The organism is Alteromonas sp. a30 (genome assembly GCF_026788005.1).
Classification (GTDB): domain Bacteria; phylum Pseudomonadota; class Gammaproteobacteria; order Enterobacterales; family Alteromonadaceae; genus Paraneptunicella.
Genome location: NZ_JABEPE010000004.1, coordinates 230,686 through 282,399, shown reverse-complemented (window position 1 = coordinate 282,399; position 51,714 = coordinate 230,686). Strand labels below are relative to the sequence as shown.

The 51,714-nt window shown below is 44.2% G+C and carries 36 protein-coding genes and 1 CRISPR repeat array (1 of these 37 only partly in view); of the genes, 13 read left to right on the top strand and 23 right to left on the bottom strand.

Features of this window, described 5'->3' with window-relative positions; all coding sequences use genetic code 11:
- From HJG39_RS06470 to HJG39_RS06435, 8 genes are all read left to right on the top strand, one after another.
- The coding region (locus tag HJG39_RS06470; protein ID WP_268407979.1) for a condensation domain-containing protein at positions 1 to 3,156 on the top strand (3,156 nt) is incomplete at its 5' end.
- A gap of 118 nt (positions 3,157 to 3,274) precedes the next feature.
- Entirely contained in the window at positions 3,275 to 3,838 is a 564-nt protein-coding gene (locus tag HJG39_RS06465) for a hypothetical protein (RefSeq protein ID WP_268407978.1), read from the top strand.
- A 175-nt stretch (positions 3,839 to 4,013) separates the two neighbouring features.
- Complete coding sequence (locus tag HJG39_RS06460) at positions 4,014 to 6,470, top strand: ABC transporter permease (protein ID WP_268407977.1); 2,457 nt, start codon at positions 4,014 to 4,016, stop codon at positions 6,468 to 6,470.
- Between the two features lie 27 nt (positions 6,471 to 6,497).
- Positions 6,498 to 7,748 (top strand): efflux RND transporter periplasmic adaptor subunit, encoded by a 1,251-nt coding sequence (locus HJG39_RS06455; protein ID WP_268407975.1) that lies wholly within the window; start codon positions 6,498 to 6,500, stop codon positions 7,746 to 7,748.
- Positions 7,749 to 7,797: 49 nt separating this feature from the next.
- Positions 7,798 to 8,547, top strand: coding sequence for an ABC transporter ATP-binding protein (locus HJG39_RS06450; RefSeq protein ID WP_268407973.1), 750 nt, complete (start codon positions 7,798 to 7,800; stop codon positions 8,545 to 8,547).
- Positions 8,548 to 8,559: 12 nt separating this feature from the next.
- Positions 8,560 to 10,212: a 5-guanidino-2-oxopentanoate decarboxylase gene (locus HJG39_RS06445; protein WP_268407970.1), complete on the top strand. Its 1,653-nt coding sequence runs from the start codon at positions 8,560 to 8,562 to the stop codon at positions 10,210 to 10,212.
- Between the two features lie 52 nt (positions 10,213 to 10,264).
- Positions 10,265 to 11,707 carry an aldehyde dehydrogenase family protein gene (locus HJG39_RS06440; protein WP_268407967.1) on the top strand — a complete coding sequence of 481 codons (1,443 nt, stop codon included), beginning with the start codon at positions 10,265 to 10,267 and terminating at the stop codon, positions 11,705 to 11,707.
- A gap of 3 nt (positions 11,708 to 11,710) precedes the next feature.
- Positions 11,711 to 12,817 carry a methionyl-tRNA formyltransferase gene (locus tag HJG39_RS06435; protein WP_268407966.1) on the top strand — a complete coding sequence of 369 codons (1,107 nt, stop codon included), beginning with the start codon at positions 11,711 to 11,713 and terminating at the stop codon, positions 12,815 to 12,817.
- A 75-nt stretch (positions 12,818 to 12,892) separates the two neighbouring features.
- Here HJG39_RS06435 and HJG39_RS06430 read toward each other — a convergent pair whose 3' ends face one another.
- The 11 genes from HJG39_RS06430 to HJG39_RS06380 form a co-directional block, all read right to left on the bottom strand.
- Positions 12,893 to 13,921: an Ldh family oxidoreductase gene (locus HJG39_RS06430; protein ID WP_268407965.1), complete on the bottom strand. Its 1,029-nt coding sequence runs from the start codon at positions 13,919 to 13,921 to the stop codon at positions 12,893 to 12,895.
- An 11-nt stretch (positions 13,922 to 13,932) separates the two neighbouring features.
- On the bottom strand, positions 13,933 to 15,141 hold the full coding sequence (locus HJG39_RS06425) for an alpha-hydroxy acid oxidase (RefSeq protein WP_268407964.1): 1,209 nt from the start codon (positions 15,139 to 15,141) through the stop codon (positions 13,933 to 13,935).
- 65 nt (positions 15,142 to 15,206) lie between these two features.
- Positions 15,207 to 15,953 carry a polyketide synthase gene (locus tag HJG39_RS06420; protein WP_268407963.1) on the bottom strand — a complete coding sequence of 249 codons (747 nt, stop codon included), beginning with the start codon at positions 15,951 to 15,953 and terminating at the stop codon, positions 15,207 to 15,209.
- Positions 15,950 to 17,383 carry a PfaD family polyunsaturated fatty acid/polyketide biosynthesis protein gene (locus HJG39_RS06415; protein ID WP_268407962.1) on the bottom strand — a complete coding sequence of 478 codons (1,434 nt, stop codon included), beginning with the start codon at positions 17,381 to 17,383 and terminating at the stop codon, positions 15,950 to 15,952. The genes HJG39_RS06420 and HJG39_RS06415 overlap by 4 nt, the downstream gene beginning before the upstream one ends.
- The gene (locus tag HJG39_RS06410) at positions 17,380 to 20,817 is read right to left on the bottom strand and encodes an NACHT domain-containing protein (RefSeq protein ID WP_268407960.1); all 3,438 of its coding nucleotides are present in this window, start codon (positions 20,815 to 20,817) and stop codon (positions 17,380 to 17,382) included. Before HJG39_RS06410 ends, HJG39_RS06415 begins: the two co-directional genes overlap by 4 nt.
- A gap of 10 nt (positions 20,818 to 20,827) precedes the next feature.
- Positions 20,828 to 22,327, bottom strand: a complete 1,500-nt coding sequence (locus tag HJG39_RS06405; RefSeq protein ID WP_268407958.1) for an MFS transporter — start codon at positions 22,325 to 22,327, stop codon at positions 20,828 to 20,830.
- Positions 22,328 to 22,803: 476 nt separating this feature from the next.
- The gene (locus tag HJG39_RS06400) at positions 22,804 to 24,732 is read right to left on the bottom strand and encodes an N-acetylmuramoyl-L-alanine amidase (RefSeq protein ID WP_268407957.1); all 1,929 of its coding nucleotides are present in this window, start codon (positions 24,730 to 24,732) and stop codon (positions 22,804 to 22,806) included.
- 488 nt (positions 24,733 to 25,220) lie between these two features.
- Positions 25,221 to 26,481: a CRISPR direct-repeat array (repeat unit 31 nt; unit sequence GTCGCTCCTTCACGGGAGCGTGGATTGAAAC).
- 137 nt (positions 26,482 to 26,618) lie between these two features.
- Entirely contained in the window at positions 26,619 to 26,900 is a 282-nt protein-coding gene (locus HJG39_RS06395) for a hypothetical protein (RefSeq protein WP_268407955.1), read from the bottom strand.
- Positions 26,901 to 26,913: 13 nt separating this feature from the next.
- A complete protein-coding gene (locus HJG39_RS06390) occupies positions 26,914 to 27,195 on the bottom strand; it encodes a hypothetical protein (RefSeq protein ID WP_268407952.1) in 282 nt (93 codons plus the stop codon).
- On the bottom strand, positions 27,177 to 27,647 hold the full coding sequence (locus tag HJG39_RS06385; protein WP_268407950.1) for a hypothetical protein: 471 nt from the start codon (positions 27,645 to 27,647) through the stop codon (positions 27,177 to 27,179). The genes HJG39_RS06390 and HJG39_RS06385 overlap by 19 nt, the downstream gene beginning before the upstream one ends.
- 50 nt (positions 27,648 to 27,697) lie before the next feature.
- Positions 27,698 to 28,039 (bottom strand): hypothetical protein, encoded by a 342-nt coding sequence (locus tag HJG39_RS06380; protein WP_268407947.1) that lies wholly within the window; start codon positions 28,037 to 28,039, stop codon positions 27,698 to 27,700.
- 416 nt (positions 28,040 to 28,455) lie between these two features.
- On the opposite strand from HJG39_RS06380, the gene HJG39_RS06375 reads away from it, so the two are divergent.
- Complete coding sequence (locus HJG39_RS06375; protein WP_268407945.1) at positions 28,456 to 28,884, top strand: helix-turn-helix domain-containing protein; 429 nt, start codon at positions 28,456 to 28,458, stop codon at positions 28,882 to 28,884.
- Positions 28,885 to 28,925: 41 nt separating this feature from the next.
- Here the strand turns inward: HJG39_RS06375 and HJG39_RS06370 are convergent, their stop codons facing one another.
- A complete protein-coding gene (locus HJG39_RS06370; RefSeq protein WP_268407943.1) occupies positions 28,926 to 29,342 on the bottom strand; it encodes a helix-turn-helix domain-containing protein in 417 nt (138 codons plus the stop codon).
- Between the two features lie 281 nt (positions 29,343 to 29,623).
- Here HJG39_RS06370 and HJG39_RS06365 point away from each other — a divergent pair, with 281 nt between their 5' ends.
- Positions 29,624 to 30,082: a helix-turn-helix domain-containing protein gene (locus tag HJG39_RS06365; protein WP_268407941.1), complete on the top strand. Its 459-nt coding sequence runs from the start codon at positions 29,624 to 29,626 to the stop codon at positions 30,080 to 30,082.
- 64 nt (positions 30,083 to 30,146) lie between these two features.
- On the opposite strand, the gene HJG39_RS06360 is transcribed toward HJG39_RS06365, so the two are convergent.
- The 4 genes from HJG39_RS06360 to HJG39_RS06345 all read right to left on the bottom strand — a co-directional run bounded on the left by HJG39_RS06360 (position 30,147) and on the right by HJG39_RS06345 (position 37,297).
- Positions 30,147 to 33,956: a DNRLRE domain-containing protein gene (locus HJG39_RS06360; protein ID WP_268407939.1), complete on the bottom strand. Its 3,810-nt coding sequence runs from the start codon at positions 33,954 to 33,956 to the stop codon at positions 30,147 to 30,149.
- 197 nt (positions 33,957 to 34,153) lie between these two features.
- Complete coding sequence (locus tag HJG39_RS06355; protein ID WP_268407938.1) at positions 34,154 to 34,894, bottom strand: class I SAM-dependent methyltransferase; 741 nt, start codon at positions 34,892 to 34,894, stop codon at positions 34,154 to 34,156.
- Positions 34,895 to 35,053: 159 nt separating this feature from the next.
- Positions 35,054 to 36,805, bottom strand: coding sequence for a hypothetical protein (locus HJG39_RS06350; protein WP_268407937.1), 1,752 nt, complete (start codon positions 36,803 to 36,805; stop codon positions 35,054 to 35,056).
- Positions 36,806 to 36,877: 72 nt separating this feature from the next.
- Positions 36,878 to 37,297, bottom strand: a complete 420-nt coding sequence (locus HJG39_RS06345) for a hypothetical protein (protein ID WP_268407935.1) — start codon at positions 37,295 to 37,297, stop codon at positions 36,878 to 36,880.
- Positions 37,298 to 37,724: 427 nt separating this feature from the next.
- Between HJG39_RS06345 and HJG39_RS06340 the strand changes: the two genes are divergently transcribed.
- The gene (locus HJG39_RS06340) at positions 37,725 to 39,092 is read left to right on the top strand and encodes a hypothetical protein (RefSeq protein ID WP_268407933.1); all 1,368 of its coding nucleotides are present in this window, start codon (positions 37,725 to 37,727) and stop codon (positions 39,090 to 39,092) included.
- A gap of 86 nt (positions 39,093 to 39,178) precedes the next feature.
- On the opposite strand, the gene HJG39_RS06335 is transcribed toward HJG39_RS06340, so the two are convergent.
- Complete coding sequence (locus HJG39_RS06335) at positions 39,179 to 41,128, bottom strand: tetratricopeptide repeat-containing sulfotransferase family protein (RefSeq protein ID WP_268407931.1); 1,950 nt, start codon at positions 41,126 to 41,128, stop codon at positions 39,179 to 39,181.
- A gap of 98 nt (positions 41,129 to 41,226) precedes the next feature.
- Positions 41,227 to 43,869 carry a TonB-dependent receptor gene (locus HJG39_RS06330; protein WP_268407930.1) on the bottom strand — a complete coding sequence of 881 codons (2,643 nt, stop codon included), beginning with the start codon at positions 43,867 to 43,869 and terminating at the stop codon, positions 41,227 to 41,229.
- A gap of 311 nt (positions 43,870 to 44,180) precedes the next feature.
- On the opposite strand from HJG39_RS06330, the gene HJG39_RS06325 reads away from it, so the two are divergent.
- Positions 44,181 to 46,151 (top strand): BCCT family transporter, encoded by a 1,971-nt coding sequence (locus tag HJG39_RS06325; protein ID WP_268407929.1) that lies wholly within the window; start codon positions 44,181 to 44,183, stop codon positions 46,149 to 46,151.
- A gap of 36 nt (positions 46,152 to 46,187) precedes the next feature.
- On the top strand, positions 46,188 to 46,673 hold the full coding sequence (locus HJG39_RS06320) for a MarR family winged helix-turn-helix transcriptional regulator (RefSeq protein WP_268407928.1): 486 nt from the start codon (positions 46,188 to 46,190) through the stop codon (positions 46,671 to 46,673).
- A gap of 64 nt (positions 46,674 to 46,737) precedes the next feature.
- Here HJG39_RS06320 and HJG39_RS06315 read toward each other — a convergent pair whose 3' ends face one another.
- The 5 genes in view from HJG39_RS06315 to HJG39_RS06295 are tightly spaced (at most 49 nt apart) and all read right to left on the bottom strand, a layout consistent with a single transcriptional unit that may run on beyond the window.
- Entirely contained in the window at positions 46,738 to 47,895 is a 1,158-nt protein-coding gene (locus HJG39_RS06315; protein WP_268407926.1) for a hypothetical protein, read from the bottom strand.
- Positions 47,896 to 47,932: 37 nt separating this feature from the next.
- Positions 47,933 to 49,510, bottom strand: coding sequence for a hypothetical protein (locus HJG39_RS06310; RefSeq protein ID WP_268407924.1), 1,578 nt, complete (start codon positions 49,508 to 49,510; stop codon positions 47,933 to 47,935).
- A 49-nt stretch (positions 49,511 to 49,559) separates the two neighbouring features.
- Complete coding sequence (locus tag HJG39_RS06305; RefSeq protein WP_268407923.1) at positions 49,560 to 50,180, bottom strand: HAD family hydrolase; 621 nt, start codon at positions 50,178 to 50,180, stop codon at positions 49,560 to 49,562.
- Complete coding sequence (locus tag HJG39_RS06300; RefSeq protein WP_268407922.1) at positions 50,180 to 50,935, bottom strand: SDR family oxidoreductase; 756 nt, start codon at positions 50,933 to 50,935, stop codon at positions 50,180 to 50,182. The genes HJG39_RS06305 and HJG39_RS06300 overlap by 1 nt, the downstream gene beginning before the upstream one ends.
- A protein-coding gene (locus HJG39_RS06295) for an FAD-binding oxidoreductase (protein WP_268407921.1) crosses the window boundary here: on the bottom strand, positions 50,932 to 51,714 show its 3' portion. It continues 513 nt past the right edge of the window; only the last 783 of its 1,296 coding nucleotides appear in the window; its start codon lies off the right edge, out of view — the gene reads right to left on this strand; the stop codon is at positions 50,932 to 50,934. The genes HJG39_RS06300 and HJG39_RS06295 overlap by 4 nt, the downstream gene beginning before the upstream one ends.

Genomic DNA, 51,714 nt, shown 5'->3' with positions numbered 1-51,714 from the left:
ACCTACGTTGCCCCGCGTAACGACAAAGAGTCGGCGCTGTGTGACATTTGGGCCGACATATTACAAGTTGAGCAAGTGGGTATTCGCGATAACTTCTTCGCCTCTGGCGGGGATTCCATCTTATCGATACAGGTGATTGCCCGTGCTCGTGAGCTTGGCATTGATATTTCCATGCGCGACATGTTCGAAGGGCAAACGATTGAAGCCTTAACGGGTGGAGAAGGGGAAGCGTCGAATATTAAAGCGGAACAAGGCGATGTTTCAGGCGAGCAGATCTTGTTGCCCATTCAACATTGGTTCTTAGAGGGCGACCAGATTGATCAACATTACTTCCATCAGTCCACGATTTTGGCTGTGCCAGAAGGCTTTAACACCGATACGTTAAACGCCATCTTACATGCCATGCACCAGCGTCATGATGCCTTGCGTTTACGTTTTGTAAGCGCGGATGAGGGTGAGTGGCAAGCCAGTTATCAGCCATTAACCAACGCTATGATCGCACAGTGTGTTGAGCATATTCCGATGTTGGTTGACGACAATACGACAGCGGCACAGCGTGAAGCTATACAAACGCAAATGACAACCTTTATTAAGGGCAAGATGGATCTAGCGCAAGGGCCGTTACTAAAAGCGGTTTACTTTGATGCGCCAGCTTCTCAAGACAGTCGTTTAGTCTTGGTACTGCATCACTTATTAGTTGATGGCGTAACGTGGCGTATTGTGTTGGATGATATGAGTAAAGCTCTGAAACAATGGCAGGACAAAGGCGAGATTAAGCTAGCGGCGAAGAGCAGCTCTTACCAACAGTGGGCGCAAGCCTTACAAGAATACGCCAGCAGTGATGCCTTAGCACAAGAAAAGGCGCATTGGTTGGCGGCAATGTCCACAAAGGTTGAGCCACTGCCTCAAGATGCGGATCACGAAGACAATTCAATGGCAACCTCTGCCAATGTGTCGTTGGCGTTGTCTGAGCAGGAAACGCACCAGCTATTACGTGAATCTCACGGTGCTTATGAAACTAAGATCAACGACTTACTACTCGCCGCACTACAGCTTGCCTTTAAGCGTTGGTGTGGACGCGATGTATTACGTGTACGCATGGAAGGTCATGGTCGTGAGCCATTGTTCAACCACATTGATGTGAGCGAAACAGCCGGTTGGTTTACCAGCGTATTCCCTATGTTATTAGCGGGTGATTCCACTAACAACAACGATGCTGAAGCAGAAGATTTATCGGCGCTCATTAAGGGCGTAAAAAATGCTAATGCGGCGATTCCAAATAACGGTATTGGCTACGGTGTGTTGCGTTACATGGCACAAGATGAGGCGTTAACGGCAGCAGCAGATGCCTTTGAATTCGATATTGCCTTTAACTACTTAGGTCAGTTCGACCAAAGTACACAAGCGTCCAATTCAAAAGAAGTATTAAGCGACTTTATGCCAGTGGATGAAGACACAGGTGCAGAAATCAGCCCGCGTCGTCAACGTCCTTATCCAATGCGCTTTAACGCTGCGGTGGGAGAAGGACAATTTGGCTTCTCAATGGAGTTTAATAAGCATCGTTATCGCCCCGACACCATGCAAGCGTTGGCGGAGTATTATCGCCAAGCGTTGCTGGATATAGTGGCGCATTGTACTGGTGTGGAAAGAGCGCAGCTTAGCTTAGCCGACTTCCCCCTTGTTCCAGCGGATCAGGCAAAACTGGATAATTGGCTACATCAAAACCAACATTCAGAGACTCAACCTTTCTTCCCGCTGAAAACCTTCAAGGCAGAAGGCGTGGTGAATTGTCCTGTGCCATATTCGCAGAAGATGTTCTTGCATTTCACGAAAAAACCGAGCTTGGAGCCAATGTTGCGTACCTTCCGCATTATTAGCTTAAAAGGTGACTTAAATATTGCTGTGTTTGAGCGTGCTTATGCCGCATTGGTGCAGCGTCATGCGGTATTCCAAATGCGTTTTGCGGATTATCGTGGGCATCTGGCGTTGCAAATAGATCCACAAATGCAACCGGATTTCACTGTGGTCAATTGTCCACCATCAGGGAACGCCGAAGCGACCTTGCGTCAAATGATGTTGGATGAAGTGAATCGTGCTTATGATATTCGTAACGGTCAATTCTTACGTTGTTTGATTATTGAAAATGATGCACTTAACCATGATTCACCAGACGCAGAAAAGCAGTCTTATGTTGTCTTGGGTATGAATCACTTGGTGTCGGACCGTTGGTCTTGGGGGATTTTCCAAGAAGAGCTAGAGACGTTATACAACGGCGCTCAAGTGAAAGCCGATGGTGACATTGTATTACCTGAGTTAACGCCTTTAGCCGCCGACTTCCCTGATTACTGTTATTGGAATCATTACTGGCACAACACGCCTGCATTACAGCAGCAGATGCAGTATTGGCAGTCGGTATTTGGTGACTTGCAATGGTCTCAAGCTTTCCCAACCGATTTGGAAAAGAGCGACCTTGTACCAACAGGCGGTTTGAATCGTAACTTCGACTTAAACATCGATGAAGCCTTGTTCGAGCGTATCGACGCATACTGTAAAGCGCAGTCCATTACGTTATACACCTTCTTTATGTCGGCGTTGCACTTGGTGCTCGCTAACTATGCAGATGAGTCGGACATTGTGGTGGTATCACCAAAAGCTGAACGTGATTTGCCGGAATTGGCGAAGAGCATAGGTTTGTATTTGAACTTATTGCCGGTGCATTCACGTGTGGATAAGGCAAAGAGTCTTGCCAGCTTTGTAAAACAAGTGGCAGACAATGTGGTGACTGCACAAGCCAATATTGATGTTCAAATTGATGCTGTTTTAGAGACACTAGACTGCGATCAAACCCTGCCAATTTCAGATGTGAACTTCCAATATTACAACTTTGCACAGGAGTCGGGTTGGGCACTGGATGGATTACAGAGTGAGGCGGCGTATTTCTCTGAAAATGAGATCCAATATGAAAACACATTGGACTTAAGGTTACTTCGAGAAGAAAGCGGTGTTTCTGGTGTTTGGGTTTACAACAGTAGTAAATATCGCGCATCAACAATGGCGAAATTATCCAATTGGTATATCGCTATTTTGGAAAATATTTTGTCTCAACCAAATCAAACAATTGATGATTGTTTGTTGCAATTAAATCCATCAAATTAAAGGTGAAAAACTTGGCATTAAAATGCAGTGGTGTTAGTTTAATATCATCTAAAAAGCTTCATTTTATGCCGCGTTTCTTCAGAGTGATAATGAGGTAACAACTTATGGATGTAGGTTCATGCTAGACAGTATTTTGCTTGTTCTTATCTTAGGGTGCGAAATTGCTTTTTGGGTGGTTTTGTTTCTTGGGATGTTTGCGCGATATGTCATTGGCTGGCCTAAGTTTGGCCTGTACTGTTTGTACAGTATTCCACTGATAGATGTGTTGTTATTCATAGTCACTGTAGTCGATTTAAGAAGCGGTACTACTGCCACTTTCTTTCATGGTTTAGCCGCCGCTTATATCGGCTTTTCTATTATCTTCGGACATGGGTTGATTCGTTGGGCTGATGAGCGTTTTGCCCATCGTTTTGCCAATGGACCGAAGCCTCAAGCTCCTCCCTCAGTGGGTTGGGGCAATATTAAGTACGAACTTATCTTGTTTGCAAAAGCCCTGTTGGCTTGTGCAATTACTTTTGTTTTAGTGCGAGTCATGATTTGGATGGTTAACGATGAGGACAAGATATTGTCACTTTATATGTGGGACAATATGGTTAAAGTTCTGGCGTTTTTCTGGTTGGTTTTTGGCCCCGGATATAGCTTGTTATTCCGTCTAAATAAGAAAGAAGAAGACATCAAATAATTCAAAGGTGAAAAGAAATAAGATTCGTAACAGGAGTAAATCACTCACATAAGTTAAGTGTTTTGCTCACTTTTAAAATAACAATAAATGAAGCTCAATAATGCTAAGCGAAGTTATTGTTTATGCATTGTAACGATTGATGGCGAAGCGGCTGCGTCGCGAAAGGAAAAATAATATGAATTTAGAGTTAGAGATAAATCACACCTTGCGATTGCTTAGGAAAAATAAAATCTTTGTTTCTCTCTGTATTTTGGTAATTGCATTGGGTATTGCCCAATCATTAATGATTTTTCAGGTCATTAATAACCAAATTTTGCGGACGCTTCCGTTTCCTAATGGTGATAAATTCGTTGTTTTCAGCTTACGAAACGAAACATCGCGAGAAAGTTACAGTAATGTTTGGGATGCTTATCAGTACCAATTTTTGAAACAAAATGCGAAAAGTTATTCCGAGATGGGGGCAACTCAAGTCGCCACCCTAGCTACCATCAGCGATGGCGAAAGTACGGAAACCTTCACTGCCGCAAAGCTCACTAGCAACTTGCTTGATTTCACCAAAGTTAATCCTCAAATGGGTCGGTTGCTGTTGGCTGATGATGAGCAAGTTGGCTCAGAACCCGTGGTGTTATTGAGTCATCATTTGTGGCAAAACTATTATGCATCGGATCCTAACATCGTAAATTCGCGCACGCGTATAAATGGCGTACCGCATACGGTGGTTGGAGTGATGCCAGAAGACTTCCGTTACCCTGTTGCGAGTGATTTATGGTTGCCTTTAACGTTGCCTAACAACCCTGAGCCGGGGGTTGATGGTGCTAACTTCACCATCGTCGCTATGTTAAAAAATGGCGTAGAGCGCGAAGCCGCCGGGCGTGAAGCCACACGTTTAATGCAAAACTTAAGCGCAGAATTTAGCTACGAATACAAAGATACGGAAACCAAAATATTGCCTTTCACACGTCAGTTTTTTAACGACGAAGGCGTGTTAACGCTTTCCAAACTATTATTTGCCATCCTCATTTTGATTGTGGCGCTGTCGAGCATCAATGTGGGTAACTTGTTATTAGTGCGCGCCAACGAGCGGAATCACGAACTTGCTGTACGCGGTGCACTAGGGGCAACTCGCTTTGGATTGATTCGCAACATCTTAATGGAGTCTTCCTTCATCTGCTTTATTGGTGCCGTGCTTGGTATTGTGTTGTCTATTTTCGCGTTGTGGGGCACAACGAGCGCACAAGCGGGGCCTGATTTTATGGGCGAACCTTTCTGGATTAACTACGACCTAGAGCTAGATGTCATCATTCTTGCGTTTGTATTGATGTTGATTATTTGGGTGTTAGCAGGTGGTATTCCAGCGTTCAGGGCGTCACGCATAGCAATTTATGAAACCCTTGCTAGCGGTACAAAGCATGCAGGGTCGAAAAAAGGCAACTGGTTTGTGATGATGCTTATCACCTTTGAGTTATTCATTTCGGTGTTCATCTTGATCACCAACGGCGTCACCATCACCAGTTTGAAGAATGAATTTGCAGTGGACTACGGAATTAAATCCGATACTTACTTAACCGCGTCCATTAGTTTACCAGCCAGCAGCTACAAAACACCTGAGCAGCGCCAGCAATTCATGGACAACTTGCGTAGTGAGTTGTTATCCAATGGTAGCGTTAAGCAAGTGACTTACAGCAATAGTTTGCCGAGTCAGAATATGTCTTATGAATCTTACAATTTGGAAGACAGAGACGTTACCACAGACAACAAATATCCAGAAAGAACAGTAATTTCGGTTGATCCAAATTACTTTGATGTGATGAATATTTCTTTACTCGAAGGTCGTTACTTCACCCGCGCCGACAACAAAGAGTCGTTACCTGTAGCGGTGATTGATGAATATCTAGCTGAGATTTTGTGGCCTGATGAGAGCAATATTTTGAGTAAGCGAATTCAGCTTGATCCGGCAAATAATGGCGAGTGGTTAACCATTGTCGGCATTATCAAAAACCCCGTTTCTGGTCGCCCTGAAGATGCAAGTGATCCGCGTAAAGCTATTTATCGCCCAATGGCGCAAGGCTTAGGGCATACAGCGTTAGATATAGAAGCAACACCTTTTTACGTGATGTTGGAAGTGAACGGTGCGCCTGATGATTTGCACCAATCATTAAAGGTTGCAGCGCAAAACGTCGACCGTGACGTGCCGGTATTCCTTATTAAATCGTTAACACAAGTGCTCGAAGAATCGGTATTTGAATTCGAACAATTAAGCATCCTTCTAACCATGATTGGTGTGATAGCACTTGTCCTTGCTGCCAGTGGTATCTTCGCCATTATGTCGCGCTCGGTCATGCTTCGTACGCGCGATATTAGTATTCGTCGTGCGCTTGGCTTGACTAATGAAAAGGCTATCAGAAGTTTCGTGAATAAAGGCATTGTGTTGCTGGTGATTGGTTGTGTGTTTGGCGGATTACTCAGCCTGCTTGCCATTAACGCACTCCTCTCAACCACGGATATTGCTTCGCTGCCCTTAGTGTTTATTGGGGTGATTGTGGTGGTCAGCATCATTATGTTCTGTGCGACTTATTTCCCCGCCAAGAAGATTGTTTCTAAAGAGCCGGGCGATACGTTGCAAGAAAGCTAATAAGAATAAAGAAAAAAGGTTACTAAAGTGGATCGAATAAGAGAAAAATCCAGTTCGAAGGTGAATAAAAAGAGTTTCATGATTGGTGCCGGTATTGCGGTGCTGATTGTGGCGGTATTCTCTGTTGCTAGCATCGACTTTTCCAGCAAACGTATTAACCGTAGTACGTTAATGATTGGCGAGGTACAGCGCGGAAAGCTCGATATTAAAGTGAGCGCTAACGGTGTGTTACTGCCAAGAGAAGTGGAGTGGTTGTCGTCACAAGTGGAAGGGCGTGTGCGTAAGTTGCACGTCAAACCCGGCGATAGTGTTAAGCGCGGTCAAGTATTAGTGGAGTTAGACAACCCAACGCTTCACGTTGAAGAGCAAGAAGCCGTGTCGGTTTTAGAAGGCAGCATCGCTGAGTTAGAGGCGTTTAAAGCAGACCTTGAAAACCGTCTAATGGAATACGAAGCCATTACCTTGCGCGCGAAGTTTTCTTTGGATAAATCCACCTTGCAACATAAGGCTGAAGAAACCTTGTTAGAAGATGGCATTGTTTCTGAATTGGACTACCAACGCACTAAACTTGATGTGAAGCAATTTACAGAAGTGCTCAAACTGGAAACCCAGCGCTTGGCACGTTTTAAAGACAACATGGCAATTGAGCTGGCGGCGCAAGAAGCCAAAGTCACGCAAGCGCGTAAAAGCCTAGAGCGAGCGCGTAATGCAGTGAAGGCGCTAACGGTAACTTCCGGCATTGATGGCATTGTCCAGTCGTTAGAGCTGGAAATTGGTCAACGTTTGCAACCCGGTGGCGAAATTGGTCGTATCGCACAGCAAGATTTACTGTATGCCGAGCTGAAAGTTCAGGCGCGTCAGGCAAGCAAAATTGTGCAAGGCCAAAAAGCCATTATCGATACCCGCAATGGCAAAGTCGATGGCGTGGTTCGCCGTGTTGAACCAGCCGTTAACGAAGGTACGGTGTTGGTTGATGTTGACCTAACCGGCGAGCTGCCAACGGGCTCACGTCCTGAATTGCAAGTGGAAGGTATTATCTTCCAAGAACAGTTCCAAAACACCCTATTCGTTGCCAAACCGAACTTGGTTAAAACCAACAGTGTGGTCAGTTTGTATCGCTTGGATGAAGACGGTGATTATGCAGAACGTGTGTCGGTGAAGCTGGGTGAAGCCTCAGTGGATAAGGTGCAAATTCTTGAAGGCTTGCGAGTGCAAGACCGCATTATTTTGTCCGATAGCAGCGCTTGGCAAGATCACGACATCATTTTATTAAATTAATCCAATAGTAAGTATTACCCGTTTTGCCCTGCGGGGCTTGGAGAAAATTATGAACAGTAAACCACTGATTCAACTACAAAACATAAAAAAAATCTTTTACACCGATGAAGTGGAAACATGGGCGGTAAATGATGTTAATTTAAGCATTAACAAAGGCGAATACATTTCCATTTGTGGTCCATCAGGGTGTGGTAAATCCACTTTGCTCTCGATTTTAGGCATGTTGAACTCAAGTTCGGAAGGTAAATACTTACTGGAGGGTGAAGATGTCGCGTCGTTAGGTCAGGCTGAGCGTGCTGGTGTGCGTAACCGTCAAATTGGTTTTATCTTTCAGGCGTTTAACTTAATCGGGGATTTAACCGTTTATGAGAATGTTGAGTTACCGCTTACTTACCGCAAAGAGCTCAGTAAAGAAGACCGTAAGAAGAAAGTGACGCAAGCCCTTGAAAAAGTCGATATGGCGCACCGTATGAAGCACTATCCGGCGCAACTTTCTGGTGGTCAACAACAACGTGTGGCGATTGCCAGAGCATTAGCCGGCGACCCTAAAGTGCTAATGGCGGACGAACCGACAGGTAATCTTGACTCGAAGAATGCCAAAATTGTGATGGAGCTTTTAAAAGAGCTACACAAGCAAGGTAACACCATTTGCATGGTAACTCACGACCCGGAAGCCGCCCTAATGGCAGAGCGCCAAATTACCTTGCTTGATGGTCAAATCATCAGTGACGAGGGTACCAAGGGCAAAACAGCATCAGCGGATACCGTATCGGCAGTGCATGCTGCTGCCGTGGAATAACGTGTTAAGCCGATGACAACGTCAATCCAATGCCCGACAACGAGCGGGCAAACACTTTCTTGTGGTGAATACTTACTGCTTCTGCTGGAACAGTACGGTGTTGAAAGCGTGTTCGGGATTCCCGGTGTTCACACTATCGATTTATATAAAAACCTGCCAAAAACCAACATAAAACACATCACGCCCCGTCATGAACAGGGCGCGGGCTTCATGGCAGAAGGGTATGCAAGGGTGTCTGGTAAACCCGGTGTGTGTTTTGTGATTTCAGGTCCTGGTGTGACTAATATTGTTACAGCAATGGGGCAAGCAAGGTTGGATTCTATTCCGATGTTGGTGATCTCCACGGTTAATCGTACGCATACCTTGGCAATGGGAGAAGGGCGGTTGCATGAGCTGCCGAATCAACATCAAGTGACAGCGGGTGTATCGGTGTTTACTCACACCTTATTGCGTGCTGAAGAGTTACCCAAAGTGTTGGCGCGAGCCTTTACTGTGTTCGCCACTAAACGTCCCGGCCCTGTGCATATCGAAATTCCGTTGGATATTATGAACAGTCAGGTGCAAGTACAGGATACCCGCATTTGGCCTACGCCTTCTGTACCAAGCGTGAGTGCTGATTCATTGCAGCAAATGTGTCGTTTGCTACAACAAGCAAAGCGGCCACTGATTGCCTTGGGGGGAGGGGCTGTGAATGCCGCAGAAGCGGTGAAATCCGTAGCCGAAAAGTTGGATGCGCCCGTTGTGAATACGGTAAATGCCAAAGGTATTTTGCCTTATAGTCATCCGCTAGCGGTGGGGGGAACGGCTTCCACCGATGCTATTCGCGACGAATTTCTCCAAGCTGATGTTGTGCTAGCGGTGGGGACCGAGTTTGCGGAAACCGACTACGACTATTTCTTTAAAGGTGATATTCAAATCGGCGGCACGCTAATTCGGATTGATATCGATCCAGAGCAATTAGCCAAGAATATTCGCCCGGATGTTGCGGTGTGTAGCGATGCTAATGCTGCCTTGCAAGCACTGGCATTACTTCTGCCAGATACGCAAGCCACATTAACAGTCTCTGCTGGGCAAGAGCGAGCTAAACAGCTTCGTGAGCAGTTACGTAGTGACGTTGACCAAAATTACGCGGCGTTTTTTCAATGCATCCAAGAAACACTACCTAACGCAACCGTGGTTGGCGATTCAACGCAGCCAACGTACTTTGCGTGGTTTGCTTACGAAACCGAAAAACCTCGGTGTTATTTTCACTCTGCCAGTGGTTACGGCACCTTGGGTTATGCCATTGCCGCCGCTATTGGCGCACAAGTCGCACAGCCCCAAGGTCCTGTTGTGAGCATTATAGGTGATGGCTCTGCACAATTTACTTTAGGTGAAATTGGTTGCGCGGTAGAAGAGTCGCTGCCGATTATTTTCATTGTGTGGAATAACAGTGGTTACGCCGAAATTAAGCGTTTTATGGAAGATGCGCACATGCAGCCAATGGCAGTGGATTTATCACCACCGGATTTTTGCAAAATAGGTGATGCCTTTGGTTGTGCAGTGGCACGACCAGACAATTTAACGCAATTTCAGCAGGTGTTAACCGAAGCAGCGCAGCGCAACGGCCCGACGATTGTCGAGATTATTCAGGAAAAATTCGTACCTGATTACCCCAAATTATAAGTGAAGCAGTGCGACTCTTGGTTAGGCGCAACTTATACAAATTGGCCATAAAATGAAGACAAACATCCAGCAGTTCTACATCCGAGGCAAATGGCAAACGCCGGCGTCGGATACTCAAATTTATACGGTGCTAAACCCTGCAACCCAAGACGTTGTCGCAACCTTCCCTTTAGGCTCAGAAGCTGATGTAGAAGCAGCAGTAAACGCCGCCGCTGACGCATTTCCTGAATGGTCGAGCTTACCGGCTAGTGAGCGTCAACAATGGTTATTGCGCCTTGCTGATGCCATGCAAGAACGCGCTCAAGAGTTTGCTCAAGCGCATACGCAAACCATGGGTTGTCCTGTGATGCATGTGGATGACTTACATGTACTTGGGCCTATTGAGGGATTGCGAAAAACCGCAGCTTTGGTGGGGTGTTTAGCGGATGAGCAGCGCACCGATGAAGTGTTAATTACGCACGAAGCGGCAGGCGTTTGTGCGCTAATCAACCCGTGGAATTATCCATTGCATCAACTCATTGGTAAGTTAGCACCCGCTTTATTGGCAGGATGCACTGTTGTCGTTAAACCTGCGGAGCAAACGCCGCTGCAAGACTTCATACTCGCGCAGATCATAGATGACATTGGCTTGCCTGCGGGCGTATTCAATTTAGTGTTTGGCGAAGGAGCAGTCGTTGGCAGCGTGATGGCGCAGCATCCCAAAGTCGACTTAGTTTCATTTACGGGTTCAAGCCGTGTTGGCAAGACCATTGGCGCAGAGGCGACGCAACACATTAAAAAAGTGTGTTTAGAGTTGGGCGGCAAATCGGCGCTTATCATTACTGAAGATGCCAATCTAGAAGACGCTATTCGCTATGGTATCGAAAACGTGATGCTGAACTCAGGGCAAACCTGCGATGCGTTAACGCGCATGCTGCTGCCTCGACATCTCAAACAACAAGCCGAAGCTTTGGCGGTTGATATTGCCCAGAATATTACGGTGGGCGACCCGCAAGATCCAAGCGTATTTATGGGGCCATTGTGCAACCTTTTGCAACAACAGCGGGTTTTGGATTACATCCAAACAGGCATCAACGAAGGTGCGACCTTACTGACCGGTGGATTAAGTCTTCCGCAAGGAATGGATTCTGGCGCTTATGTGATGCCAACGCTGTTCAGTGACGTGACTGAAAACATGACTATCGCCAAAGAAGAAATTTTTGGGCCAGTGCTTTGCATTTTGTATTACGACAACATCAAAGAAGCGATTGCCATTGCCAATAATACCGAATACGGACTTTCCAGCGGGGTTTATGCCAAAGATTACGATAGTGCGCTGGGGATCGCCCGTAAGTTACGTGCAGGGCAAACCTATTTACAAGGGGCGTTTTTCAACTACGACGCACCATTTGGTGGATTCAAACAGTCTGGCAACGGCCGAGAGTGGACTCAATCCGGGCTCATGGAATACACAGAAACCAAAGCTTTCATTTCCCCTAATGCTAAAGAGGTATAGCCAATGCAAACTCAACCCGAGCAACATTCCCAAGCGTTTAAGCAAAAGCGCACGAGTGAAGATCGCGGCTATAACGTTATTCTGGTTTCAACATTCGTGGAGCAATTTAATGCCTTATTAAAAGGCTTGGAAAACAGCACGCATCAGTGCGTTGCGGTGATTACGCGAGAAGGTGGAGAAGCCGTTGCAGACGCCGCTAAAGAGTCAAATTTGCCCGTTTTTTCTTTTCCAAATTGTGCGAACCTACAGCGGTTAATGGACAAAGATGCCGCAGTAGCAGCGCAAGTGCACGATGCTATGCAGGTAATTGAGGCGTTAGATCCTGACATTTTGTGTTGTTGGGGGTATCAAATTCTACCTGAGTGCTTAATTCAATTACCTAAAGTAAATGCCCTTAATTTTCATTTTGCCGATTTACCTAAATACCGTGGCGGCATGAGTTTAGCTGCGCAAATTATTGAAGGAGAACCAGAAACTCGCCTATCGTTACATGAACTCACCGTAGAAGTTGATGCAGGAATGATTATGGCTAAATCAGAGCCCATTGCGTTGCCGGGGTTATCGAGTCAGGCAATATTGCAAAAAGGCATTAATGTGGCTGGCAAGATGTTGGTTGATACCCTCGACCAAATGTTATCGAATACGTTAACGCCAATGCCAAATGATTACCAACAGCCAGGCTTGCCGCACTCTTGGGGTGTGTTGCGCGAGAATATTACCTTAGAAGATGGAACAACAAAGCGCGTAAATAAGGGGTATTTAGGCTATTTGGCAATTCATTGGGATGAAGATAGTTGCAAGCATATAGAGCGCGCATGTTTGGGCTTCGACAAACTCGGCGGTCCATATTCCTGCCGCGATACCTTATTGGTTCATTTTCTAAATGCGACGCAAGTTAATTCCTTAGTGACTCACCAACCCGGGACTATTTTAGAGGTTACTGATGAAAACAGCATTTTGGTACAAGCTCAAGATGGTCAACTCCGCTGTCAGATATTCCTAAACCCACAAATTAGCAAAGAAGAAAATCCAACGTTGCAGACTGGCGACAAGCTCAGCAAAGTCATTAGCGTGAGCCAACTGACAGGCATTAACGATGCAGATAGGTAGTTTTGCAGGGGGGCTTTAATAGCGTATCTGCAACAAATTTTTGTGGCTGAAGCCATTCAGCCATTATCCAGCGTGCTAATTCAACGTTTTCGGCAAAGGGATTTTCGCGTATTCGCTAATTTGCTTAATTGCTTCCCAGGTAATATCGCGAAGCGTAATGCTTCCTTTGGTTAGGGCTGCACGTTTTTGGCGTTGGCTTCGCTCTCCTGCATAAAAGATTTCTTCAACACCATCGCGTTTTCGAGCGCTTTTGGTGCGGGAAATAATTGCTTGCATGCGTTCATTGTAGGCTTCAGGTTCAACAATTTGGCTTAAATCCAGCGCCCACAAGAAATGACCTCGTACATCATCTGTTAATGCAGATGTGAGGATATTAACCATAGATGCTAACCCGTAGCCTTTTGCACCTGCCAAAGGCAAAATCAGGCTTTCTCCAAGTACAAAATTAGCTGGGTTGACTAAGCTGTTACCGTCTTTATCCTCAATAAGTCCGGCGTCTATTCTGTCACCATTAAGCGCCGCTTGATAGATTTTCACACCAGCCATTGCACTGGTGGACATATCCAGAATAAAGGGATCATGTTCCCCCGCAGGAGCGGCAAAGGCAAGGGGGTTTGTCCCCATTGTTTGGGTTAATCCTCCCGGCGGAGGCATCACAACATTGGGAGAGCCAGTACACACAAAACCGAGCAAACCTGCTTCTGCAATCGCATTAGCATAAGCGGCTAACGCTATGGGGTTGCCCGTATTGGTAACGCTAGCGGCGGCTAGCCCTGAGGATTTTGCCTTTTCGATAACTTTGCTCACTGCCAAATTCATGGCAATGACTCCGCAACCTGCATCACCATCGATGCTGACTAATACGGGCGTTTCTTTTATGATTTGAGGCTTCGGATTAGGGTTCATCCCATCTTTGAGATGCCAGTTAAACAGCGAGGTGATAGTAAAAATACCGTGATCACTATGACCCCGTAATTCACTGTCTATCATGATATCCACAATGGCTTTTGCATTTTCAGCTTCCACTTCTATCGAAGTTAATGCGGTAACTAAATATTGGGTAACTTCCTCAATAGCAATGTCTTTTTTTGCTTGTTGTGTCATACCAAAACGCCTTATTTATTGTGCTTAAATAGATAGTTGGGAAGTTCTTGGATGCTCGGACTCCCGATAACACCCAAGGCACATTGCAATTCGGTTTTCAGGATGTTCATGACATGATCGCCACCTATCTCTCCCATTGCGGCGACACCATAAATAAACGGGCGTCCCATAAAAACAAAATTGGCGCCAAGCGCGAGCATGCGGGCCACATCTAAGCCAGAACGCACCCCGCTATCCACTAAAATGGGGACGTCGTTCCCAAGTGCTTGGCGAATAAGTGGCAGCAAGGTTACTGTGGCAACCGCTGCGTCGAAGTTACGGCCTCCGTGGTTTGATACGATAATGCCGTCTGCGCCTAACTCATAATAGGTTTTGGCATCGCTTGGGCTTTGCACACCCTTTACCAGTAGCTTACCCGGCCAACCTTCTCGGATTCTAGCAAAGCGTTCAGCGGTGATGTGTAATCCCACTTTATCCGCCATAAACTGAGTGGACTCCCTAACGTAGGGTTTGTTGTCGTTGTCCTCTTTGGCAGCGTCTAAATAAGGCTTGATGTTGGCAAATTGTGGAATGCCTTCTTTTACAATTTGGCGACACCATCTGGGCCGTTTCAGCATCTGTATGAGGTTTTTTATGCCAAAGTTAGGAGGCACTGAAAAGCCGTTATGAATGTCGTGGGCGCGATGTGATGGAAAAGGCGAATCGACAGTCAGTACAAGTACGTCATATTCTTCACGCTTACAACGTTCGATGAGATCATCCACAATGATGTCTTCGTCGGGAGCAAACATTTGGAACCACGCATTGTCGGGAGCCAGCTTTTTGCAATCTTCTAAGGTTAGCGAGGCCGCCATGCTTAGGGTGAATGGAATGTTATGTTTATGGGCAGCACGGCTCAAATAGTTTTCAGCGCCGGGCCAAATAAGGCTGGCCATACCCACAGGCGAAACCCCAAAAGGTGCGTCATACTCTTTGCCAAACAGGGTTGTTTTTAAATTTGGATGGTCGTGTTCCGATAAGAAGTGCGGTAGCAGTTGCACATTTTTTAGTAATTCTCGATTACGCTTCGCGGCCATGCCATCGCCAATGCCATTTTTCAGATATTCGAATACGAAATGCGGCACCCGCTTTTTAGCGACTTCTTCCATGTAGGGGACACTAGGAAAAGCTTTATTAAGCTGCCTGCGTTTTTTTTCAGTAATTTCCGGTAATGCGGTCATGCTAAGCGCTCCTGACATCCGTTAATACGTTCAATTTTTGATATTTGAATGGTGTTGCACCACTGTTAGCGACCAAATACGGTTTTAATGCGCTCTTTGACTTCGGGTAAGTGAAAAGTTTTGTTGTGCATTGCGACTTCTTTTTCAACAACCGAAGGGAGCTTTTGGCGAATGTCTTCAACAAGGTGATCTTTTAATGTGATAAGCGAGACTCGCGGCTTTTCTGCCAATAATCGAGCGGTTTCCATGGCTTTATCAAGCACTTGGTCTCGTGGATAAACAGGGAAGGTAATGCCGCGTTGCTTTAAGTCTTCTCCGCGATAGGTGTCGGCACCCATTAACATTTCTTGCGCTAATCCTAGCCCTAACTTTTCTCGTAAAATACAGGTGCCGCCAAAGCCGGGGGTAAAGCCATATTTCATAAAATTGGTGGTGTACACACTTTCTCTACCGAGTATCACGTAATCCGAAAACAAACCAAATACGAAGCCACCGCCAATACCGTGACCTTGCATGGCTGCAACCACCGGAATTCGACAATCAAGAGGCATGCTGTAAATACCGCCTTTTGTGAAGTTTCCTTCCTTTTCCGATAAGCTCAATAAAGCTTCTTGCGTGCCACCTGAGCAAAAATAGGAGTCGTACCCTGTCATCACGACTACTTTATAAGTGGGATGTTGATTAATGTGACTAAATGCCTGTTGCAGCCCTTGCAACAATTCTGGAGAAAAGGTGTTTTTGCTGACTTCATCCTTCATCGTAAGCAGTACGATGTCCGAGCCTTTTTCCTCTAGCGTAACAACATTATTCATGACGATTTTCCGGTGATTTCAGTAAGTTTTTGTTCGAGTAATTGTGCAGCACCCTGCATGAGCGCTTCGGCAATGTCGGCAACGTGGCGATGACGCCAAGATTGCATTTTGGTGCCCTTCACCCATTGGTTAAATGCGCCAAGTGCCGGGCCGCAATGAATTTGAAAGTCGGCTCTTTGTTCAGTATTACCAGACAACGCAGAGCGCGTACTATGAACAAAATACCATTTAAAAATGGCGGCCATTTTCTTTTTCGGACTGGCTTCAATTGCGGCGAGTTCATTGGGTTTTACTCGCGCCAAATAGGTAGCAGTTTCCTGCCACACTTCATCGAAGCTGCGCTGAAAATATTTGTCTTGAATTTGGCGTTGAAGTTTTGGGTCGATGTCTTCAATGCTTTTGTGATTTTGATATAACTCGTAGAGTTTGTTAGCGCGATTCGCAAAGAGTAAGCCCTTACGTAATACCTGTACTTGTGCGCCCATTTCAAACATGTCGCCTGCGGGTGCGTAAGCGGTATCTTGTGCGTCAATGTCTTGCAGCAAGTCTTTTACTTGATCGCTTGTGCCTGCTTCCACCGTACATTGGTTTATCGAGCCTGTGACAAAGAAGTCTGCGCCTAGCATTAACATTGACACAATCGCTTCTGGTGTGCCAATGCCGCCCGCCGCGCCAATACGTATTGGGTTGGAATAGCCGTACTCTTGCATTAATCGGTCGCGAAGTGCGCGAATTGAAGGTAGCAGTACACTGGCGATGCCTGCGTCTGTGTGTCCCCCTGAATCTGATTCAACCAGCACATCTTGGGCAACCGGAAAATGCTGACTAAGCGCTGCTTGTGTTGCAGTGATATGGCCCTCTTGAAGCAAAGCATCCACAATTTTTTGAGGCGGTGGCGACATAAATTGCTGTGCTATTTCGGGGCGAGAAAGTTTAGCAATCACACGGTTACTGCTAACGATGTTGCCTACATCCTTTTGCTGTGTATTGCTAATAGCAAGGTCTAGTTCGTCTTGCGTTGCGGGCAGCCCGCTAAGCCTGAATTTAACAATGGCTGGCGTGATTTGGGTATAAGCCGCAGCATCGGCAAATTTCACATCGTGTTTTAAAAACAAATCAACAATAGCCATTTCCGCTGAAGGGTTTTCATGATCGCACAGCAAATTCACACCAAAGGATTGCCCTTGGTTAAGCGCATTTTTGATGTCGATAATATCCTGCTCTAGCCTATCGAGTTTTAACCCGCCAGCGCCTAAAAAGCCCATTAGCCCGGCTTTGCCCATGGCAATCACTAATTCTTTAGAAGCAATACCTTTGTACATTGCGCCTGTGGCATAGGCGTATTTCAGTCCATAATCACGGCAAAATGCAGCGCTGCCTAAATCCTTTGCGCTTATTTGGCTGGCACTCATTGAAGATGCTTGGCTCATGGTGTCTGTCCTTCTTCCAGAACTTGCGCTAAAAGCGAGGAGAACGTGTCTTTGCCTAAGTGCGATTCCAACGTGTTCAAGCGTTGTTGTAACACATTGGCTTGCTCTATTTGCTGCGATTGCAACGCTTGTTGCCACATTTTTGCATAGTAAGGCAGCGCTTTTTCCCAGCGCTCTTGGGCAAAATCTATATCCGCTTCAACGCCTTTGATGAAATCCTGCCAGCGGTTTGCGTCTTCGCTGCTTTTAAGTTCGTTGAGCAATGCTGGGATATGCTCAATATCGCCACGTTGAATGCGGCTTAAAATAACGTCGACTAACTTTTGCGAACGATATCCTTTCGGCGCATGTTCGTATGGTAATTCAGTTAAAATGCGCTGCTCGCATTCTCGCGCGGCGTCATTTTGTTGATTGCGCACATAGGTATTTGCAAGTGTGCTTAACACGCTGGCTAACAAGGGCCACGCTTGCGCGGTTTTAAAGCTTTCCGCGGTATGCAGATGACACGCAATTGCTTTTTCCCAGTCAGCATTTGCAGCATAAAACGAACCCAAGAATTGATTCGCGTGTTGCATTAACGCCAATTGTGGCGCACTGAGTTTTTGCTCTGCTGTGGCGCGCGTACTGAGTAACCATTGTTTTGCTTGTTCGGCGGCGTGAGCGAAAGCATCGGTTTTGTTTTTAGTCGAATCGGTTGTGTTAGGTGCATCTAATGCTGACGTTGCTAAGCTTAGCCATGCAATACAGGCTTCGGGGGATGATTCATCAATAAGAGGAATCGCTATTTCCTGCGTTAGTTTGTGCGCCCACATTGCAAACTCTTGCCCTAACTGAGCCTGTTGCATTAGCTGAGAAACCGTGGCTTTAGTTTTGATGAATTCTGCAAAACATTCGCTGTGCCACAAGGTTTTCAGGTGCTTCGCCCACAAAGCTCGGTTATTCAATAAATTACGGAAGATAGCAGGGTTTTGCTGGCGTAACACATGGTCGGCCAAAATGCGTAAACCAGCGCATAGCAACCGGCTTACTTGGGTTTGTAATGCTGGGTTTTGTAACCATTGTGCGTCGGCCCGTTTTTGGGCAAGAAAGTGAACACAATCGGCATCAATAACATGTCCGTGTGGACGCATTTTAATAAAACCTTGGCGCTGCCATTGTTTAATCATGGCGGAGAAGTGTGGGAAAGCATCGTTGAAAACAGGTTGAGCGAGCAAGGCTGATAATGGTTGACTTATGTCGGTTTCTCGCTCCCACGCCACCATCAACATTTCTAACAAGGACTCGTCAAATTGACTACAAATTAATAGCAGTTGTTGTGCGCTTTCGGTCAATTGTAACCATTGCCACTGGTAATAATTTTCCTTGATAGAGTTATTTTGAACCGCGCCGTCATGGATCGCGCATTGGGTCATGTTTTGCCATTGTGGCGCCAGTTGCCTAATGGCTTTTTCTAAATCACTAGGCTGACTCGCGCTTGAACCCAGAAAGTTACCTAAGCGAATGCCAAGCCACGGGTTTAATTGAGCTTGTTGAAGCAATTGTGTTAATTGCTTTACCGACTCAGCGGTTAACGCTTCTGGAGTTTGTTGGCCTTGTTGTGCTTGCGATTGCGCCAGTTGTGTGAGCGTTAAGGTTAAACATTGTGCTTGGCTAAGCTGTGCTATTGCTAACTGTACAAGATTGCTATCAGCGTTATCTTTTAAAAAACTTACGTTCGCGCTGCTATGTTGTGTAATTAGCACGCCTTGTTGCTGTGTCGTTAATGTTGTTATCAGTTCGGCTAATTGTGCTTGTGTTTGAGGCGAATTTAATCCATCAAATACAAATAAGCATCGAGTTTCTTGAAGGGCAGAAAGCGCCTCTTGTGCAGCATCAATTTGCAGTACCGGTGCAATCATTTGCAGAATGTCGTTTGCTTGGTATTCATGTTTTGAAAAATCGAAACGAAAAGCCCACTGATAACATTTGGATTCAACCGCATAAAAGGCTAACTGATGTGCCAGCAGTGTTTTCCCCCCACCTTGTTCGCCCTTTACACAAGTGATACGTTGCTGTTGTAATCCTGCGAGTGCGTTAACAAATTCACCGTTATCGAGACTGATACGATAAGGTGGCAGCGCCTCTTCGATAAAGCCGAATAATTGCTGATGGACTTGCTGTGCATACAGCGCCGTTTCCGCTTCAATTTCTGGCGGTGCGCTGGCAAAAAAGACCAAATTCTGTTGCCCATAATGCGATAGTAACGGCCAGCTTGGCGTATCCATTCCTGTTAATGACGTCGCATTTGCCTGCTGCGACTGTAAGGCTTTGCGAGTTTCTACAACCGCTTGGGCGAGGCTCAGACCTTTGGTGAGTTGTCGATAAAACTGCGATAAACACGGTAATCGAAGTTGAGCACTTGCTGACTGATTAAAGCCTAATACATTGCCTATGCCCGCCTCTTGCGCTTGGTAGCTAACAAAGGCTAATCCGGTGTCGGCGCTTATGGATTGTTGATCTTGCAGGTATTGGTTGATGTTGAGCACTAGCAATGGAATGTTGAATTCTTGCATTAGCTCAAACAAGGTTTGCATTGGTATGCGCTGATTAGCATCCGATGGTGAAACCCAGAACGCCTGTGCATCATTAAGCGCAATGTCGCCGGATAAACTCAATACATGAAAAGCATTATCTGAAAGCTGTTTTTTTAGAGCATCAAGGCCCTGAAATACATGAATGTTGGTTTTTATCGCGGTGTCTGTTGCCAGTAAATCAAACGCAAGCGTGTGTTCTATTTCTTGTTCGGGAGCTTTGCTATTTGCTTCCGTGTTTACTTCGGCCTGTTCAAGTTGCCCATAACACAAACTCAGTATTTGTAGCGGTGTGCTCGATGCTTCGGCTTCGCTTGTTTGTTGTTCAGGTGTCGCACCGCCCATCATTTGCTTAAATTGGGTTTGCGTTGGACCAGTAACTTTTAAATCAAATTGAATATCTGGAAAGTAAAGACTGTCGCTTTGTGCATTTTGTGGCGTGAATACACGAGTGAAACTGCGCGCTGTGGTAGCTAATACAAATTGGGACTCGGGCAGAATAAGAGCTTCCCAAGGCAATTCAAAAAAGGCAATGCGGGAAGATTCAATACTCACATCACACTGAGCGTAGCCTTTTTCCTCTATGATTTCCCGAAACTTATTGAGCGTGTGGTTTTCGCCTAATAAAGCATCACCCAAATGTTGACCAAGACGAATGAATTTCTCCATTAATTCCGCAGAATGTGGCTTGAGTTCCACTTCATCAGGCGAGCTTGAAAATAGCTTAGTGAAATTAGCCAAAAATGCCTGACTAAACGGCGAAACAAAAGGTTCAGATGTGAATTGTTCGGTAGTGTTGGATTCAGTTAATTCAATACAAATTGTGTCTTCTGGGAAATTGTCGGTAATCCTGAGTTTCATCATAGTGTGATTATTATTGTTTGTTTTCGTTTAAGGATTGAGCGTCGGAAATCGGCATTTCAATACTGGCTTCTGCTACTAACTCAGGTTCGATGAATTCTGCTTCTTTGGATGCATCCTTCATTGCTTCAGGCGAACGTGATTGAACATCGGCAGCGTTAACGTTTTCGGGTGGCTTTTCCATTGGCGTTGATGGGTTTTTCGTTTTTTCATCCCTGCCTACGTTTAACATGCCAAAAATGAAGAAGCCTAAAATTGCAGTGCCGGCTAACCCTGCGCCAACAATAATAAAGAGCGTTTGCAAATTGGTCACAGAAATCACATAACCGGCGGCAAAAGGCGATGCGGCAGCGATAGCAATATTAATGAAAGTAACAACAGACATGGCCCGACCAAGGTATTGGCTATCGACTCTGGCTTGTACCCAACTGAAGCCTTTCACCTGATTAATACCATTTGCCATACCGAAACCAATGAGCAGTGCAAACAGCGCATAAAGCGAGGAGTGAAACTCGCTCATCCCCACTAGAATACCGCCCACAATTAAGTCGAGCACAACAATCGTTAACCCTAATGAAATAATTTTAAAATGCGGTTTCATGCCCGAAAACGCCATGCCTATCATTGCCCCTACGGCTTGTGCGCCAAGCAGCCAGCCCATTAAATCCGCACCATAGGTTTCATTTTTATCGGCAATATAAGGGATGGCAACGCGCATAATGCCATTAGCAAATAGGCTGGTGAGCAGCATGTAAAGAATAAGCGAACGAAGTTGCTTATCGGAAAATAAATAACGAAAACCATCCTTAATTTTCTCTACGATGGTTTCGTCTATTTCTTTGTTTGCTTTGGTAATTTGTTTGAGTTTAACGGCAAAACCAATGGTTAAGGATGAAATTAAATAGCAAAGAACATCAATACTCAAAATGGCAGCAATGCCGTATAGCAATGTGTAGTCTTGGGTTAACAAGAATGATGAATCGTTCTTTAAGGTAAGTGCTGCGATGATCAAACCACCAATCACGGGGCTAACAATAATGCCTACTTGTCGCGTTGCCATTTGCAAACTGTTGGCGGAGGTAATGTGGTCTTTATCAACAATGAGTGGTGGATAAGATTGCGACGCGGGTAAGTCTAAGGCGCTGGCAAGGCCATAAAAAAACGTTGCAATGTATAAAATATCAATTGTGAGCCATTCATACCAAATCGCTGCAATAAGCGTAATTAAGGTAAAGGCACTGAGCAGTTTGGAATAGAGCAAAATGCGTTTTGGGCTGTATTTATCGACCAGCGCACCACCAAAAAGAATCAACAATACGCGCGGTAATATGGCGATGGCGAGCACGGAGCCAAGGTCGAGTGCATCTCCCGACATCTGAACGGCTAACCAAGGTAATGCAAGAATAGTAAATTGGTCGCCAATGGTGGTAATGGTGTAGGAGAACCAGAACCAACGGTAATTTTTATTTTGGAGAACGGAATTTTTTTGAACTGTGGCGTCTGCCGCTGCCATAAGAAGTAACCATATTGCTAAACAAGTATTGGGACTAACCGCTTATTTTTGCGGACTTAAACTGTGACAAATTCTATAGTACGTACATTCATTTGACCTTTACGAATACAAAACTTACCAGCAAAAAATTATATTAAATCAGCGAATACAAAAGTGCAATGCCGATAATAAGATAAATTGGTTGGCGGAAGGTCAAAAAGAATTGTTTTGATTGTTTTATTAACTATATGAAAAATAAACTAAAAATACTAATTTTGAAGGTTTTTAATTTTTTCTGGGATATTTCATTGTCTTATTTAAAAACGTCCGAATACCCGCATAAACATTGGTAATAAGCCGCTTTTTTTAACAGGAATGCAATGACCACAAAAAGAAGGAAAACGAGTAATATATCTTGGGGTTTGCGTATTTTAGGACGTGGCGACAGAAATAAAAAAGGGAGCTACAGCGCTCCCTTAAATAACATCTAATATGAATTACTTAATGTTGTGTTGAACGTCATCAATGTAAATATAAACGTTGTAGCTCGTTTGCGCGCGAGAGAACCAAATTGCATCTAATGTAACGCTTGATGCATCAATGCGACCATCGCTTGAACCCGCCCACGCATTCCACTGACTGGCGTCATCTAAGCGCCATTCTAAGAATGTCCACTTGTTTGCCGGAATAGAACGGTTAATGGATTTTTCCGTGCCATCGTTATCATCAATGGTGAGTCCAGCAGATAAACCTGTGCCACCTGAAAGTACCCAGAAACCCACATAGCCATTATTAACGGTTAATGATGTGTTACTTGAAGGGCGTCCAGTACCAGAAAGGAAGCGAACGTTCCAACTTGCGCTAGTGCTGGTGTTATCAACTAATTTAATTTGCTCAGAAGCAATACCATTTTTAGCTTGTGATGTTGTTCGAACGGCCGTTGAGGAAGTGGAAATTCCCGTTGTACTGCCAGAGTATGCGGGCGTATTGGTGAAGTGACCTTCAGAGCTTTCGAAGCTATCTAGAATAGTGGTTGAGCTACTACCGCCACCACCAGAAGAGCTGCCGCCAACTAACGAAGCGTATCGAGACCAATCCCAGTTAATACCCGGGTCGGTATGCGATTGGCTAGGGAAATGTTGGTGTCCTTTTACTGTGTATGATTGCGATAATTCAACAACGCCAGAATGAGCAGAGCCAGAGTAAGCATTGCCACAGTTCACGCCGTATTTGCTACAAATATGCTTGGTAATACCCGCCGATGCTGAATACATTGCATTGGTGTACCACGCAGGGTTGCTAACGTAACCTTCGTGCTCAATACCAATTGAATAAGGGTTCGCACTGCGGGCGTGCCACGCTTTTTTGCTTTCGCGAACCATTTGGGTGATTTGGCCATCTGAGCTACGTACCATGAAGTGAGCCGAGGCACTTGATGCTGTGTTTTGGAACCAGCTAATCGAGCCAGAATAAGAGCCTTGCATGGTGTGAATGGCTACGTGAGAAATGGTGTCGTTACGTTCACTAAAGTTAGGCGATGCCACCCATAACGCGGGGCCGTAGTCGGTACTAGCAATACTGTAATCGCTGCTGGTTTCCGCTGCTGAGCGACTTGCTTCATTGGCACTCGAGCGCGCGGTTTCCGCACCAAAGGTTTCGCCCTTAAGGGAAATGGTGCCGCTATCTGCATCAATAATTAAGCCTTTGGCATTTAATAAACGCAGTTCAGTTGCGTTAAAGGCATTTTCCCACCGAACGTTGCGAGCAGGAATGTTGATGTTGTGATCGTCGTGACCGCGTTCTAATACGTGTAATGCGTCGAACACAAAGCTATTTACAGCATAGGTGTTAATGTCGTTATCTGTTGGAATACCAGAGAACAATGCGAAAATAGGGCGATACGCTTCAATGGATTTGCCGACTAACCCCTTATCTACAATGCTTTGCTCAATAAAGGCGGCAGTTGCCATAACGTGGGTTTCGGTATTGTTGATTACTTCTTCTTTGCTCACGCCATAGGCATTGGCAACGTGTACGAGCGTGTCGTTGAAGCCAACGCGATTGGTATCGTATAAACCAAATAAACCGTAGGTTTGTGGTTTACCGTGATGCGTTTCAACATCGGTAGGAACCCGATGTTCCCAACGCGAACCCACAAACGCTAAGCTCTCTAAAATGCCTTGTGGCAAACTAGGGTAGGCTGCATACGCTTTGTTAAAGTATTTTTGGTAAATTACACGTTGTTTTGCAAGCTTTTCGTTGGCTTGTTGAATCAGTTTTTCTTGTGTAACTGAGGCTAAGCGTTGGTCGGCTTTGCTTTGTAATGTTTCGTTAATCGAAATCTCCGCTGGGCCAGCATTCGCAGCAGTAACGAATGCCACAGATATGGCTGCACAAAGTGCTTTTAGCGTTGGATTTTTAGACATAACTTCCTTCCTAAAATATATTTTTGTTTGTGAAATATTTTTCTTTTTTGTTTAAGAAAGGACAAACTGCGTCCATTTTCAGGGTAACATAAATATCCAAATTTGCATGTTTTTACGCATAAAAAGTAAAGGATCTGTACGAAGGTATTAGCAAATGTCAAATGCTTGGGAACAAACTAAAATCTAATTTGATTTTTGCTAAGTGGCTTTGTGCTGGTTTTAAGTCTTCCAAGTTTTAGGAAACGATGGATGAACGTAAGGTTTTCAGTGGAGCATTGCCTTGCTTCAATCTAGCCAAATCTTTTCAGAACAGCGCTAACCCTTGGTTCACATGAAAACCCTAGGGGTCTAGCGCACACTAAATTCATATTAAAAACAGTCATTTATAATTTGTGGCTAAATTTTGAACGCCGAAAAAGTGCGTAAAATTCGAGGTTAGCGCAAAATGCCACTTCGCCCCTTGCCAGTTCTGGCTTGCAGAAGGGGCTGTCGCTCCTTCACGGGAGCGTGGATTGAAACCTAATCAAAAAAACGAATCTCTCCCCAAAGGTTGTCGCTCCTTCACGGGAGCGTGGATTGAAACCCAATGGGAACTATTATTGATTTCGAGTTAAGCAGTCGCTCCTTCACGGGAGCGTGGATTGAAACGGAAACATCGTAGTCAGCCAAGGCAGAACAAGCAAGTCGCTCCTTCACGGGAGCGTGGATTGAAACATGGGATTTTTACGCCAGTAAAGCCCGGGGTCAGTCGCTCCTTCACGGGAGCGTGGATTGAAACCAGATGGTCACTTTGTCATCACTATCACTTCCTTTGTCGCTCCTTCACGGGAGCGTGGATTGAAACACTTAAGACTTATTGCATGCTCCCTATCATTATCGTCGCTCCTTCACGGGAGCGTGGATTGAAACTGATTTGGATATTGAGCATTACGCTCAACTCACGTCGCTCCTTCACGGGAGCGTGGATTGAAACACCCATACAACCAAAGCCAAGAGGGTCGGTTTCGTCGCTCCTTCACGGGAGCGTGGATTGAAACCTACTTGGACAGGTGTTAGCAACTGTACTAACCCGTCGCTCCTTCACGGGAGCGTGGATTGAAACCTTACTTTATCGCTACTTTAAACGAGGCGATTGGTCGCTCCTTCACGGGAGCGTGGATTGAAACTATTTTATACTTAATACTGTGGATAAGTATGCTGGTCGCTCCTTCACAGGAGCGTGGATTGAAACTTAAATGCGCCAAAGTCTATTAACGCTTGCCCGCGTCGCTCCTTCACAGGAGCGTGGATTGAAACCAGAAGCGCAAGAACCCACTTTTCGAGCGCCGTGTCGCTCCTTCACGGGAGCGTGGATTGAAACGACATAAAGGATGTGGGTTACTCTTACATCCATCGTCGCTCCTTCACAGGAGCGTGGATTGAAACTCTAACCTTTGCGTCTAAATCGTCTGGGTTGGCTGTCGCTCCTTCACGGGAGCGTGGATTGAAACCGTGATTAACGTGGTAGCCATTTTCTTTTTCAGCGTCGCTCCTTCACGGGAGCGTGGATTGAAACGATCACTCAGTGGCGAGCGGGACCCGCCGGGATAGTCGCTCCTTCACGGGAGCGTGGATTGAAACCTTGGTCCGAACTTAAACGCTAAATTGGAATAAGTCGCTCCTTCACGGGAGCGTGGATTGAAACGTTACCTCACACTAATTAATTACGTAATTAATTAGTCGCTCTTTCACGGGAGCGTGGGTTTATCATTAGAAACGATGAGTGATATGCCCTTTTAAAACGCTCCGAGACAGGATGTCGAGGTGCAGCGGTCATGGATGACGAAAAGCGTGTTTTAAAAGGGTATTCACTTAGCGCAGAAGCTCCAAACCTTTCAAAAAATGCGCTACTTGCCGTAGGTTTCCTTAAAACGCCTTGCCTCTTCTAGCCAGTCGATATGATGATGTCCCATTACTTGCTTATATTTTTCATCGTATTTAGCGCGGCGAAAAAGCATTAAGCGCTTTGCTTCGGCTTCGGGACTTTTATCCAAAAATAATTGCGCTTTTTTTGTGGTACGAATGCTGATGTAAATCGCAAAAACCATGAGTACCAGCATGAAAACGAATAGGCTCATTTCCAGTAGGGATGCATTAGCAACTAGCGAAAAAGTGATAGTGTTTTGCATATTTACCTCAACGCTATTTTACAAGAGTCAGTTGCATTAGGCGGTACACTTTTGCGTCCCATTCATTTAATTGCTCATTGGCTTTTATAATTTCCATAAAGTGCTTGTTGCGGCAACTCATTAGCGCATCGGCATGGGCAATACCTTCGTAAACCAGCTTTTCGTACAAGCCAAAACTGCGCTCATTTTCACGCTTTTCGAAGGGCGTTTGGGTAGTGCGAATGCTGCTATAAATGGCGCAGCCTATAAGGGCGCACATGGCAATGAATACAAGGATTATGCTTGCGCTTTCCACGGTGTTAGCTCCAGTTTTTTGATGGCAACAAACAACAAATACCCTGCCAGTGAAAGATTAATAATGGGAATGCCGATTTGTGGGATTCTGGCAATAATCTCAGAATTTAGGCTTAAAGCGTTCAAGTAATACATGGTCAGTAGGCAAATTAAAACAGTATAAGCCCATTGCACAATCACAAGCTCTTTGCCTTTGCTTACATTTAACCAAACATGGGCTTTTTGCAGCGTTTGAATAATGGCGGCATCCACCAGTATCCAAAACCCAACCCAAGCGCTAAGGCGATAAAAATAAGTAATGCTTTTGTCGTTTAAAGCGTTGAGTAGGGGCAGGGTAACGGCATTGGATGCAAATTCAAACAATGCCAGCAATACCACAATGACCGAAAGGGAAGTGTACTGTTTAAATGAACGTATACTCACCACAAACAGCAGTGAGTATATAAAAGGCAAAAAGTCTCTAATTTCGGTTATAAAATTAATTAAAAACATACTTTCCTTTTCTAAAAAGAAAAACACCACCCTAAAAAGCAGGTTTGCGTGGCGGGCGCTTCGGTGGAATTTGGGTCTGGAAACAGCCCATCACCACTGCCACTTGCCACAATGCCATCGTAACGGGCAGAAGGGTCTGGCGTTAAACCACCGCCGCTGCCATATGTTGGATCTGGCCTTAAACCATCGCCGCTGCCGGTGGGAATGGGAGTTAAGCCACCGCCACTGCCGCTTACGCTAATTAGTTGTGTGCTTGTGTTGTTATTCGCCATTGCAACGGGGCTATTAAATACACCGCTTGCCGTAAGCAATAACGTGATTGCGAAGGAAAGGATTTTATACGCATCTTTCATTTTATCAACTCCAAGGGTTAGTTAAGTATCCGTGATTTGTATATGTGAATGCGTAACAATGCAAGCAAAAGGCGAAATATTTGCTTTGCGAAGGGACTGATGCGTGCTTTTTATACCAAATTTGTGAAAAGCTTTTTATGAATGTCAAGTTGGTAATTTTTCTGGATAAAAAATAGTGTTTTTTATTAACCAGTTAGGCGTTATACCTTTTTGTAAGGCATTATTGGTTTTTTGCCTAAAAAAGATGTAAAGAATCGGTTTTATTAGCAATGAATGGCCTTTTATTTGGCTCAAATGCTAAATGTTTAAATATTTTTGCTAAATAATATTGCTTAAATTGGCGCTAAGGTGGATCTTCTAATTTTATTTAAGGTAGATTGTAAGCACCTCTTTTTTCATTAATGACAATTCTTACTATGAAACATCAATTGGATAATTGCGCCATTGTTAGCCGTATGCAACAAGCGTGTAATGCAAGAAGCGATGCGCAGCTCGCCCGATTCTTACAAGAAACCAGCAGTGCAGTTAGTACATGGCGTAAGGCTAAATCGCCACCGTTTAGCGCCTGTTACACGGTTTCCGTGCTAACAGGCTGCAATATGGAATGGCTGCTTCATGGCGATAAACCACCGCGATCGTTGTTGGGTAAGTCGGTGCGTGCAAATTTACCGAGTATTTACGTGGAGCGTTTTGCTTCGCTGTTTTCTGAATATGTTGAAATTGCGAGTCGTTTACGTTTGTTTTCTGTGAATCATGAAACCAGTACGAAAGATATTGAGCGTTTTGGGCGCAATTTATTTGAGGAGTTTGTAACCAGTTCAACTAATGGAGAGTTTAGCAAGTGAATGTGATGTTGTTGAACTGGTTTTGGGTGACTGGCTGACGTTTATCTTTCAGCCTCGCCGCTGCTTGTGGCGGTAATACCTTCTATTTTGGCTGTTACTTCGGCTTCTATTCCTGCTTCCGCTTTGGCGTTTTCGCAAGTCATTCTTTCGTGTAGTGCGCGCTCTAAAAACCAGCGTTTTTTATCTGTCATTTTCGGCGCGAGTCGCTCGGTTTTTTTGGAGTAGTTCTTCCATGCGACGTTAATGTCTATTTCAAAATTGGCGATAAATTCACTGGGCTTTAAGCCGCAGTGGGTTGCCATTGCAATGAATTGGTTAACGTTGGGTGTGCCGAGGTTTTTCTCCCAGTTTTCGTATGTTTTGCGGGTTTTTACGCCTGCTGCTGCGGCCATTTGCATGGTTGTTAAGCCTGAAACGGTGCGCATTGCGCGTAGGTCTCCACCGGAAATGAATCTCATAACTATACTCACTTTTTTTGGGTGTGTTTAATGGGTACTGCATTACGAATTTTCGACAAACATAAATATATTTAGACATATAATCAAGCAAAAAATATGTCTAATTATTTCTTATCTCGTTTTGTTTAGTCGTTTTTTTATGTTTTTGATTGACACTTTGTTTGTTACGCATAGAATTTGCTCAGAAATTGAAGGTTGAGCATATGAACGGCTTTTTGCGCTTTACGGGTGCGGGGAAGGTTGGGCAAGATGTTTAGCAAGGGTGTAGGCAATAAAACGGGATGGATGTTGTGACGCAAAACCTAACCATTAATAACCTAGATGTTATCGCGCGTTTGCGAGATGCCTGTAATGTTAAAAACGATGCGCAGCTTGCCCGTTTTTTAAATACCACTACGAGCGCCGTTTCTACGTGGAAAAACGCGCAAAATCCGCCTTTTAAAGCCTGTTTCGATGTGCATATGAAAACGGGCGCTTCTATGGAGTGGTTAATTAAGGGCGTTGGCGAAATGGACGGAAGCGCTACCAATAACGCCGATGAAACCGAGATTTCGCAAGAAGCATTTATTAGTTATTACTTAAATAGTGTGTCGGTTGGAGTGAAAATGGGGGTATTTCCTCGTTCTGTGTTACTGGAAAAGGAAACGGTTTCGAGCTTAGCCAGAATGCTGTACTACGATACGTTGCTGGCGTATCAACCCGATAAAGCAATTGATGAATTGCACGATTTTGTGGAGTAGTGAGATTAAGGTTACTTCGTTGTTGAAGTAACCTTACTTTATGTTTTCTTATTAAATTAAATAGCTAATTGAAAGTTAAGCCTTTGTTTCCAGCCTTTAGCTGAAAACCATTGAATATAGCAACTCCATCCGTCGATCTAAAGCCCATTTTTATAGTATCCCCTTTTGCTAGGCCTACGAGATCGTAACTAACATGTATAAACCCATCTCTATCAGTATCAGAAAAAGTGCGTTTAATTGAACCATTGACTATTATCGAAGAAGTTAGATCTTTTTGGCCTTCAACTCCATATTCGACTCTTAAGTCTCCTCCATAGGGTGTTATTACAGAATTACTAAATTTTGGCTTTGTTGGTGTTGACTTTATTACAGTGTTAGATGAGTACACCGTATTATTCCCTAGTACAAACTTCTGTTCCACAGGAGGGGACGTTATCATAGATTTTAGTTCCGCAATTTTTTCGTCAACATAAGACTTAGATACGCCATCTTTACCATCTTCCCCTCTCGGGCCTCTATCACCTCTATCACCTTTATCACCCTTTTCGCCCTTTTCGCCTCTATCACCTTTATCTCCCTTTGCTCCTCTACTACCGGGGTCGCCTTTATCCCCTTTATCTCCTATAGGTCCTCTACTACCGCGGTCGCCTTTATCTCCTTTTGGTCCTTGAATTCCTGCCAGTACCAATGAATGGGTTCTTGCGCCTTCAGTAATAGCAAGGGTTTGGGTTGATGAAGTGTAGTTAACGTTGGTGATGAGTTCGTTGTTTGGGTTTTCTTGCTCTATACTGTTGAGCGCGCTTTCCAAAGATGTTAATTGATCTCTTAATTCTTTGAGTTTGGCTTTTAAATGACCAACATTCACCGCATTTAAATCAACTGGGTTAGCTGGTGTTGACACTGTTAAGCTGCCGGTAATTTTTGCATTGCCTATTACGTCGAGCTTAGTGCTTGGGGCGCTTGTGCCAATACCTACGCCCGCGCCTGTATCGGTAATGCTTGAGTCAACCAATGATTTAGTTGTTGCATTCCACTTAGCGACTCTATTAGTGGTTGCTGATTTAATTTTGGGTAGACTATTGATTGTAGAGTTGATTCTTGTGACTTCTGTTCCAAGTGCGGCGCTAACACGGCTTATGTTACTGTTGGTTTCTGTGAAGTTAGCATTGATGGTGGATACCTCATTGCTAAGGTTGTCATTGATTAGTGTTACTTGCTCTGTAAGCTCTTCGTTTACGCTGTCTATGGCGTTGTCTAATCTTTCGTCAACGCCTATTATTTCGTCGTTTATTAGTGTTTTTACGCTGTCAATTTTGTTTTTAACGTAGCCCACATTGGTAGCGTGTTCCTCTTGGATGTCTTCTGCTAATTCCGGCATGGTGACGGTTATGCTTTGCGTTACAGCAAGGTTGCCATGTACTTTTGCATTACCACCTACTTCGAACTTTTCTGTTGGTGCGAGTACGCCTATACCTACGCCGTTCTCGGTTTCAATGATGTTAGAGATAACTAAACTTTGGCCTTCCCATTTTGGGATGAAGTTATTTTCTTTCGAGCCAACAGTGGGTAATTCGTCTATTTGGTCTTGTAGGTTGTTTTCTATGTTGTGTACGAACTCGACATTGGTCGCGTGTTTGGTGTTTGATGCATCGGTGGTGGCAACTTCAATGCTTTTGTTAACGACTAGGTTTTCTTCGAATGTGGCTTCTTTGTTGACGGTGAGTGTTTCAAGTGTTGTTTCGCCTTTTGCGTTCAGCGCACTTTCAAATGTGGAAATGCCTTTTACGGTGAGTGCTTGGTTGGTCTTTTCGCCGTTTGCTATCACTGCGCCTTTCTCAAAGCTGGCATTTTGTTTGGCGGTGAGTGTGTTAAGTGTGGTTGTGCCACTTACGTTTAGCGCGCTTTCAAATGTGGAAACGCCTTTTACGGTGAGTGCTTGGTTGGTGTCAAAGTCATTTCCTATAATTGCGCCTTTTTCGAATGTGGCGTTTTGTTTGGCGGTGAGTGTGTTAAGTGTGGTTGCGCCATCTACAGTTAAAGCTTGATCAAGCGTAGTATCGCCTTTTGCGTTCAGCGCACTTTCAAATGTGGAAACGCCTTTTACGGTGAGTGCTTGGTTGGTGTCAGTGCCGTTTGCTATCACTGCGCCTTTTTCAAAGGTGGCGTTTTGTTTGGCGGTGAGCGTGTTAAGTGTGGTTGCGCCATCTACGGTTAACGTTTGGTCAAACGTGGTATCACCTTTTGCGTTCAGCGCGCTTTCAAATGTGGAAACGCCTTTTACGGTGAGTGCTTGGTTGGTTTTTTCGCCGTTTTCTATTACCGCGCCTTTTTCAAAGGTGGCATTTTGTTTGGCGGTGAGTTCGCCTACAAGGTTCAGGTTTCCAACAAGACGGGTATCGCCTGCAATGTCCACATCGGCTTGTGGGTACATTAGCGCGGGCAGGTTAATGCCAATGCCTGATGCCATTTCTTTGATCCGAGACTGCACCAGCTTTTCGTTGGCGTTGTCCCATTTTAATACATAGTTGTCGGCATCTAGGCTCGGTAAAATGTCTGTTAGGCGCTGCTCGACATGTTCAACGTTAACAATCTTGTTGGCATTTTCGGGTAAGTTGTGATCAATCGAGCCATTCACCGAACCCATTGTGGCGGTAAATGAGCCGTCTTTTGAAATGCTAAAGGTGCTTTGGCCGCCGTCAATAATTGTTATGCCTTCTGCTGCGCTAATTCGCGTTTCTGAATTGCCATTGGAAACGGTAATGCTTTGGGCGATATCTAATTCGTTTGCTGTGACAGTGCCAGATGCGGTGACGTTGCCTTCAACATCCAAAGCTTCGCTTGGTGTGCTTGTACCAATGCCAACTTTAGCGAGAGTGTGAACACTATCAGTGCCATCTATCCATTTCGATTTTGTTGTGCTTTGGTCTACAAAGTAGGAAAAAGTGCTGTGAACGGTGCTTAGCTTGCCTGTTTTGTCTTGAATGCTGGCCGTGATTAAGTGATTACCGTTGGTTAGTTTTTCCTCTGGAATTGGGCAATTTATAAATGAGGAGGTGGGGGTATCGCATTGTTCACGTATGTTTTCACCATTTAGTAATATTCTTAGGCTTGAAGTTTCTACGCCTTGAACATCATCTTGAAAGCTAACGCGAATGTGGTTAGGTGCTTCACCAATATAAATGGTATTTGAGGGTTCGGTAATGGCGATGGTTGGCGCTTGTAAGTCGATAGGACGATTAAGCGTTAAAATGAGCTTAGGCGCTATTTCCCCTTCTCGTGAATTGAACTGAATAATGCCGGAAGCTGACTCATCATATTTTTTTATGAGCCAACCATGGTTTTGTTCGCCGCTGAAGATGTTTTTTACATCGTTTGTTAAGTTGAACTGGATTTTTGAGTCCAGCAAAGCGATATCTCTACCTGTTTCGATTGTCGCAACATTTGCGCTAGCGGAAGGCGTTGGGTTGAAATCGCCGCCAAACCAGTAATAGGAGCACTCCGCAACGCTACAATTCCACGTCACTCCCGCCTCGTCCCAATTTGAGGCAATTTTGTTAGCGGTAATTTGGTATTGGGCTGGCTTGCCTCTTAGTTCCCAGCCATAGTTAAGTTTTATGTCAAACTCTAAAATGGCGGAGTCGATGTCAACTTCGGTGACGCCGGCGGAAATGAGTGAGCCGAAGTCAAACTTGACCAAGGTTCTTGATTCATCGGATTCTGGCTTTACATCCAGAATAGTGCCAAAGCCATTGTTTATGTCTGGCGATGATTTATTGATTGTTGCATCTTCGCTTGCGGGAATTTCTATGGTTTTTGCATTGGTGACAAGGGGCAAAAGTAGCAAGCCAGTAAGAAGACTAAGCTTTTTTCTCATGTGTTTAGGTTCCGATAGGTCGATTTCATTTAAAGGAAATAATATTTTCCATATGTTAAATGTTTAAACATTTCGGAAATGTATAGGTTTGAATACTAGATTATTGTTAAAGCAGGTTTTGAGGTGAATATTTACCTGTTTGGTAGTTTGTGTGTTTGCCAAAGAAGATTAATGAGAGTTGTTTCACAATATTGTTTTTAGCCTTTCACTTTGGCTACTTTCGCAAAAATAGGCCACTGCAATGCGCGTTGTTTTTCTTCGTTACCCCAAACGGCACGCAACGCTTCATGCAATCGTGTTAAATAATGTGCGTCTTCTTCCAGCTTACGTTTAGTGGCCGACCATGTGCCGATGTAGCCGATTAGTTCATCCAACGTGACCCGCTTCTCATTAGTTAATTCATCCATCTCAATTGTGTGGAAAGGAAAGTCTAATGTTGAATATCCCAGCTCAATAAGCTGACGCTCGGGCGGCCAATACTGGCGTAAATCTAGCCAATATGCTTTTTGAAACATGGCGTTTGGAATTCCTGTTAGCGTTGGTAGCCCATAACCAATTAGTGCAATGATGGCTGAAGGCTTGGCAACACGACGAACTTCTTCATAAAACGCGCTTAAATCGAACCAATGTGCCGCTTGGGCCGCCACAATTAAGTCGGCGCTATTGGATTCTGTGGGAATGTTTTCAGCGGAACCAAGCGTGTAGGTAATGTTTGGTTTGAATTCGGCGTTAACAAGCTGGTTTTCACTGCTATCAACGCCAATAACGGTTTCAAAGTGATCCGCTAACAATGCCGTTAGTTGCCCTGTGCCGCAACCAATATCTAATGCTGTTGATGGCTTGTTAACAAGGCTAGAAAGTTGCTTGATGAGTTCATTTGGGTAGTTGGGGCGATATTTGGAATAGTCGCTACCGCCTGTTTCAAAATGATTCTTCATTTTAGCTCCCTGAGTTTAGGTGAGTATGGATAGCCTTGTTAAAACGGAATAACACTCTACTAGAAACGAGCGCTAAAAGTAATGGCAGCTTAATTTTCCTTGAGTGAACTGTTCCTCAAATTCTACAAAAAGCTGTTTTATTAGTGTATGCAGAATCTTTTATTTGGAAAGCTGTGAAAATGCAATTTCTATGTATTCTTTATCTTCTGGAGTAAATAAGTTATCGAAATTGATGAGAGTAATTAGGGCTTTAACGCTGCCATAAATCGGGTTAACGAAAAAGTTTTTTATACTGTCTATTGCAAGCATAACTAGCTTGATGAGGGATATTGTTGCTTTAAAGTGGAGGGTTTGTAGCGCTATTTTGTTGGTTGCTTGTAATGTTTCTTGTTGTGACGCATTTTTGCTAAAAGCAGTGATTAGATCAAAGTCTGCGTCTCTTAAAATAAGGAGGTTTTTAGATTGCCACCAATCTTTTTTGATAACTTGAGCAACGGCATCCGATACAACAACATTGAGTTTTTTATAAAATAATAAACTGTTAAAGGCGACACTTTTCACAGCGCGAATAATTAATCCTAAACCCTCAGAGAAAATATGCGCTACGGATTTTATTTTTCCAACAACCCAGCGCCATGCTCGTTTAATTCCATCAAATATAAAGGATGAATTTTGTTTGGTGCTCCATGCCTCTGATTTTAATTGTGTTTTGCTTAATTTACTGACCTGTTGGGTTAATAAGCTTGGGTCCATGTCTTGTTGTCTGAGCTCTATTTGGTTGAGCTGATTAGCATAATCTAGGGTTTGGAGGGCGAGTTTAGCATACGTCCATGCTGAGCCTTTATCCTCCATATCCTTCTTTATCCGATTTTTTATGGTGGGCACCTTTTCCACTGGTTTTCCATTAATTAATGCTTGGGCATCGGACCAAAAGTGCAGCATTCTTCGGAGTTCTGCACCAAATCTGATAGATGCTCTGTTGTTCCGTCTATTTAAAATGGGTGAGAAAACTCTTCCGTAGGTGCTGCTGCTGATTTTATCTGTAGGACGGAATTGAATTGGGTTGCTTTTTTTTCCTATCTCACAGCCATATCCGTTTAGCCATGTTTCAATGCGTGCTTGTGCCATTAAGAAGCGCAAGCTAACGGCGTTTTTTCTCTTTTCATCAAGTTTAGGAAAGCCTCTTTTGGGTTTATTCCATGCATCTGGACGATATACCTGTTTTAACTTTCCTTCGATGTGGATTTTATTTTCGACGAGTTGTTGGGTTAATCCATCGGTGTCGAAAATCATGGCTATGAGCGCTAGGTTGCCGTTTTCCTTTGTTTGTGGAATGCGTAGATTCAAGTGATTTACGATAGTAGTGAAGTCGTTTAATCCTTTGGTAACGGCATTAGCCAGTTCGGCATATTGGTTAGCCCTTTCCATTGGTAAGGTAAAAAATCGGGTGGCGGGCTGTGGAATGATTCCGAGCACATTTAGCCTCGCGTAAAGTGCTCGATTAAAAAAGGCTTGGTATTGGGGTTGAGTCCAACGTTTAAGATCTTTTGGATCTTCGAATGAAAAAACATTTTGTAAGGCACTGAATGTTTTACTCGAAAGCCATGAATCAACTTTGAGGCCGGCTTCTTTTTGCATGAGTTTAACGGCGGCATCGAAGCGTTCTATGAATTGGAGAGTTTTTGGCTCTTTGGGAGCTGTTGATATATCAGGTATGTTCTCTACTTCTTCATGCGAAAGGTACTGTAATACCGCGAGGCGCTGACAAATAACGTTTGCCAGCGGGCCTTGTAAAAGTTCTAAATTGGTAGTGTTCTTTGCAATGGAGTAACCGCCCACAATGTGTGATTTTTGAGCATTGTCAATAAGTTGCTCTGCTTGTTGCAAAAGCTGAATATTGTCATTTTTCATGCGATTGAATCCATTGTATTAAACTGTCGAGCTGGTGAAGGTAAGTGATGTTGTCCTTATCAATGATTAAGGCTATTTGAGTACCAACCCGACGGAGTCCTTTAACAAATTTAGGATGCTTTCTCGCGTGTCTTGTCCGGCTTTAATAGCCGCATTGTGTGCAGTTTCAAATTTTTGCATTTCTTCTGGCGAAAGGTCATCTGCTCTGAATACAACCGCATCACCGTCAATTTGATAAGAATTAAAGCAGACGACTTTTAGGTTGCCATCGACCTTGGCCTTGAGTGCGTTATTTAAAATGTTTTGGAAATTTAAGTTATTTGTATTGATGGGGTCGGTGCTCTCGGCGGATGTGCCAAGTAGTAACTTTAAATCGCCTGTATAGGTGGTGACCGTTAAATTGCTAAAGTCGGCAGCGGCGTCTTTGAGGGTTTCAATCGCTTTGCTTAGGGTTTTTGTTGTTTTGTTGTTGTTTTCTGACTCTGTTGCCATGGCTATTTCCGTTTTATTTGTTGGGTTAGTTAGGGTAAGCACTTTAATAGTAAGAATAAATTTGAACTTTGGCTAATATTTTATTCAATTGTTATTGAACGTAAGAAGGGGGGGGGGCAGCTCCCCGTGCTGTACAAACTTAAGGGCTTTTTTAACGTTTTTAATATGTATTTCGTCGATTTTGATAGGGTCGTAAACTAAACGTAGCTTAATGTAGACTTAATTTGTTCATATTCAGTCACTACTATTGTCAAGCATAACTAGCGTTTGTTGATTACAACAAATAATAGGTCTAGTATTAAGCTGATAACTGGTTATATTTTATAAAGTTGTTGGGGATCATTTGAGAGTGATCTGACAGATTAAATTTTTAATATTTGAAGAAGTAACTTAACGGCGTCTTAATAGCGCTCTAATGGAGTTAAATATGAAAAAGGTTGTAAAGGTAGCGGCGCTTGCAAGTCTAATCGCTGCACAATTTTCAGGAGAAGCGTTAGCGGGAACTATAAATCCGATTGTTTCAGAATCGGTTAGTACCGAAGCAGCCTCAACGGGCCAATTTACTGCAAACATTTCTGGTGACTCAATTGTTTTCGATCCTCAAGTTGATTTAAACGCGGCTGACCGCGTTCTCATTACTTTGCCTGACGGCGCGACTTTCCAAAATGCTGACTACACTCTTGAAGTGAGTGCTGGTGGAGCGGGAACAGGTGACTTAAATGAGTTCTTATTAATCACTGCTGAGACGGAAGGTGCCACAGAGTTATTGTTCCGAGTTTCCAGTGGCATATTGTCAACAGATGACTTTATTTTATCCGGTTCTAGCATTGCTGGTCAGGCCATTGATTTTAATCTGCCAGCTTTAGCCGCAGGCGGTGAGATTACATTGGGGGCTACGATTAGTGACGTAGGCGGTGTTTACGATATTTTCCCAGCAATTGAATTATTTCAATACGCAAATGAATTCTCTGCCTCTGTTACCAGGGGAGCAGATGGCGTTATTGATGTAAATGATGATCGCCTGACCTTTGTTGGTGGTCTTGATACTAACGATATTGAACTAGCCTTCACGGAAGCGTTTATTACTAATTCTGTTGTTTTAAATGATAACGATAAGGTTAACTTAACGTTAAGCGGTGATTTGTCTGGCGTTGCAAGTGTTGCCTTAACGACCTCTCCTGACGGTGTGGCTCGCGGTCTTTTCACGCTTGACGCCGACGCTGGCGTTGCGACTTTCGAAGCGAGTGCTAGCGATGTGTTCGCAGCAACTTCTGCAATTGTTAGTGTTATTACAACGGGTAATGATCCGTTAACGAGTCGTACTTTCACGGTTTCATCTGACTTAGATTTCGAATCTGAATCGGATAAGAATTTGGTTGCTGACAACACTGCTGCTGGTGAGTGGACGGTTAATGGTTTGCAGGCCAAAGTGTCTCAGTTAAGTTTGAATGCCAATGGATTTGTTAGCTGGCTGAAAGTCATTAACGAAGGTGGTGTTTCTGCTGACGTGTTTGCTGATATTATTTATACATTGGCAGATGGGACAAACGGTAAAGTAACTAATGCTTCTTTAGGTTCAGTAGATGCGGGTGGTGTGGCAACTATCAGCGAAGCCTCTATCCTGACTGCTATTGGTAGCCCAACTCAGCTTGTTGATGTATCAATGACGGTAACGGTGGCAGCGGCAACAAACTCCGTACATTTGATTGCTGAGAAGAAAGCGGCTGATGGCCGAGTTTCAATTCCTGTGTACTATAACACTGCGGGTTCAACCCCTCGTGTATGGGTTAACTAGGACAACGGATTTTACGTAGTCACGTTATTAGAAAGGCGCTTAAAGCGCCTTTTTTATTGCTCGGTTATTGAGTTTGTTGTTATTGCTTAGGGAGTGGTGTGGGTTAACGCCTCTTTTAATGGGGAAAGGTGCGCTTCAAAGTGTTTCCACTGCTCTAATCCAGAGCGATAAATAGGCTGCCGCACTTGCTCTGAACTCGGCGTTTTAATGGTTCGTTTGGTTTTGTGAAAATCTAAGCAAGCTTGCTCGAATGGGAGGTCGCAATAGTCGAGTATTCTTCGGACTTGTGTTTCTAAATCGTTCACGACATCTTCGTGTTGTACGCGCAATACTGCTCCGGGTAACACTTCATCCCAGTGCTGCATGAGTTTTAAATAGGCTTGGTAATATCGTCCAATATTTTCAAGACTATAACTGAACTCTTGGCCTTCTCCAAAAAGCTGTTTAAAACCACTAAAACAGCAAGCCATCGGGTCGCGCCTAGCATCAATGATTTTAGCCTTCGGCAAAATGAGTTTAATCAGCCCGATATGCAAGAAATTATTGGGCATTTTGTCGATAAACAACGGTGCTTGTTTGCGGTAAATCTGTGTTTCTTCGAGGAACTGCTCGCCAAAACGGGCGAAGTAGTTGGCGTCGAGTTGATGCAAGACTTCGGGATATTGGTTTTTATGGCCTCTTAAGCGTGAAACTAAACCAAGGATATTATGCAGCTCCATGGTGCCATCTACTTGTGAGTGGGACGCCAGAATTTGTTCGAGAAGGGTTGAACCTGCTCGCGGTAGGCCAACGATAAAAATGGGATCTGGGCGGGTACAACCAGCCTTCTCAAACTTATTGAATAACGCCGCTGTGCATTGTTGAATTTGTGCATCAACTTGCTTTTCAATAAATATGGGGTCGTAGCCTAATGTTTGTTGTTTGAGGGCGTTGCCTTTTTCATAGGCGTTGAATGATGCGTCGAAGTTTTTCCTATCTTCTTGTGCCTTTCCTAAAGCAAACAACATGTGGATCTTGTCTTCGGTTTGTATTTCTGAGGCTTCAACCCACTTGCTCATCGTTGCGATTTCTTCGTCAGTAAAACGGTAGGTTTTTGTGTTGGCTAAGCTCCAGTACGCGTCTCCGAAGTCGGGTTTGAAACGGTAAGCGTTTTGATAAGAAACAATGGCATCAGTGAAGTTTCCTTGTGCCTTTAACGCATGACCAAGAAGCAAGTGTACGCCGGGTTGGTCATCTTGCTCAGCAAGTAATTGCTGGTAAATGTCGATAGCCTGATCAATTTCACCTATGCCAACGAGCGATGAGGCTTTTGCAGTAATAACAGCCGGATTATTGGGGTTCAATTTTAGTAGCTTCTCAGCTAATTGCCGAGCTTGTTCGAATTTTCCCATTTTCGACAATAGTTTTAAGTGAGCTAAGCCTGCGCCTTGGTGCTCTGGGTAAAGTTCTAGACAGCTTTCTAGTAAAAACTCAGCTTCGCTATAAACTTTCATTTGAATGCCAATTTCGGCTAATAGAAACAGTCCTTCTGCGTGATGTTTTTCTTGTTGTAGGAACTGGCGGCAAACTTGATCGGCTTGAATGAGGTCGCCTTCGTGCATTAAGTCACGTGCGCCAACAATAGCTCTTGGTAAGTTCTCAAGGTAACTCAGTTGTGCTTCAGCGAGTGATACAGCCTGTGTGTTGCCTGTTTCTTGGTATAAGGTTTTTAATGCTCGCCAACTTACAATTAGAGTTGGGTTAAGTTGAACGGCTTTATAGAATGCGATTGCTGCTTGTTTTTTGTTTCCTTGTGCCAGATGAATATGCCCTTGCTCTTGAAAGTTTCTTCCATGATTTGGGGCAAGTTGGGTGAGCTGTTCACTGCTTTTAAGCGCAGCATCGAGTTGTTTGCTTAGTCGATGTGCAACGACCAACATATAATGAATGTCTATTCGCTGTTTTTCGTCGAGCGCTTGTGAAAGTGCATTGTTCGCTAACTCAACGGCTTGTGAGTAGCGACCTTGTGTAATGGCCTGCTTTATATCTTGGATCATGGTTTCAAAGACGAAGGAAAAGATTAGCTGTAATGTGCCAGTTTTTGCTGACGGAAAAAAGCGATAAGCAGGTGGGAAACCTGCTTATCGTGTTAACGTTAGTAGAAGTCGTAAGAGAATCTAACGCCAACAGTACGTGGACGGTTTGTCACAACTTTAGGTGTAAATTGTTGTGTGTCTATGTACAAGATAGCATTTCTGTCGGTGACGTTATCAATGTAAAGCTCCGCTTTCCATTCGTCCCCAGAAATACCAAAGGCTAAGTTACCAATCGCGTAGCCTTCTTGAACATAGCGACCACCACGGAAGACTTCGCCGTTACTATCGGTATAAGTAACGCCTTGATATACCGCTGCTTCATCTTGAATACTTAACCCGCTGCCAGTGCCAAACACTAAGCGAGTTGTGTCTTCAAGTACGTAAGCATCCATATTCATGCCTGCTAGTCTGTCTCCTGTGTAGGAAATAGACGCATTTACATAGCCAGTGAAGCCATTCTCAAGTTCGTAGTAGTAACGTGCTCGAATGTTGCCAGAGAAATCCGCAGAATAAGGAAGTTCTGCACCTACGCCAGCTGCAATACCATCAAGTTCAGTATTGATACGAGTTAGCTCGGTATCTAGGAAACTGAATGATGCATCAATCACTAGGTTATCTGTTGCTAACCATGTGATGTCTGCGTCTAACCCTTTAATCTCGGCATCACCAACGTTGTCGGTGAAAACTAAGAAACTGATATTGGTTGGGTCAAAACGAGATGTTTGCAGATCTTCGATTTCTGAATAGTAAGCCGTGGCGTTAACGCGAAGAATGCCGTCAAGGAAGTCACCTTTTAGGCCAAGCTCGTAGTTTTCTAATGTATCGGTAAGTGAGTACACCGGAATACGGAAGCCTTCAAAGGCACCACTTTGATTGGTGGCTAATCCACCACCTACACGGTTGGTAACGGGGGGACGGAAACCTTCTGAATAGCTAGCGAAAAGTAGGATGTCATCGGTTACTTTCCAGTCAAGAGAAGCTTTGATAATGGTGTCATCTACCGTTAACGTGCCGTCATCATTCAATAAGTCGACTTGAAGTTGACCGCTTTCTACCGCCGCCATAATGGCTTCTGGATCTTCGCCTACGGCAATAAGTTCTTCGGGGTCGAGTGTCGCGAACGCGCGCAGACGACGTGATACATCTACAGTCGTTGTTGAACCTTTGTAGGAGTCTTCAATTTCGTACCAACGTGCGCCAAAGCTAGCGGTCACTGTATCGGTAATGTCGTATTCTAACTGACCGAATACGGCAATTTGATCTGCGCCATGTTTAACGTCGTTAACGAAGCTAACGTCTGACTCAAATGGGCCGCCATCGCTATTGATTCCGTCGGTACCCACTAATGTGCGTTGTAAATCAGAGAAGAAGCTTAAGTCGGTGTTACCTAGTTGGAAACGACCAATGGTATCGATGTCTTGTTCATCGAAGAAAACACCTGCGGTAATACGCCAGCGGTTCTCAGCAGGTGTGTTTACGCGTAGTTCGTGGGTTAAACGAGTGCTACTGGTTTCTTCTTTATAGTATTTAGTTGGGTCCAGACAACGTTCATCGGCTGGTGTTTCAGCTTCATAGTGGTTACACACGTAGTACGCTGCGAATAGACCACCGTTGGTGTAGCCTGTGTAATCAACTAAAGAATCAATTTCTCTATCAAGATAACCGCCGGTATAAACGATTTCTAATTGCTTCAAACGCCCTTCGAGCGTCCAAGTGGTAAGGCCGAAATCGTCGTTGTTTTCTTCAGGAACAAAGCGGTTTGTTGAGCTACGACCTTCTAATGTTGGATCGTAAGCGAATACGCCCTCAGTTTCTAAAGCTTGTTCGGTATGTTGAACCAGTAAAGACCAGTCTTCATTGATGTGATACGACAAGCCTAAGCGAGCGCCTGTGTAACTTGCGTCGTTAAAGTCTTCTTCTACCAAAGATGCGTTAACTGGAGAGTCAACTGGCGTGTTTTCAGGGTCAGACAGTGGGCCACCTGAAATGCGGTCAATGACGAGAGCGCTACCAATGTAGCCGCCTTCACCGGGCACATTTAGAGTGTTATCGATCCACCCACCTTGATCGTCGTTGTATACCGCCAAGCGCACAGCAACATCGTCAGTTAACGCGGCATTAACGTATGCTTCAACGGAGTTACTCATTTCTCCGCCTCGAGTGAAGCCTAAGTTAGTATCAAACCCTGCACTAAAACCACTATGATCTGGTTTGTTGGTGATCATTCTGACGGTGCCTGCCTGAGAGCTAGCGCCGAAAAGAGTGCCTTGTGGTCCGGGAAGTACCTCTACACGTTGAACATCGGTTGCGTACACATCAAGGTTTCTGCCTGACATGGAGACGGGTTGCTCATCAAGGTAAAAGGCGACAGAAGGTTGCAGTGCCTGAACGGAAGAGAGGGCGATGTTACTTTGAGTGGTTGCTGCACCACGAATGTAGATTTCATTTTGTCCAGGGCCAGTACCTTGGAAAACCACATTGGGTAGAAACTCTACGTAGTCTTGAAAGTTATCTACACCGAGGTTTTCAAGTGCTTCTCCGTTAAGAGCGGTAACAGAAACGGGGACATCCTGAATGGATTGTGTGCGTTTTGTTGCTGTTACTTCTATTGTTTCAATTTTGGCTTTGCCGCCTTCATCTGCATGTAGGTAGCCAGCCGTCAGTGCTGCAACTATCGCGCAACTGAGTTTGGTTTTTCTCATGATACTAATTGCCTATGTGATCCAAAAATGTTCAGAAATTAAAAATGTTGAGCTAAATATTTTTTGTTAGATCATATAGCAACGAGAAGAAAGTTCAAATTTGATTCAACTCGAACTATAATGATTCGGTTAAATTTAGCATGAAACCCAAATCTAAAAGGATTGTCCCAATTAAATGGGGGGTTGTTTGCAAATTAAGATTTGTATTCGAAATATTAGTGTAGTGTTTATTTCTGGTTTAAAAAGCACCCATCTGGTAGTTTGCTATTGATGAGAATGCAATATGATTTTTTCTAACTTAAGGCTCAGTTGTGCAGACGAATAATACGGTTCAATCATTAAATCCTCGCGTTTTTTATCCATCTTCCATTCTCATTGCGCTTTTACTCGCTTTTGCTTTTTTTATGCCGAGTTTAGCCGAATCCATCTTTAATCAAGCGCAAGAACTAATTGTAACAAACGGAAGTTGGTTCTATGTATTGAGTGTTGCCGTTATCTTGTTGTTTGTTGTGTACCTTGGGTTTTCAAAATATGGCGAGGTGCGGTTAGGGCCTGATCATGCTACACCTGATTATTCCTTGCTGACTTGGCTTTCTATGTTGTTTGCTGCTGGCATGGGCATCGGTTTGATGTTCTTTGGTGTGGCAGAACCGTTAATGCATTTTCTCACTCCGCCATCGGCCGACCCTCAAACGTTAGATGCCGCAAGGGAGGCGCTTAAAACAACATTCTTCCATTGGGGCTTTCATGCTTGGGCTATTTACGCAGTAGTTGCGTTGGTCATGGCGTATTTTTGCTTTAGACATGGGTTGCCGTTAACGCTCCGTTCTGCTCTATACCCACTCATTGGCGATAGAATTTATGGCTGGATTGGTCATGCCGTGGATATTTTCGCTGTTACGTCCACCATCTTTGGTGTGGCAACGTCTTTGGGGATTGGGGCATCGCAAATTAATTCGGGATTAGCGCACTTATTTGCCATTGAAGTGAACAACACTAATCAAGTTTTATTAATGATTGGTGTGATTGCGATTGCGGTGGTGTCGGTTATGTCGGGCTTAGATAAAGGCATCCGTCGTTTATCCGAAGCAAATATGATTCTAGCAGTGGCTTTGCTTGTGTTTATTTTGGTGCTTGGACCAACCGTTTTCCTCCTGAAAGCCTACTTGCAGAATACGGGGGCGTATTTATCCGATATTGTCCGTAACACATTCAATTTATTTGCGTATGAGAAAACGGATTGGATTGGTGGTTGGACTATTTTCTATTGGGGCTGGTGGATCGCATGGGCGCCTTTTGTTGGCTTGTTTATTGCGCGTATCTCTAGAGGGCGCACCATTCGCGAATTTGTGTTAGGCGTATTGCTAATTCCTTCTGCATTTACGCTGTTTTGGATGACCGTTTTCGGTAACTCCGCTATTGATTTGGTGCTCAATCAGGACCAAACAAACTTAGCGAGTATGGTGAATGATAATACATCGGTCGCGTTGTTTGTGTTCCTCGAACATTTCCCATTTTCACAAGTGTTGTCTGGTATTGCCGTGGCGATGGTAGTCATTTTCTTTGTGACTTCATGTGATTCTGGCGCCATGGTCGTTGATATGTTGTGCTCAAACGGCCATAACAACACCCCCCTTTGGCAGCGGATTTATTGGGCCGTTGCTGTCGGCGTAGTGGCGATTATTTTGATGACCGCAGGAGGACTAAATGCGTTGCAAACCATGACGATTGCTTCCGCGTTGCCTTTTGCCATTATCTTACTGATTGCCTTATTTGGGTTAATTAAAGCCTTGAGGGTGGAAGGATACAAGAGAGAAAGCTTACAAATGAATGCGGTGCCAATGCACCCCACAGTCCATTCTGAAGGTTGGCGTGAACGGTTGCAAAATATCGTTGATTTCCCTAATAGAAGCTCAGTTGAGCGGTATATCGAAAAGATCGTAACACCGGCTTTGAATTCAGTTGTTGACGAGTTTAGCCAAAATCAAATCGAGTCGGAGGTTAAGCGAGTTGATAGAGGTGTTGAGTTGATTGTGCGTATGGGAGATGAGCATGACTTTGTCTATGGGGTGCATCGTCGCAAGCATATTCAACCTGAATTTGCAGCACCTGAGCAAGATGACATAGACACTGATGATGAACAATCATATTATCGCGCCGAAGTGCACCTCCAGGAAGGCGGGCAAGACTACGATATTATGGGATGGTCGAAGTTGGCAGTTATTAATGATGTCATTGATCAGTATCATAAACATATGCACTTCCTACATTTGTTGCGGTAATTGGAGCTGACCTTAGCTCAAAACAAAGAGTTTTTTATGCATAAAGATGAAGAGTTGTTGATTGCATTGCGTCGCGTTATTCGGGCAATCGACTTACGTTCTAAACAATTGAACAAAAGTATTGGTTTAACTGGCCCGCAGTTGCTTGTGTTGCGTTTTGTTGGGCAAGAACCGGGGGTCATGGTTCGTCAAATTGCGAACAATATAAATTTGAGCCCAGCAACGGTTACTAACATTCTCGATAGACTTGAAGCGCGCAATGTTGTTCAAAGGATCAGAAGTACAGAGGATAAGCGTCGTGTTGGCGTCTTTCTCACTGACCAAGGCCAAGAAATGTTGCAAACTGCGCCTATGCCATTTCAGGAGCACTTCACCAACCGGTTCTCTAAACTCGAAGAGTGGGAACAAAGTCAGATGGTTGCCACGATGCAGCGCTTAGCGCACATGATGGATGCCGAAAACATCGATGTATCACCTTTCCTTGAAGTCGGCGAGTTAATTGATACTAAACCAGAGAGTTAATGGAATCTTTACGAAAAGGCTACTCATCTCAAGATAAGTTGCCTTTTTAGCTATCGCACACACCTTATTTTAACAGCCAGCGCCCCATATCCACGACACTGTCAAAGCTACTCGTAATACCTATTGGACCAAGCACTACGCTGGAAACAATAATGAAATACACAAGCCTTGAATGCTTTGAAATAATGCTGAGTGTTTGTTCTTTAAATTGAGGCTGTTGCATCAAGAGGAAAAGTACAACAAAGACATTGGTGATTGCCAACGACCACCAACGAAAATGATCATGCCCAAGCGGATACAGAGCAAGGGGCGAAAGAGAAGCAAGTAACAGCAGATTGGCATTAATGCTCAATTTATTCTTATTTTCTTTAATGATCTTAAAGAGTAAATAGAATTGTGGCGCTAACAATACAAACATAATACCGTGATGAATAAGGTTCCAAGGTCTCACTGTATTGGCTAACGTCATTTTAATATTTTCTATTAATCCCCCTTTGTACAACACCTTAAGCGAAGACTCGACAACGCTATTACCATAGGTTTTTTGTAAAATGGCCAGATGTTCAGAGAGTGATAGTTGAGTCATTAAACCTTGTGTTGAGATATAGAAGGTGAGACCCAATACCCAAATGAATGAAACGACTTTGCTGATGATGGCGTTGTTTTCCTCAACCCATAACCAGTAGGCAAAGATCAGCGGGAAAAACATAAAGAAAGCGGCTTCATGCACAAGTAATGAGGTAGAAAGCAGAAGGTTAACCAGAAGAAATTGTGAAGGGCCTTTTGTGTTCTTAATGGCACCGATTGTTGCTAAAGCAAGCAGTGCAGTGATGGCATCAAAGCGGCCTAAGTCGTATACCAAATGTTGAATAGTAAATGGACTGACAATGGCAATCAAAGCCAACAACAAAGCGGCCTTGCTTCGATCTTTGAAAAATACTTGGCTCCACATGGCGACCAATACTACAGATAAAGCAATTACCAGCAAATACGAAAAACTGACCACGGATTGAAAGTGAATGTTTGGAGAAAAGAAAGCGAATAGCTCGCCAACAAGCCCGCGTTTAATGAAGCCATATTCATAATTAAATAGATAATGTGTGAACTTCCAATCGCTAACGTAATTATCTGCTCGCACGAACAACAGCGCGATGATACCGCCAAAGAACACAGATAAACTTAATTTACTTGCTTGCTGATAGCGTTCAAAACTGGGCAACATACTTGTCTCTTTTTACTGTTTATATATTGTTAGGGCGTCATCTCACTTCACATCGGGGTTCAGTTAACGTAAAAGAGACTTTTGGGGGGAGTGTTTTGATATATTCCGTCAACGCATTTTGGGCTGAGGTTTCGAATTCGCAATCTGTGATATAGAAAGCAACGCTGGGGCGAGATACGGTAACGCGACGTCCACCTAACGTTAATTCACCCAGCTTTTTCCATTGTGTTGGAATATCCTGAAACCAATCCTCATAAAGCATCACTAGCTTAACGTGACGTTTACTGGCTATTTCTGCCATCCAAGAGGCTTGTTGCTGGCTTTGTCTTAGTTTAAGCGCTTCTACAGAAGCTAAGCCCCACAAATCGAGAACATATTTGTCGTTATGATAAGCAACATAACCAAGATCATTGACGGCAACGGGCTCTTGATAAAACTCACTGACAAATCGATGCATTTGGTATTGTTGCTCGTAGATGTTGTTTGCAGCCAAGGGAGTGCTTAAACCCGTTAAGATATAGGATGAGCAGATAGTCAATGTACCGAAGCCTATCCAAGTTGTTGCCCAGAACTTACCTAACTTTTTGCTTAACTTATCTAGCGCTTCTAAATTGAGGAAAACAATGGTTAAAAGCATGGATGCCCAGATATAGATTTCATAGCGATCGTACCATCCATAGCGCCCGACAACGGCATGTAACCCGCAGCTCAAAAACAAGGTAGCGGATAACAGTCTGACACCGTTTTCCCGCGTCTTATCGAGTGATACAAACAGAAAATACAGCATTCCCAAAACTAACAAGATCCCTCTATCAGTTGACAGGCTTCGATTGAGGTTGCTGATTAATGTGCCTAGCCCACCGCCAGAAGAGACAACTGATGACTTGGCCATAATGGAGGTCGGAAATGGATTTAAGCCTAGTGACATCAAGAATAAGGCGAATCCAATAACGGAGATGGCAATAATAAACCCAGCAAAAACTGACTGGAGGCGATAACCCCGGAGAAATAGAAAGAGCAGCGCTGGGCCAGACAGTGCTAAACACTCATATCGAATGAGGGGCGCTAAAATAATAGCGGCAATAAGCCACCACGTAACACGTTTATTTTGGACTTCGTAAATGAGGCCACTGACAATCATTAAAGAGAACCACAGTTGGTAAGAGTGCTCCATTCCGGTAAAGGCCAAGCCCACTAAGTTCAATGCAGGAATGCAGGCGATAAGTAGCACTAGAATAGGCAAATGTTTTCCTGTCGTTTCACTGACAGTGTTTTTAAACCATGTTCTCCATATGAGTACCAATGTTGCACAGGCCGCCACAACATTCATAAATAATAATAGATAAGGGGCAATAGATAAGGAGGCAAAAGGCGCAAGAATAAAAGGCCAAATAATACTTGATGAAGGGGCCGAGAACTCACTTAAATTAACGCCATAATGGCCTTTGAATATATTTTCTGCGAGTGCTAGATGAATGTATGGGTCATCAAGAGAGAAGGTGAAATTGCCATGGTTCAGAGCAAAAATTGCGGCAACCTCAATGCCGAAAACAATACATAAGAATATTAGGGCAAAGCCAATAGGCTTGAGGTTTCTATTCCATTCTAATGTCACTTGATTGCTCCTTTGGCTTTCTCTTTTAATATCACTTTATTCGTTTGTTTTAGATGCGTTCAAATCCTGACTTGCCCAATAAAAAGCCCTGATGTGCCATTTTTAACATAGGTAAGTCCCCAGCAGTATCGCCGTAGGCGTATCGGTTTGATGGTGCTCGGGAAGTGCGTTTTTCCCACTCTTCTATCCGACGACATTTTTCAGTGCCAAAACAGTTTTCGCCAAAAAGCTCTCCTGTAACCTGCCCAGAAGGCGTGGTTATTAAACTGGAGGTAAGGTAATCAGTGAACCCGTTTTCTTTTGCCCATTCAGCTAGGTAAACATCCAGAGAGGCGCTAACTAGTATGCACTGATGTCCCTGCGCAATATGCCACTTGAGTTTTTCCATACCTTCTGCACGTAGCATGCGAGCAACAATCTCTTGGTTGAAGCTTGTTCCCTGACTTTGCAGATCACTTAGCTGTTTACCCTTCAAAAAGATTCGTAAAACATGTTGCTTCGCTACATCATTCGCCATGATTTTTAGCTTATACGCAAGCAAGTATGGGCTAGCGCGCAGCATTTTAAACCAAAAGCTCAACGGCGTGGAAATGTAACGTAAAAAAGGGATTAACGTGTCGCCAGTCGTTAATGTGCCGTCGAAATCAAAATAGACTACAGGGGTTTGCATTACAAAGAGAGCTTCTTAAAAATACGTTCAGGAATCAGTTTAATGATGAGCATAATCCAGCGCCAAAACCAGAGTAAATATACTTCATCTTTTCCTTTTTTCATTGCCTGAATAATCCCTTCAGCAACTTGCTCTGGCTGCGCCCATAAAGGCCCGGACTTATCGAAGGAAGCAGTCATTGGGGTGTCTACAAAACCCGGTTTTATATCGACCACAGATACTGCGCTTTTTGATAGTCGGTTGCGTAGTCCTTGAAGAAATGTTGATACCATGCCTTTTGCTGCGCCATATACATAGTTGCTTTGACGACCTCGATCCCCTGCAACGGATGTAATAACAGCAATAACGCCTTTGCCTTTCTTTTCAAAGTCATTGGCTAATTCTGTTAATAGGCTGATGACACTTAGCGCATTGATATTTATCTGTTTGGCTGTTTCGTTATAAGACTGTTCACATGCTTTTTGATCAGGGAGGCTGCCATGGGCGATGAGCACGGAGTCTATATCAGGTAATAGTGTATGGGCTTCTTGTAACAGTGCGTGATGAGCTTCGGTATCAGTTAAATCTGCTGTGATGCAGTGTACTTGTTGCTCCCCCGTTGCTCTTACGAGTAAATCTTGTTTAAGTGATTCTAGCTTATTTGCATCTCTGCCAATACAAACAAGGGAGGCACCTTCACCGATTAGTTTTCGACAACAACTTTCTGCAATGGCGGACGTCGCGCCTATAATGAGTGCTCTGTTGGTAGGGTTCATCGACTAACTCGACTCCAAAAATCTGAACAAAAATACGGGTCAATACTCTCAGAAAAATGTTCCCACAATGGAAAGCTATGTTTGAACATTTCCGAACTCATGCGGCCATCTTTTGCGGGGTATAACGCGCCGCCGTGATCTTTAACAATTTCATCTAATTTACTCAACAGCCGCAGGGTTGAGTTTCCTCTATTGGCGAAATCCAATGCTAATGTGGCGCCCGGTCGAGGAAAGGATAGTAAGCCCTTAGAAGGTATGTCTCCAAAGGTTTTCAGCACCGCTAGGAATGAGCCTTGGCCACTTTTAGAGATGTCTTTGAGCAACAAATTTAAGCCTTCTGGAGCGGATTCCATCGGCAAAACGCACTGATATTGGAAAAAGCCTTTTTTCCCATAAAGTCGGTTCCAGTTTTTGATTGCATCAAGTGGATAAAAATAGGGAATGTAATGCTGAATAAACCCTTCTGGTTTCGTCGGCTGACGAGCATACAAAGCGTTAAATGCTTTTAAGCTAAAGCGGTTAATCAGAGAAACTGGAGATTCAATCGGAACAGACTTTGTTGTTTCAGGGTGAGTGGGGTAAGTATTCAATGCTCCTGCATGACGACCAGCAAAAAATACGCCTCTACCAAGCTTTCTTCCCGTTGCCGCACAGTCGAGCCAAGCTACAGTATAAGGTGACGTTGAGGAGTGCTTGCTATTGACGTCCCAAAAGCGAGTGAGATTGGAAAATGATTCGCTTTGCACCACCATCGCGGGGTTGTTGATAGGTTGTAGTTG

What these genes read in the sequence shown, in the direction of transcription:
- HJG39_RS06465 (WP_268407978.1), top strand. Translation starts at nt 3,275, where the DNA reads ATGCTAGACAGTATTTTGCTTGTTCTTATCTTAGGGTGCGAAATTGCT.
- HJG39_RS06460 (WP_268407977.1), top strand. Translation starts at nt 4,014, where the DNA reads ATGAATTTAGAGTTAGAGATAAATCACACCTTGCGATTGCTTAGGAAA.
- HJG39_RS06450 (WP_268407973.1), top strand. Translation starts at nt 7,798, where the DNA reads ATGAACAGTAAACCACTGATTCAACTACAAAACATAAAAAAAATCTTT.
- HJG39_RS06445 (WP_268407970.1), top strand. Translation starts at nt 8,560, where the DNA reads ATGACAACGTCAATCCAATGCCCGACAACGAGCGGGCAAACACTTTCT.
- HJG39_RS06440 (WP_268407967.1), top strand. Translation starts at nt 10,265, where the DNA reads ATGAAGACAAACATCCAGCAGTTCTACATCCGAGGCAAATGGCAAACG.
- HJG39_RS06435 (WP_268407966.1), top strand. Translation starts at nt 11,711, where the DNA reads ATGCAAACTCAACCCGAGCAACATTCCCAAGCGTTTAAGCAAAAGCGC.
- HJG39_RS06430 (WP_268407965.1), bottom strand. Translation starts at nt 13,921, where the DNA reads ATGACACAACAAGCAAAAAAAGACATTGCTATTGAGGAAGTTACCCAA.
- HJG39_RS06425 (WP_268407964.1), bottom strand. Translation starts at nt 15,141, where the DNA reads ATGACCGCATTACCGGAAATTACTGAAAAAAAACGCAGGCAGCTTAAT.
- HJG39_RS06420 (WP_268407963.1), bottom strand. Translation starts at nt 15,953, where the DNA reads ATGAATAATGTTGTTACGCTAGAGGAAAAAGGCTCGGACATCGTACTG.
- HJG39_RS06415 (WP_268407962.1), bottom strand. Translation starts at nt 17,383, where the DNA reads ATGAGCCAAGCATCTTCAATGAGTGCCAGCCAAATAAGCGCAAAGGAT.
- HJG39_RS06410 (WP_268407960.1), bottom strand. Translation starts at nt 20,817, where the DNA reads ATGATGAAACTCAGGATTACCGACAATTTCCCAGAAGACACAATTTGT.
- HJG39_RS06405 (WP_268407958.1), bottom strand. Translation starts at nt 22,327, where the DNA reads ATGGCAGCGGCAGACGCCACAGTTCAAAAAAATTCCGTTCTCCAAAAT.
- HJG39_RS06400 (WP_268407957.1), bottom strand. Translation starts at nt 24,732, where the DNA reads ATGTCTAAAAATCCAACGCTAAAAGCACTTTGTGCAGCCATATCTGTG.
- HJG39_RS06395 (WP_268407955.1), bottom strand. Translation starts at nt 26,900, where the DNA reads ATGCAAAACACTATCACTTTTTCGCTAGTTGCTAATGCATCCCTACTG.
- HJG39_RS06380 (WP_268407947.1), bottom strand. Translation starts at nt 28,039, where the DNA reads ATGAAAGATGCGTATAAAATCCTTTCCTTCGCAATCACGTTATTGCTT.
- HJG39_RS06375 (WP_268407945.1), top strand. Translation starts at nt 28,456, where the DNA reads ATGAAACATCAATTGGATAATTGCGCCATTGTTAGCCGTATGCAACAA.
- HJG39_RS06370 (WP_268407943.1), bottom strand. Translation starts at nt 29,342, where the DNA reads ATGAGATTCATTTCCGGTGGAGACCTACGCGCAATGCGCACCGTTTCA.
- HJG39_RS06365 (WP_268407941.1), top strand. Translation starts at nt 29,624, where the DNA reads ATGGATGTTGTGACGCAAAACCTAACCATTAATAACCTAGATGTTATC.
- HJG39_RS06360 (WP_268407939.1), bottom strand. Translation starts at nt 33,956, where the DNA reads ATGAGAAAAAAGCTTAGTCTTCTTACTGGCTTGCTACTTTTGCCCCTT.
- HJG39_RS06355 (WP_268407938.1), bottom strand. Translation starts at nt 34,894, where the DNA reads ATGAAGAATCATTTTGAAACAGGCGGTAGCGACTATTCCAAATATCGC.
- HJG39_RS06350 (WP_268407937.1), bottom strand. Translation starts at nt 36,805, where the DNA reads ATGAAAAATGACAATATTCAGCTTTTGCAACAAGCAGAGCAACTTATT.
- HJG39_RS06345 (WP_268407935.1), bottom strand. Translation starts at nt 37,297, where the DNA reads ATGGCAACAGAGTCAGAAAACAACAACAAAACAACAAAAACCCTAAGC.
- HJG39_RS06340 (WP_268407933.1), top strand. Translation starts at nt 37,725, where the DNA reads ATGAAAAAGGTTGTAAAGGTAGCGGCGCTTGCAAGTCTAATCGCTGCA.
- HJG39_RS06335 (WP_268407931.1), bottom strand. Translation starts at nt 41,128, where the DNA reads ATGATCCAAGATATAAAGCAGGCCATTACACAAGGTCGCTACTCACAA.
- HJG39_RS06330 (WP_268407930.1), bottom strand. Translation starts at nt 43,869, where the DNA reads ATGAGAAAAACCAAACTCAGTTGCGCGATAGTTGCAGCACTGACGGCT.
- HJG39_RS06320 (WP_268407928.1), top strand. Translation starts at nt 46,188, where the DNA reads ATGCATAAAGATGAAGAGTTGTTGATTGCATTGCGTCGCGTTATTCGG.
- HJG39_RS06315 (WP_268407926.1), bottom strand. Translation starts at nt 47,895, where the DNA reads ATGTTGCCCAGTTTTGAACGCTATCAGCAAGCAAGTAAATTAAGTTTA.
- HJG39_RS06305 (WP_268407923.1), bottom strand. Translation starts at nt 50,180, where the DNA reads ATGCAAACCCCTGTAGTCTATTTTGATTTCGACGGCACATTAACGACT.
- HJG39_RS06300 (WP_268407922.1), bottom strand. Translation starts at nt 50,935, where the DNA reads ATGAACCCTACCAACAGAGCACTCATTATAGGCGCGACGTCCGCCATT.